Annotated in this window: 52 protein-coding genes (2 of these 52 cut by a window edge); 31 read left to right on the top strand and 21 right to left on the bottom strand. The window is 48.5% G+C overall.

Annotated elements, in window-relative coordinates; genetic code table 11:
• The 3 genes from FMS18_RS08825 to FMS18_RS08815 all read left to right on the top strand — a co-directional run.
• On the top strand, positions 1–97 hold the 3' portion of the coding sequence (locus FMS18_RS08825; protein WP_163293556.1) for a methyl-accepting chemotaxis protein. Its footprint begins 1940 nt before the window's first position; the window shows 97 of its 2037 coding nt (coding positions 1941–2037); its start codon lies off the left edge, out of view; its stop codon occupies positions 95–97.
• A 95-nt stretch (positions 98–192) separates the two neighbouring features.
• Complete coding sequence (locus FMS18_RS08820; protein WP_163293554.1) at positions 193–741, top strand: chemotaxis protein CheW; 549 nt, start codon at positions 193–195, stop codon at positions 739–741.
• 375 nt (positions 742–1116) lie between these two features.
• The gene (locus FMS18_RS08815; protein WP_163293552.1) at positions 1117–2931 is read left to right on the top strand and encodes a response regulator; all 1815 of its coding nucleotides are present in this window, start codon (positions 1117–1119) and stop codon (positions 2929–2931) included.
• A gap of 48 nt (positions 2932–2979) precedes the next feature.
• On the opposite strand, the gene FMS18_RS08810 is transcribed toward FMS18_RS08815, so the two are convergent.
• From FMS18_RS08810 to FMS18_RS08800, 3 genes are all read right to left on the bottom strand, one after another.
• Positions 2980–3591, bottom strand: coding sequence for a MarC family protein (locus tag FMS18_RS08810; RefSeq protein ID WP_163293550.1), 612 nt, complete (start codon positions 3589–3591; stop codon positions 2980–2982).
• A 2-nt stretch (positions 3592–3593) separates the two neighbouring features.
• Positions 3594–4247 carry an L-fuculose-phosphate aldolase gene (locus FMS18_RS08805; RefSeq protein WP_163293548.1) on the bottom strand — a complete coding sequence of 218 codons (654 nt, stop codon included), beginning with the start codon at positions 4245–4247 and terminating at the stop codon, positions 3594–3596.
• Between the two features lie 121 nt (positions 4248–4368).
• On the bottom strand, positions 4369–5604 hold the full coding sequence (locus FMS18_RS08800) for a M48 family metallopeptidase (RefSeq protein ID WP_163293546.1): 1236 nt from the start codon (positions 5602–5604) through the stop codon (positions 4369–4371).
• 269 nt (positions 5605–5873) lie between these two features.
• Between FMS18_RS08800 and FMS18_RS08795 the strand changes: the two genes are divergently transcribed.
• The 4 genes from FMS18_RS08795 (at position 5874) to gcvH (FMS18_RS08780) (ending at position 9592) form a co-directional block, all read left to right on the top strand.
• Positions 5874–6860 (top strand): M48 family metallopeptidase, encoded by a 987-nt coding sequence (locus tag FMS18_RS08795; RefSeq protein WP_163293544.1) that lies wholly within the window; start codon positions 5874–5876, stop codon positions 6858–6860.
• Positions 6861–7277: 417 nt separating this feature from the next.
• Positions 7278–7706: an OsmC family protein gene (locus tag FMS18_RS08790; RefSeq protein ID WP_163293542.1), complete on the top strand. Its 429-nt coding sequence runs from the start codon at positions 7278–7280 to the stop codon at positions 7704–7706.
• A gap of 24 nt (positions 7707–7730) precedes the next feature.
• On the top strand, positions 7731–9155 hold the full coding sequence (gene lpdA, locus FMS18_RS08785) for a dihydrolipoyl dehydrogenase (protein ID WP_163293540.1): 1425 nt from the start codon (positions 7731–7733) through the stop codon (positions 9153–9155).
• Positions 9156–9202: 47 nt separating this feature from the next.
• On the top strand, positions 9203–9592 hold the full coding sequence (gene gcvH / locus FMS18_RS08780) for a glycine cleavage system protein GcvH (RefSeq protein ID WP_163293538.1): 390 nt from the start codon (positions 9203–9205) through the stop codon (positions 9590–9592).
• A 203-nt stretch (positions 9593–9795) separates the two neighbouring features.
• Here the strand turns inward: gcvH (FMS18_RS08780) and groL are convergent, their stop codons facing one another.
• From groL to FMS18_RS08765, 3 genes are all read right to left on the bottom strand, one after another.
• Complete coding sequence (gene groL, locus FMS18_RS08775; RefSeq protein ID WP_163293536.1) at positions 9796–11472, bottom strand: chaperonin GroEL; 1677 nt, start codon at positions 11470–11472, stop codon at positions 9796–9798.
• A gap of 87 nt (positions 11473–11559) precedes the next feature.
• Complete coding sequence (gene groES / locus FMS18_RS08770) at positions 11560–11847, bottom strand: co-chaperone GroES (protein ID WP_163293534.1); 288 nt, start codon at positions 11845–11847, stop codon at positions 11560–11562.
• A gap of 183 nt (positions 11848–12030) precedes the next feature.
• Entirely contained in the window at positions 12031–12675 is a 645-nt protein-coding gene (locus tag FMS18_RS08765; RefSeq protein WP_163293532.1) for a S24 family peptidase, read from the bottom strand.
• A 194-nt stretch (positions 12676–12869) separates the two neighbouring features.
• On the opposite strand from FMS18_RS08765, the gene FMS18_RS08760 reads away from it, so the two are divergent.
• Positions 12870–13187 carry a helix-turn-helix domain-containing protein gene (locus FMS18_RS08760; protein WP_163293530.1) on the top strand — a complete coding sequence of 106 codons (318 nt, stop codon included), beginning with the start codon at positions 12870–12872 and terminating at the stop codon, positions 13185–13187.
• Between the two features lie 97 nt (positions 13188–13284).
• On the top strand, positions 13285–15612 hold the full coding sequence (locus FMS18_RS08755) for a diguanylate cyclase (RefSeq protein ID WP_163293528.1): 2328 nt from the start codon (positions 13285–13287) through the stop codon (positions 15610–15612).
• 42 nt (positions 15613–15654) lie between these two features.
• Here the strand turns inward: FMS18_RS08755 and FMS18_RS08750 are convergent, their stop codons facing one another.
• Entirely contained in the window at positions 15655–16113 is a 459-nt protein-coding gene (locus FMS18_RS08750) for a chemotaxis protein CheX (protein WP_163293526.1), read from the bottom strand.
• Between the two features lie 395 nt (positions 16114–16508).
• Between FMS18_RS08750 and FMS18_RS08745 the strand changes: the two genes are divergently transcribed.
• The 5 genes from FMS18_RS08745 (at position 16509) to FMS18_RS08725 (ending at position 23667) form a co-directional block, all read left to right on the top strand.
• Positions 16509–18200, top strand: coding sequence for a glutamine--tRNA ligase/YqeY domain fusion protein (locus tag FMS18_RS08745; RefSeq protein ID WP_163293523.1), 1692 nt, complete (start codon positions 16509–16511; stop codon positions 18198–18200).
• Between the two features lie 212 nt (positions 18201–18412).
• Positions 18413–19921, top strand: coding sequence for a [FeFe] hydrogenase H-cluster maturation GTPase HydF (gene hydF, locus FMS18_RS08740; protein WP_163293521.1), 1509 nt, complete (start codon positions 18413–18415; stop codon positions 19919–19921).
• Positions 19922–19938: 17 nt separating this feature from the next.
• The gene (locus tag FMS18_RS08735; RefSeq protein WP_163293519.1) at positions 19939–20952 is read left to right on the top strand and encodes a BMP family protein; all 1014 of its coding nucleotides are present in this window, start codon (positions 19939–19941) and stop codon (positions 20950–20952) included.
• Between the two features lie 15 nt (positions 20953–20967).
• Complete coding sequence (locus tag FMS18_RS08730; protein WP_163293517.1) at positions 20968–23346, top strand: response regulator; 2379 nt, start codon at positions 20968–20970, stop codon at positions 23344–23346.
• A gap of 3 nt (positions 23347–23349) precedes the next feature.
• Positions 23350–23667: an Hpt domain-containing protein gene (locus FMS18_RS08725; protein WP_163293515.1), complete on the top strand. Its 318-nt coding sequence runs from the start codon at positions 23350–23352 to the stop codon at positions 23665–23667.
• Between the two features lie 30 nt (positions 23668–23697).
• Here FMS18_RS08725 and FMS18_RS08720 read toward each other — a convergent pair whose 3' ends face one another.
• Positions 23698–24717 carry a DUF2156 domain-containing protein gene (locus FMS18_RS08720; protein WP_163293513.1) on the bottom strand — a complete coding sequence of 340 codons (1020 nt, stop codon included), beginning with the start codon at positions 24715–24717 and terminating at the stop codon, positions 23698–23700.
• 160 nt (positions 24718–24877) lie between these two features.
• On the opposite strand from FMS18_RS08720, the gene FMS18_RS08715 reads away from it, so the two are divergent.
• Together FMS18_RS08715 and FMS18_RS08710 are read left to right on the top strand one after the other, a co-directional pair.
• A complete protein-coding gene (locus FMS18_RS08715) occupies positions 24878–25822 on the top strand; it encodes a bile acid:sodium symporter family protein (protein WP_163293511.1) in 945 nt (314 codons plus the stop codon).
• Positions 25806–26564 (top strand): YkgJ family cysteine cluster protein, encoded by a 759-nt coding sequence (locus tag FMS18_RS08710; RefSeq protein ID WP_163293509.1) that lies wholly within the window; start codon positions 25806–25808, stop codon positions 26562–26564. Before FMS18_RS08715 ends, FMS18_RS08710 begins: the two co-directional genes overlap by 17 nt.
• Before the next feature lie 81 nt (positions 26565–26645).
• On the opposite strand, the gene trpB is transcribed toward FMS18_RS08710, so the two are convergent.
• On the bottom strand, positions 26646–27857 hold the full coding sequence (gene trpB / locus FMS18_RS08705) for a tryptophan synthase subunit beta (protein ID WP_163293507.1): 1212 nt from the start codon (positions 27855–27857) through the stop codon (positions 26646–26648).
• 403 nt (positions 27858–28260) lie between these two features.
• Between trpB and fsa the strand changes: the two genes are divergently transcribed.
• From fsa to FMS18_RS08675, 6 genes are all read left to right on the top strand, one after another.
• The gene (gene fsa / locus FMS18_RS08700; RefSeq protein ID WP_163293505.1) at positions 28261–28905 is read left to right on the top strand and encodes a fructose-6-phosphate aldolase; all 645 of its coding nucleotides are present in this window, start codon (positions 28261–28263) and stop codon (positions 28903–28905) included.
• A gap of 117 nt (positions 28906–29022) precedes the next feature.
• The gene (locus FMS18_RS08695) at positions 29023–30435 is read left to right on the top strand and encodes a glycosyltransferase family 9 protein (RefSeq protein WP_163293503.1); all 1413 of its coding nucleotides are present in this window, start codon (positions 29023–29025) and stop codon (positions 30433–30435) included.
• Positions 30436–30571: 136 nt separating this feature from the next.
• On the top strand, positions 30572–32308 hold the full coding sequence (locus tag FMS18_RS08690) for a flagellar hook-length control protein FliK (RefSeq protein ID WP_163293502.1): 1737 nt from the start codon (positions 30572–30574) through the stop codon (positions 32306–32308).
• Between the two features lie 42 nt (positions 32309–32350).
• The gene (locus FMS18_RS08685) at positions 32351–33079 is read left to right on the top strand and encodes a flagellar hook assembly protein FlgD (RefSeq protein ID WP_163293500.1); all 729 of its coding nucleotides are present in this window, start codon (positions 32351–32353) and stop codon (positions 33077–33079) included.
• Positions 33080–33153: 74 nt separating this feature from the next.
• On the top strand, positions 33154–34803 hold the full coding sequence (locus FMS18_RS08680) for a flagellar hook protein FlgE (protein ID WP_163293498.1): 1650 nt from the start codon (positions 33154–33156) through the stop codon (positions 34801–34803).
• Positions 34804–35327: 524 nt separating this feature from the next.
• Positions 35328–36200, top strand: a complete 873-nt coding sequence (locus FMS18_RS08675; protein WP_163293496.1) for a flagellin — start codon at positions 35328–35330, stop codon at positions 36198–36200.
• 175 nt (positions 36201–36375) lie between these two features.
• Here the strand turns inward: FMS18_RS08675 and rnc are convergent, their stop codons facing one another.
• Positions 36376–37086 (bottom strand): ribonuclease III, encoded by a 711-nt coding sequence (rnc, locus tag FMS18_RS08670; protein WP_163293494.1) that lies wholly within the window; start codon positions 37084–37086, stop codon positions 36376–36378.
• Between the two features lie 55 nt (positions 37087–37141).
• On the opposite strand from rnc, the gene FMS18_RS08665 reads away from it, so the two are divergent.
• Both FMS18_RS08665 and FMS18_RS08660 read left to right on the top strand, forming a co-directional pair.
• The gene (locus tag FMS18_RS08665) at positions 37142–39223 is read left to right on the top strand and encodes an acetate--CoA ligase family protein (protein WP_239060992.1); all 2082 of its coding nucleotides are present in this window, start codon (positions 37142–37144) and stop codon (positions 39221–39223) included.
• A gap of 26 nt (positions 39224–39249) precedes the next feature.
• On the top strand, positions 39250–40317 hold the full coding sequence (locus tag FMS18_RS08660) for a phosphotransacetylase family protein (protein WP_163293490.1): 1068 nt from the start codon (positions 39250–39252) through the stop codon (positions 40315–40317).
• A gap of 58 nt (positions 40318–40375) precedes the next feature.
• Here FMS18_RS08660 and FMS18_RS08655 read toward each other — a convergent pair whose 3' ends face one another.
• Positions 40376–41005 carry an MBL fold metallo-hydrolase gene (locus FMS18_RS08655; RefSeq protein WP_163293488.1) on the bottom strand — a complete coding sequence of 210 codons (630 nt, stop codon included), beginning with the start codon at positions 41003–41005 and terminating at the stop codon, positions 40376–40378.
• Positions 41006–41107: 102 nt separating this feature from the next.
• Between FMS18_RS08655 and FMS18_RS08650 the strand changes: the two genes are divergently transcribed.
• On the top strand, positions 41108–42259 hold the full coding sequence (locus FMS18_RS08650) for an SGNH/GDSL hydrolase family protein (protein ID WP_239060991.1): 1152 nt from the start codon (positions 41108–41110) through the stop codon (positions 42257–42259).
• Here FMS18_RS08650 and FMS18_RS08645 read toward each other — a convergent pair.
• The 5 genes from FMS18_RS08645 to gcvH (FMS18_RS08625) form a co-directional block, all read right to left on the bottom strand.
• Positions 42256–43011, bottom strand: a complete 756-nt coding sequence (locus FMS18_RS08645) for an ABC transporter substrate-binding protein (RefSeq protein ID WP_163293484.1) — start codon at positions 43009–43011, stop codon at positions 42256–42258. The two genes, FMS18_RS08650 and FMS18_RS08645, sit on opposite strands and share 4 nt — an antisense overlap.
• Before the next feature lie 309 nt (positions 43012–43320).
• Positions 43321–44703, bottom strand: a complete 1383-nt coding sequence (locus tag FMS18_RS08640) for an NAD(P)/FAD-dependent oxidoreductase (RefSeq protein WP_163293482.1) — start codon at positions 44701–44703, stop codon at positions 43321–43323.
• On the bottom strand, positions 44690–46135 hold the full coding sequence (gene gcvPB / locus FMS18_RS08635) for an aminomethyl-transferring glycine dehydrogenase subunit GcvPB (protein WP_163293480.1): 1446 nt from the start codon (positions 46133–46135) through the stop codon (positions 44690–44692). Before gcvPB ends, FMS18_RS08640 begins: the two co-directional genes overlap by 14 nt.
• Positions 46135–47466 carry an aminomethyl-transferring glycine dehydrogenase subunit GcvPA gene (gcvPA, locus tag FMS18_RS08630; protein ID WP_163293478.1) on the bottom strand — a complete coding sequence of 444 codons (1332 nt, stop codon included), beginning with the start codon at positions 47464–47466 and terminating at the stop codon, positions 46135–46137. Before gcvPA ends, gcvPB begins: the two co-directional genes overlap by 1 nt.
• Before the next feature lie 88 nt (positions 47467–47554).
• A complete protein-coding gene (gene gcvH, locus FMS18_RS08625) occupies positions 47555–47935 on the bottom strand; it encodes a glycine cleavage system protein GcvH (protein ID WP_163293476.1) in 381 nt (126 codons plus the stop codon).
• Positions 47936–48192: 257 nt separating this feature from the next.
• On the opposite strand from gcvH (FMS18_RS08625), the gene FMS18_RS08620 reads away from it, so the two are divergent.
• From FMS18_RS08620 to folE2, 3 genes are read left to right on the top strand one after another with little or no spacing between them, the layout of a single operon-like run.
• Complete coding sequence (locus FMS18_RS08620) at positions 48193–48864, top strand: methyltransferase (protein ID WP_163293473.1); 672 nt, start codon at positions 48193–48195, stop codon at positions 48862–48864.
• Positions 48865–48882: 18 nt separating this feature from the next.
• Positions 48883–49302 (top strand): nickel-responsive transcriptional regulator NikR, encoded by a 420-nt coding sequence (gene nikR, locus FMS18_RS08615; RefSeq protein ID WP_163293471.1) that lies wholly within the window; start codon positions 48883–48885, stop codon positions 49300–49302.
• Positions 49303–50073 carry a GTP cyclohydrolase FolE2 gene (folE2, locus tag FMS18_RS08610; protein ID WP_163293469.1) on the top strand — a complete coding sequence of 257 codons (771 nt, stop codon included), beginning with the start codon at positions 49303–49305 and terminating at the stop codon, positions 50071–50073.
• Between the two features lie 156 nt (positions 50074–50229).
• Here folE2 and FMS18_RS08605 read toward each other — a convergent pair whose 3' ends face one another.
• The 3 genes from FMS18_RS08605 to FMS18_RS08595 all read right to left on the bottom strand — a co-directional run bounded on the left by FMS18_RS08605 (position 50230) and on the right by FMS18_RS08595 (position 52574).
• Positions 50230–51513 (bottom strand): agmatine/peptidylarginine deiminase, encoded by a 1284-nt coding sequence (locus tag FMS18_RS08605; protein WP_163293467.1) that lies wholly within the window; start codon positions 51511–51513, stop codon positions 50230–50232.
• Between the two features lie 17 nt (positions 51514–51530).
• Positions 51531–51980 (bottom strand): DUF1499 domain-containing protein, encoded by a 450-nt coding sequence (locus FMS18_RS08600; RefSeq protein WP_163293465.1) that lies wholly within the window; start codon positions 51978–51980, stop codon positions 51531–51533.
• A 162-nt stretch (positions 51981–52142) separates the two neighbouring features.
• A complete protein-coding gene (locus tag FMS18_RS08595) occupies positions 52143–52574 on the bottom strand; it encodes an Rrf2 family transcriptional regulator (protein ID WP_163293463.1) in 432 nt (143 codons plus the stop codon).
• Positions 52575–52820: 246 nt separating this feature from the next.
• On the opposite strand from FMS18_RS08595, the gene FMS18_RS08590 reads away from it, so the two are divergent.
• Complete coding sequence (locus FMS18_RS08590) at positions 52821–54227, top strand: NAD(P)/FAD-dependent oxidoreductase (RefSeq protein WP_163293461.1); 1407 nt, start codon at positions 52821–52823, stop codon at positions 54225–54227.
• A 171-nt stretch (positions 54228–54398) separates the two neighbouring features.
• Here FMS18_RS08590 and FMS18_RS08585 read toward each other — a convergent pair whose 3' ends face one another.
• Both FMS18_RS08585 and FMS18_RS08580 read right to left on the bottom strand, forming a co-directional pair.
• Complete coding sequence (locus FMS18_RS08585) at positions 54399–54716, bottom strand: type II toxin-antitoxin system RelE/ParE family toxin (protein WP_163293459.1); 318 nt, start codon at positions 54714–54716, stop codon at positions 54399–54401.
• On the bottom strand, positions 54706–54987 hold the full coding sequence (locus FMS18_RS08580; RefSeq protein WP_163293457.1) for a type II toxin-antitoxin system Phd/YefM family antitoxin: 282 nt from the start codon (positions 54985–54987) through the stop codon (positions 54706–54708). Before FMS18_RS08580 ends, FMS18_RS08585 begins: the two co-directional genes overlap by 11 nt.
• A 194-nt stretch (positions 54988–55181) precedes the next feature.
• On the opposite strand from FMS18_RS08580, the gene FMS18_RS08575 reads away from it, so the two are divergent.
• Both FMS18_RS08575 and FMS18_RS08570 read left to right on the top strand, forming a co-directional pair.
• Positions 55182–56591 (top strand): sugar porter family MFS transporter, encoded by a 1410-nt coding sequence (locus FMS18_RS08575; protein ID WP_163293455.1) that lies wholly within the window; start codon positions 55182–55184, stop codon positions 56589–56591.
• Positions 56592–56794: 203 nt separating this feature from the next.
• Positions 56795–57671: the 5' portion of a sigma-54-dependent Fis family transcriptional regulator gene (locus FMS18_RS08570; RefSeq protein WP_163293453.1), read on the top strand. 140 nt of this gene lie beyond the right edge of the window; only the first 877 of its 1017 coding nucleotides appear in the window; its start codon is at positions 56795–56797; the stop codon falls past the right edge of the window.

Genomic DNA, 57671 nt, shown 5'->3' with positions numbered 1-57671 from the left:
AACAGAACCCAAGATTAAGGCTGAAAGCGAAGCTTCCGGCGGTGTCTCTTTGGACATGGGAAGTGATTTTTCAGACAATGACTTTGAAAAATTCTGATAAGCACTGGTTGTTTTTACGCACTTGATATATAGTGAGCGCAATTAGGCAGTGTATGTTGTTACAGGGATGATCAAATTGAGGCAGGTGAAAGAATGAATGCTGAGATAAATAGTACGACCAATCAATATCTGACGTTTACTTTGAACAAGGATATCTATGCATTGGATATAGCCAGTGTACGGGAAGTACTGGAACTTACTCCCATAACCAGAATCCCCAGAACTCCAAAGTTTATGCGCGGGGTTATCAATCTCAGGGGGCATGCTGTTCCTGTAGTTGATATGCGCCTTAAATTCGGAATGAGCAGGACCGAGGACACCATCAATACCTGCATTATTATCGTTGAGGTTTCTTTTGACGGGGAAAGCACGGTAATGGGAGCATTGGCTGATTCGGTACGGGAAGTAATTGAGCTTACCGAAAATATGATTGAAGAGCCGCCCAGAATGGGCACGACAATCAAGACTGAATTTATCCGTGGAATGGGTAAACAGGATGACGACTTTGTCATTATTCTGGATATTAATAAAATCCTGTCCGTGGAAGAGCTGGCCATGCTCAAGAGTGTGCAGCAGGATTCTCCTTCGCAGGAAGCTGTTCCCGAAGTTAATCCCGATCAGGGGATGACTTTGAGTTTGTAGAACTTTCTGCGCGGCAGAGTTTTCTGTCCTAATGTAAAATTATCCAGATGCCCGTTTCCTTTTGTTGGAAACGGGCTTTGGTTTTGTTGTCTCAATCGTGAGATTCTGTGTTTGATCTATTGAATCTAATTTAGATCATCAAGACATTGGTTGTGGTGTCTCGAAAATATTAGTAAGTCTATGGGTGCTTTTGAAGTGTTCTGGGGTTTGGGAACTTTTTAAACATAATGAGGCTTCACAGGAATGGTTCTGTCCAATAATATAAGATTTATTTTTTTATATGGTAGTGCTGCTGTTCTGTGTTTTTGTTCCGGAGTTTTTTGGGACGGTCCGCATCTGTTCCCGAGGCTGGTATTTTTTGTTTGTGGATTGGCTTTGCTTGTTGCTGCGGGTTCGAAAATAAAAGCATTTCTTGTAAAAAGGGAGTTGCGTTTTGCTCGTTTGGCGGCTTCTGTTGCCGGAGTTGACGGGGTAGCCTTTTACATTACCGATGAGCATGGGGTGCTTACATTTGTTGGCGATGGGTGTCGTGATCTGGAGCGTAAATTTCCCACCCTTTTAGCGCACCTTTATTCTGAGAAAGTTCTGGAAAATATTTTTAACGAAATCAGTACCAGTGACGGAATATATAGATTTGATAAGGTTTTGACCTCTGCTGAGGGGAAGCAGAGTCGGTTCAGTTATACGTTGCAATACGTGGATGAAAATGAAGGCAAGGCAGGCGGATTGGCTGGCACTGTTCGTGATATTTCCGGGCGGGAGGAACTTCGTTCCGATCTGGATCGGGAACGCCGTTATTTGGAGACGGTCATGAACGATGCGGACGAAACCATGTTCATCCATGACCTTGATGGTAATTTTTTAAAGGTAAATAATAAATTTTCGGATTTTGCAGGGGTGGCACCTGAACTGTGTGTTGGCACCAGTATTTATAATTATCTCGCGCCGCAGATTGCAGATAAGTTTTTACAAAGGCTTAAAGATATTTCAGCGGGTGGGAATGAGCTGTCCATGCAGATTCCGGCTCTCAATTCCCGTGGGGAGAAGCTGCAACTTGATGTGCGCCATGTGCTTTGCCGCAATGGGGAGGGTGATCCTGAAGCCATAGTCGGGTATGCCCGGAAGATTGCAGGGCCTGTAGAAAAAGTGTGTCTTGCAAAAGGAGAAGGAGATACGGCTCTGATGCGGTCTCTTTGCCACGAGATGCGTACTCCGCTGGCCGGAATTATCGGTAGCCTCCATGTGCTGGACAGTATGGACCTTGCTCCTGATGCCAAGGAGTATGTTCGCAAATGCGTTATTTCAGCTGAACGTTTTAAAGATGTGGTTAATATTTCACTGAACGATCTAGCTGGGAATTTTGATCCGCAGGAGATGGAATCACTTGATCCGGCTGCCTGCCTTGAAAAAAATGTGGGGCTTTTTTTACCTGCCGCAGCCATTCAGAACCGGACCATCTCCCTTTCTCTTGATTCCGGTATTCCAGAGGCAATAATCTGCAAACGCAAAGTTCTCAGTCAGGCCTTGTTTTGCCTGATAAATTCCGGACTGGAAGTTTTCCCTGATTCAGATATTAATGTAGGACTGAAATTGTCTTCCATAACCGCAAGTTATTCTACAATTTCTTTTTATGTTGCAGGTAGTGGGAGTATGGCTGAGTCGGGTAAAATTTATTCTGATTGCCTTAAGCAGAATGTGGAACTAATTGATGGGGAGTTGTTCTTTAATACCGAATCTCCCGCTGAGCTTGGTTTCAGTCTGAAAATTCCAGCCGGGAAAAAGAAGGCTCTACAAGCTCCGGACTCTGTGCAGGCTTTGCGGATTATACTGGCGGAAGATGATATAAGCAGTCAGGTTTTTATGCGTAAAAAACTTGAAAACTGGGGGCATCTGGTCAGAACGGCAAGTACGGGGGTCGAAGTTCTCAACTATATGGATACTGAAGAGTTTGATCTGGTGCTCATGGATCTTCAAATGCCTGAGATGAACGGTTTTGCCGCCATCTCGGCAATCAGGCAAGGGAGCTCGCCCATGCGGAACCTGCCTATTATAGTCATGAGTGCGTACGGCCGGGAAAGTGACTTCGAAAAAATGTCCGAGCTCGGGGTAGATGATTATATTGCCAAGCCGGTCAGCACGGAAAATCTTGCGAAAGCCTTTGAGCGCCTTAGTGCTTTGGGTAAGTTGTAGTTTCCTTTTTTACCGTTACAAAAAGTTTTTTGAATTTGAAGGTGCGTCCTAGCGGGGCAGAATGTTGGTTATGTAATAAGCAATCCCATCTTCAAGCATCTGCACTGATAAAAGAATAAGTATCAAGCCCATCAGCCTTTCACATGCTCTGAGTCCTCTTTTCCCCAGTATCCGGGCCATGGTCGGGCCGGTCATCATAATGATGAAGCTCATACCCCAAGCTATCAGCACCCCGGAGAGCACATTCATTCCGGCATCACCTTTTGATCCGTAGACCATAACCGCAGCCAGCAGGGATGGTCCGGCAAAGAGAGGGACTGCAATGGGGACGATGAACGGGTCTTTTTCGATTTCTTCGCTGGCACTTTCCGGTTTCGGGAAAATCATTTTCATGGAGATGATGAACAGGATCACCCCGCCTGCAATTCGCAAAGTTGACTGGTGGATGTTGAGCATCTTCATGAGACCGGCACCCAGATACATGAACATGATAATGATCCCAAGCGCAAAGAAAAGTTCTCGAAGCAGGATTTTGCGCTGTCGTGAAGGTGAAAAATCCCGGAGCATGGATAGGCAGACCGGAAGGTTGCCCAACGGGTCCATAATCAGGAAAAGTGGAAATGCGATTTCAAAAATTGTGCTCAGCTGTCCTGCTTCCATGACTAGTCCTTGCCGCCGGCCTGTCCGTAGGTTGAAAATTTATCGATAACCTTATCCATTTCGTCGTCAGGAACAATAACTGGTTTTCCAACAGAAAGAGCCTGAATGTAGATTCTGGCAACCAGTTCCAGTTCTTCTGCCGCATCAAAGGCATTTCCGATCTTTCTCCCCACTGTGATCAGCCCGTGGTTTGCCAGCAGGACTGCATTGTAGTTGCCGATGGTCTTGATTACGTTCTCGGCCAGTTCGAGGCTTCCGAAGGTGGCATATGGTGCAAGGGGAACCTTTTTGCCCGCAAAACCGACCAGATAATGTACTGCCGGAAGTTCCATGTTCAAGCAGGCTACAGTGGTAGCGTATACAGAGTGCGTATGAACTACAGCGTTTACATCTTCTCGTTCGCGGTAAAGGATTGTATGAAATCCATATTCGCTGGATGGTTTGCGCTCTGAATCCTTGATATTGCCATCAAGATCCATAACCACAATATCTTCCGGGGTGGAAAGCCGGTAATCAAGTCCGCTGGGGCTGATAGCCAGCAAACCCTGCTCGCGATTAAATATACTCAGGTTGCCGCCAGTCCCGGTGGTTAAACCGGATTCCAGCAGTTTCTTTCCATATTCAACGACTAATTCTCTTTCTTGTTTTAAAAGCATATCGCAATGTCCCATACGAAGAGGCGAAGCCATAATAAAAGGTTTTGGGATTCTTAAACCCTTTTGCAAAAGGGGTTAAGCCGCCGGAGGCTAAATTATTAAATCAAAAGCGCGCAGCGCATCAAATTAATTTTTTAAGCGCATCTATTCTCTTTAAGACAGGAGGATGACTGTACTCCAGCCAGACGTAGAAGGGGTGCGGCGTGAGGTTGGAAAGATTGCTTACCGATAACTTTTTGAGTGCTCCGACCAGTGCTTCCGGGTTGTGAGTGGTTTTTGCTGCAAATGCGTCAGCTTCAAATTCATGCTTGCGGGAGCGGATATTGCTGAAGATGGAAAGTACAATTGAGACTGGTGTGTAAAGCAATGCAAAAAAGATCAAGCCAGCATGTACTGAAATATTCTGCATGCCGAACGCATCAAATAGCTCCTTGTTGCCGAGGAAAAAGGACATAAGCAGAAAGACCAGCCCGGTGTTGAGGATACTCATAGTCATCATTTTACGGATATGGCCCAGCTTGCTGTGCCCTATCTCATGGGCCAGCACTGCAACGAGTTCATCTGTAGAAAGGTTATTGATCAAAGTGTCGAAAAGCGCGATGCGTTTCTTTTTTCCGAATCCGGTGAAGTAGGCATTAGCTTTGGTAGAACGTTTGGAGCCGTCAATCATGAATATGCCGGAAAGTTCAAAACCGTTTTCAGCGGCGAATTGCTCAATTTTATCGCGCAGTTTTCCGTCTTCAAGGGGAGTGAATTTATTGAACAGGGGCAGAATCCATGTGGGGGCAATATATTGTATGCCAAGGGTGATGAGTACGGTAAACAGCCAGCACCAGAGCCAAGCCAGTGAACCGGCTGCATTGAAGAAAAGCAGCACACCGCTGAGGATGGCCCCGCCGATAATTCCTCCCAGTAGGTAACCTTTGATCTTGTCCATGAAAAAAGTCTTGAGAGTGGTTTTGTTGAAACCGAATTTTTCCTCGATGACGAAGGTGCTATAAAGCGAAAAGGGCAGGGAGACTAAGTCACTGAGTACTGCCAGTCCGGCGTAAAAGATCAGCCCGGTTACAATTTCTCCATAACCGAATCCATTGGCCCAGAGATCGACGGAGTTGAATCCGCCCCAGAGGATGAACAGGATGGTGATCAGCGTAGAGATAGAACTGGATATATTTTCAAAGCCTATGCCGGCTTTAGTGTAATCCTGCGATTTTCGGTACTCATCCACATCGAAAGTCCCGCTGAATTCTGCGGGTAGTTCTGTGGAGAGGGCTTTGCGGTTAAGCTGGCGGGCAAAAAAGCCGAGCAGGCATGCCCCGGCAAGGGAAAATATGATAATAAATAGGTATATGTTCATTGAAATGTCGTGGGTTCGGATTGTTGAATTATGTTTTATATTACGATTCTAGGTTTTTTTACCTGTTACGGCGTATAAGTACCTTTTGGGCTGAGCATCGTCAATGCAGGGTAGTACGGTAAGCTGTCAGATATTTGAGTGATGCTCAGAACTTGACAAGAAACGTTATTGAGTCGACAATTATATATTAAGATTACTAAATTTGATTTATCTGGATCGCGGGCCATTGTCGGGGAGACTTAGGTATGGTTCGAAGGGAGTTGTTATAGATGAGTTCGCCGAAAAGTATTAAGGAAAATATCGCCCGCGCAAAGTCTTACGGACAGCGTAAGGATTACATGCGCTGCTTGCATGCGCTGAGTCTGTCTCTTGATGAGTTGGCATCAAGTCAGGTTTTCGGGCGGGAGAAATTTGAAATAGGAATTCTCATAGATGAAGTTTTCCGGCAGCTCATGGCTATGGAAGAGCTTAAGCGCGTACTTCCCCGAGGCTTGAAATATGTCAAAGGGCAAGAGAAGAAGCTTGCTGCCCTGTTGATGAAAATTCACGATACCATCAAGAATGCACTTGAAAAGGCCGCAGTGGAGAAGGTTCGTAAGCAGAAAAACCAGATTGATAAATTCGTACTGGCCGGGCAGAAATTCCTGATGGAAAAAAACGTCAAGGAAGCCAAAAAATATTTTCGTAAAATTACCGAAGCCTTTCCTGATGAAAGGGGACTGTTGCAGGATGTCGGCGGCAGGCTTGTGAAAACAGGGTTTCCATCTGACGGGGTGGAGTATCTTGAACGGGCAATTGAGAAAAACCCTTCAGACAGCAGACCTTATATTTCGCTTCTCTCTGCTTATGAAATGATGACTGAGCAGGATAAGGCTCTTGCAGTCATTAAGGATATTGTCCGCCGTTTCGGGGCTAATGAAAGTATTTTTATCCGGCAGGCCAAGCTTTTTCTTGGCAAGCGCATGTACACAGAAGCTTACGATGCCGCTGCCGCCGCGCTGAAGGCCAATCCGCTTAACCGCGAGGCCAAGAAAATTTCCGATAAATTGGGTCCCAAGATCTTCGGGCGTGGATACACTCCCGGTGCAACAGCCAGCGACATAAAGGCCAAGTCTTCCGCTGGTGGTAAGGGCAAAAAGGAAAGCGTCTCTTTCAGTCTTGATGGTAGCTCTGGCGGCAAAAAAGAGAAGCCAGCCAAGAAGAAAGCACCTGCCAAGAAGCCCGCTGCTTCCAAAGCAATCAAGCTTGATTTTTAATACAGATCTACATTGTTCCTCAATATTTTATAAGGCCGCTCACGCGGCCTTTTTTTTGCCGTGTTCTATTTATGGCTTTGTTTAACGACAAAATTGTCGCCTGCCCAAGAAAGCCTACTTTTGCAGTATGGATTGCGTTTTTATTGAATCTCTTGCGAAGATGCGTTGAATACACATGAAGGTGCGACAAAAGTGTCGTTTTAGACGCGATCGTTATATATCAACCCATGTCTAAATTGTTTGGTTAATCAACATGACATATGTGTCGTGTTAAAGGGCTTGAACCATAGTTAAATAGTTGTGAAATCTCCATTGTCTTTTCTAATGTCCTGTAATTTTGAATGTTTTATTCGTTGGCATGAATGAAGCTTAGGGCGACAACAAAGATTGTCTGAAAAATCACAAAGGAGAATATACATGGCTCAACTTTCAGTTTCATACGACCGTAAAGGCGATAAGCAGGTTATAGATACAAATTCCAAGATTCTGGGTGAGATTGTTATCGATCACACTGATGTTCCTGCGGACGAGCGCGGTGGAACAGCCAAGCAGCTGCTTGCTTCCTCTGCCTTGTATTGTTTTTGCGGTGCTCTGAGCAAGGCTTTGGAAACCCGTGGTGCGGAGTATGAGCGAATTACCGGAACCGCCACTCTTGAAACCGGTGTTGATGAAAAGAAACGCGCCCGTGTAACCGGCATTACTCTTGATGTGACCGTGCACATGGATGAAGATTACGGATTTATTTTTGACCGGGTGGAAAAGATTATGCGCAAGGGCTGTTTGGTCACCGCTTCCCTCCATGAAGCATTCCCCATGACCTACAATCTTCAGCTCGAAGAATTGTAAAAAATTTCATAACAGGAGCAAAGAATGCCATCCATCACCATTATAGGGTCCGGTCCGGGCGGTCACATTGCAGCTTTTGATGCCGCCCGGAGGGGAGCAGAGGTTACTTTGGTTGAAAAAGCGGATATGGGCGGAACCTGTTTGAATACCGGCTGTATTCCCACCAAGACCCTCAAATCATCGGCTGAAGTTCTTGAAACCGCAGGACGTTTTAAGGAATTCGGCATCGCTGTTGACAGCAATGATGAATCCGTAAGCTTCGAGGCCGATATGGAAGCTGTTGTGGCCCGCAAGGAAAGGGTCCGCAAGATACTTGGCGGAGGTCTGGAAAAGAGCTGTGCGTCCTTAAATATCCGTGTGGTGCGCGGAACTGCGGAACTAGGCCCTGATAAGATCGTACTCGTTCATACTGAAGAAGGAACCGAAGAGATCAAGAGCGACAACGTGATAATCGCTACCGGCTCGAACATTCTGGGGCTGCCTTCCCTGCCTGTGGATCATAAGAATATCATCAACAGTGATGACGCCCTTGATCTGGACCATGTACCTGAAAAGATGATTGTTGTGGGCGGCGGAGTAATCGGTTGTGAACTTGCTTTCATCTATCGTGCTTTCGGTTCTGAGGTGACCATTGTGGAAGGCATGGATCGCCTGCTTCCCGTGCCCTCTGTGGACAAAGATATGAGCAAGCTTCTGCAACGCGAGGCTAAAAAGCATCGTATCAAGGTGCAATTGGCCAAGACAGTACAGAGTGCTGAAGTAGTTGACGGAAAAGTTCAGTGTGTGCTTGGGCCTTCTCCCTTTGTTGAAAACGCAAAGCCCGGTGAGACCACAATTGAAGCTGACGTAGTATTGGTGGCTGTGGGCCGTACTCCTAACACTGAAGGTTTGAAGTTAGCTGAAGCCGGGGTTGAGACTGATGGGCGCGGCTGGATCAAAGCAGATGCGAACATGCGCACATCCGCCCAAGGTATTTACGCCATCGGGGATATTCTCGGACCTTCCCGGATCATGCTGGCCCATGTGGCTTCCCACGAAGGACTTTGCGCAGTGGATAACTGTCTCGGCAAAGAGCGCGAACTTGATTATTCCGTGATTCCTTCCGGTATTTTCACCTCTCCTGAGATTGGAACAGTTGGTATTTCCGAAGCAGAAGCTCTTGAAAAAGGGATTGAATTCCGCTCACAGGTTTTCCAGTTTCGTGAGCTGGGTAAAGCTCAGGCCATGGGCGAACTTGCGGGTATGTTCAAGATTATCTGCGAAAAAGAGAGCGGAAAGATTCTCGGTGCCCACATTGCCGGGGCACATGCCACCGACCTTATCGCTGAAGCAGCCCTTGCCATTGAAAAGGGACTCACTGCTGCTGACGTGGCCCACACCATCCATGCCCATCCAACCCTTGCAGAGGGATTTTACGAGGTCTGTGAAGCGTGGCTCCGGGGCTGCTAATTCCTGCTTTAACCTTTCAGAACAACATATAATTTTCGGAGATAATCATGAGTGAATTTACTTTTCCCGCAGACGTCCTTTACCACCCTGAGCATACTTGGGTGCTGATTAATGATGATAATACTGCTGTCGTCGGCATTACCGATTTTGCACAGGACCAACTCGGCGAAGTTGCTTTCGTGGATCTGCCTTCCGCAGACGATCATTTTGATGTTGGTGAAGAGTTTGGTTCTGTTGAGTCCATCAAGGCGGTCAGCAGTCTGTATATGCCTATCTCCGGTACTGTGACTGAAGTGAACGAAGGTCTTGAAGATGCACCTGAAGATGTAAACACTTCTCCTTACAAAGAGGGCTGGATGCTGCGCATTGCCCTTGATGCGGACGCTGATAAAAGTCAGTTGCTGAGCCACGAAGATTACGCAGCAAAAATTAGATAATCCACCTGATCCCGGACCCCATAGCCGGGATTCCACTCCTTAGACGGAGCTTATACCTTAAGAGCGGCCTGCATTGTGCGGGCCGCTCTGAAATTTTAAGGAGATCTTTTCTTCGGGCGGGAGTAAAAAGCAAAATCCCCGGTAACCTTATGGCTGCCGGGGATTCTTTTAATTGGCTTTGTGGGCCGGATGGTAAGGCTGGCTTAGTACATGCCGCCCATGCCACCCATGCCGCCCATGCCACCCATGCCGGGCATACCGCCGCCCATGCCGCCGGGCATGCCTGCGGGCATGTCATCAGCTTTTGAGGGCTTTTCAGCGATAGCGCATTCGGTGGTCAGCAGGAGACCTGCAACGGAAGCTGCATTCTGGATAGCGATACGGGTAACCTTTTTGGGGTCGATAACACCGGCCTTGATCAGGTCTTCGTATTCGCCGATAGCAGCGTTGAAGCCGTTACCGTCTTTGGTTTCTTTTACTTTTTCAACAACGATGGAACCTTCGAGGCCTGCGTTGCCGGCGATCTGGCGGAGAGGCTCTTCAATGGCGCGACGGATGATGTCGATGCCTGCGGTTTCGTCATCGTCGGAAGCGTTAACGTTTTCCAGAGCGGGGAGGCAGCGGATGAGTGCTGTTCCGCCACCGGGAACGATACCTTCTTCAACAGCAGCGCGGGTAGCGTTGAGTGCATCTTCCACGCGAGCTTTCTTTTCTTTCATTTCAGTTTCAGTTGCAGCACCAACGTTGATTACTGCTACGCCGCCAACGATTTTGGCGAGGCGTTCCTGAAGCTTTTCACGGTCGTAATCGGAAGTGGAGAGGTCGATTTCGTTGCGGATCTGGCCAACACGGGCTTTGATCAGTTCGCCGTCGCCAGCACCGTCTACGAGAGTGGTGTTGTCTTTGTCGATTACAACGCGTTTTGCGGAACCGAGGTGCTCGAGGGAAACTGCTTCGAGGTTGAGACCGATGTCATCGGAAACAACTGCGCCGCCGGTGAGGGCTGCGATATCAGCGAGCATTGCTTTGCGGCGATCACCGAAACCGGGAGCTTTAACAGCAACAACGTTGAGGGTACCGCGCAGTTTGTTGACTACGAGGGTAGCCAGAGCTTCGCCTTCGATATCTTCAGCGATGATCACCAGGGGTTTGCTCATTTTAGCAACCTGCTCGAGGACGGGCAGGAGTTCTTTCATGCTGGTGACTTTCTTTTCGCTGATCAGGATCAGAGGCTCATCCATTTCGCAGATCATTTTTTCTGCGTTGGATACGAAATAGGGGGAGAGGTAACCGCGGTCGAACTGCATACCTTCAACAACGTCGAGAGTTGTGTCGAGGCCTTTTGCTTCTTCAACAGTGATAACGCCTTCTTTGCCGACCTTGTTCATGGCTTCAGCAATGATGTTACCGATGGTTACGTCATTGTTGGCGGAGATGGTACCTACCTGAGCGATTTCTTTCTGATCGCGGGTGGGCTTGGCAAGACCTTCGAGGTGATCGATGATTGCTTCAACAGCTTTATCGATACCGCGCTTGATAGCCATGGGGTTACGGCCTGCTGCTACGAGCTTAACACCTTCGGTGAAAACTGCCTGAGCGAGGATGGTAGCGGTGGTGGTACCGTCACCGGCGATGTCGGAGGTTTTGGAAGCAACTTCCTTAACCATCTGTGCGCCCATGTTTTCGAACTTGTCTTCCAGTTCAATTTCTTTGGCTACGGAAACACCGTCTTTGGTGATGACCGGGGAACCGAAGGATTTGTCCATAACAACGTTACGGCCTTTGGGTCCGAGGGTTACTTTTACAGCGTTGGCGAGTTTGTCTACGCCGAGTTTCAGTTTTTCGCGTGCTTTGGCGTCGAAAAGAATCTGTTTAGCCATTTGGTGTTATCTCCTTAGAATAAAGAAATGTATTTAATTATCCAGCCCTTGGGGCTGTACTTATGTACGATTACCGGAGCAGCCTGATTATTCTACAACTGCGAGAATATCGTCTTCGCGCATGATCAGGTGATCTACGCCTTCGATATTGATTTCAGTGCCTGCGTATTTAGCGAAAAGAACGGCGTCGCCTTCTTTAACACCCAGAGCGATTCTGGTGCCATCGTCATCAAGTTTGCCGGGACCGGCAGCAATGACTTCACCTTTAAGGGGTTTTTCTTTTGCAGAGTCGGGGATAATGATTCCACCAACGGTTGTTTCTTCCACTTCAAGGCGTCTGACCAGTACACGGTCTGCTAACGGCTTAAGTTTCATCTGTTTTCCTCCAATATTTCAGTACAATTTTTTGCTTTCAGGCTTTTGCCTGTGAACCGCTGCGGCCTATCATGAGGTCGTAGGAAAAAGAATCCTGCCGCAGGGATTGAATGAAAGTAAGTCATTATTAAAAAGTGTCAACAGCATGATTGCGTTTTTTTTGAAAATCATGAAATTGATTTTTTAAAGAAGGTCTTTGGCTACAAAGACGACCCTGCCGATTGGGGCCCAATTGTGCGCTGCATTGTTGCTTTCCAGAATTATTGGCCCGGGGGAAATGCCCTGATTGTCGGAAAGGAGCAGGATTCTTCCAGGCTCCCTTGCTACGCGGCGGACCAGTATTTCTTCATCAATTCGCACAGCGTAAATGCGGCCTTCAAAAAAATCCTTTTGGGATTCGTCCACCAGCACATGGTTTCCGTCTTCAATGCGCGGTGCCATTGCATCGCCCGTTACGGTCAGCAGTTTCATGGAATCCGGATCGCCTTTTTCTGACATCCAGTTAATGTTGAAGGCGAGTAAGTCCTGTGCTTCATTATCTATATTAAGATTTTTTCCGTCCTGCTCAGCGCGGGCAAGTGCTCTGGGAGCTTTTCGGAAATCATTTACATTTTCAGTGTTTTCTTCAGGGAAGATAATTCTGGCCCCGATTTCATCAAGCACCCTCGCCAGTACCTGAATATGTTTGCCCCGTTCCTGTTTTATGTAGCGGAGAATCTGGTTTGGAGCCACTTCGCATGCTTTGGCCATCTGTGTCGGGTTGGCGTATTTGCGGTTCGGCCCGATCATGTTTCTAAGTCCCTCAACTAAATCATTATAGAAACCCATGTTTCCTCCTTGGCATAAGCGACTACTCTTTTTTTTGATAAATGTCCTTAATAAGTTTTTATTTCTTAGGTTGTTTTACCATTTGGTAATATTTATTTATAAAATGGCTTGCAAATGGTCTGTTTTGGTAATAAAAACTGTCCCGTTGTTGTTTTGAGTTCAGATATTTTTTAAAATTACAAAGGAGTCATCAGATGGGGGTGGAAACAGTTTCGGGGAGCGATGTTTTCCCGGATATGGAAGGAAGACGGGCTATGTCCGCTGAGGGGTTGATCAGTGTGTTGGGCAAAGAGGCTGCTGAACGGCTAATGTATTTCTGGGGCGGGACTAGGGTTTCCGTGCCCGATCTCGAAGAGCTACAGAAGCTGAGGCTGCGGGAGCGAATTTTTAAGGCTTACGATCGGGGAGCTACCCCGGCGCAGATAGCTGAGAGATTTGGCATTTCAGTGCGCACTGCCCAGCGAATTCGCAATTTCTCCAATTACGTTGAACGTGATCCCGAAATAATGTAATATTTTGTTTTACTAGTGCATCCATATTTGTTGCTTCTCGCGCGAACTTTCGTGATGCTCGTAATGAAATGAACTTCTGTTCGGGATATCTATTTTCATGAAGACAAAAAACTCAAGCAGTGTTTTTTTATATTTTATCAAACGATTTTTTATTGTCGCGATACTGATTATTGCCGTCTCTGCATGGGCTCTGGTTACCCAGAGAAATCAGTATCTAAACATTGTTAAAAATCATGAGGTTGATCTGGTAAAAAGCAATATATCTGCTTTTAATTCCTGGCTTGAGTCCGGCATTGAATATACCGGGATACTTGCCGGTCTGGTCGAGGACCAATTGGCAATGCAGGGAGATCCTCATGAAATCGATAACCGTATTGCTGAGGTTTTTTCTGTATTCGGCTCCCGTTGCAAGGGGTGTGTGCAGATGCGTTACCTCTCATCGGATGGAATGGAGTTGGTCAGGGTTAATATAGCTGATGGGCGCCCGCTCCGTGTTTCCGGGAATTATCTGCAAAACAAGAGCGGGCGTGCTTATATAAAGGAAGCATCAAAGCTGAAGGATGATGTTTATATTTCCCGTTTTGACCTGAATATGGAGTTTGGGAAAGTTGTGGTTCCCTATACCCCGGTGATCAGAGTTGTAAAAAAAATCTATGCCAAAGGCATGAGGCCCGGTTTTCTGGTCATAAATTTTTCCGGTGAGCAGCTTTTCAGGATATTTAGTGAAACCGGAGCGGAATCATTCGGTAATCTTTATCTTATTAATGATGACGGTGGCTGGATTGTCGGGCCGGACGAGACATATGACTGGAAGTTTCTTTTCAAACCTGAAGAGGGACTGATTGAGCGTGAATTCCCTGATGTCTGGAATGAAATAAGAGGTAAGAATCACGGGCAATTTACAGCCTCAGATGGTGTTTATACCTTTGATTCCTTGAGCAGCAATTCTTTTCATTACGTTTTACGGCAGGATGTTGTTTTTAGAGAGGGTTGGAAGGTTGTTTCGCGTGTGCCGGACGAAGCTTTGGTGGTGCCGCGCAGGAATGCGATGCTTTTTCTATTGAGTTTTCTCGTTTTGATGGTGGGGTATTTGTTCTGGCGTCAGACATCCATGACCGTTGCCAGCGAAGATATTCGCCTGGCTCTTGAGGACAGTGAAAAGAGATTTATGGATGTGTCTGATGCTGCCGGGGAATTTATCTGGGAAACAGGGCCTGACGGTAGTTTTGTTTTTGTGACCGGCAGGGCTGAGGACGTGCTCGGATACAGCGCGGAAGAGCTTATCGGGCGTTCCCCTTTTGATTTTGTGGATGAGGAGTCTTCTTGGGATGTGCGCAAGGAGTTTCTTGATGCCGCCCAGTTCGGGCACAATTTCCGGGGACTGGTTTTCAAGTTTGTTAACCGTGATGGTCGTAAGATCTGGCTTGAATTCAACGGGGTGCCTGTTTTTGATGCTGAAGGAACAGTCACCGGATTCCGCGGTGCCACTTCTGATATCAGTGCTCAGAAGAAAGCTGTTCAGGACTTGCAGGACCGGGAAGACATGCTTCAGAGCATAAGTGATTCCGTTCAGGACGCATTAGTACTGATGGATGAGAAAGGGCTGGTTCATTTCTGGAATCCGGCAGCGGAAAAGATTTTCGGTTTCAGGGCTGACGAGATGCTTGGTGAAAGTTTGCAGTGCTGTTTTTTTGCCGAGGATAATCTTTCTCCTGATGATTCAGAAGCGGATGTTAATTATATTGACGGGCTTCTTTCCAGTTACGGATCTTTTACTGTGAACGTGCGTCGCAAGGGCGGCGATGTTTTCCCGGCTGAGGTTCTTCTTTCGCCGCTGCGCAAAGATGAGCAGTGGTGGGTTGTTGGAACGTTCAGGGATGTTACCGAGCGCAAGGAAGCTGAAGACAAATTGCGCAAACTGGCTACCACCGATTCCCTGACCGGGCTTAGCAACCGCCGCTTTTTTATGGAAAGTGCAGAAGAGGCTTTGGAGCGAACCCGCAGGTACGGGCGTGAGCTTTCCCTGCTGATGATGGATATAGATTATTTCAAAACAGTGAATGATATGCACGGACATGATGCCGGCGATGATGTCTTGAAAGATCTTTCCCGTACGGGTTTGAAAATCTTACGTAATATTGATGTATTCGGAAGGATCGGCGGGGAAGAATTTTCTATCCTGCTTCCTGATACCGGACTTGAAGGAGCTGGTCAGGTGGCTGAAAGGCTGCGCTCGGAAATTGAGTCCACAGCTATGAATACCCGGTCCGGAGTCCTGAATATTACCGTGAGCATCGGTGTTGCTACTTTTAATGAAGAGACAAATACTTTGGAGCATCTGCTTAAAGCAGCGGATATCGGCTTGTACGCGGCCAAGGAGGCCGGGCGTAATCAGGTCAAGGTGCAGTTGTCGCCAAAGAATTAAAAAAATCCCCGGAAACAACGTTTCCGGGGATTTTTATAAATTCTAATCGAAACCGAACTCGATGGTGAAGTTACCGTGGTCCGTGGTGAATGGAATCGCCATTACCGGACCGGCTGTGACATGGGCAATGGTATGGTTGTCACCCATGATTACGGTGGGGGTGGAGCCTTGAAGTTTGTACCCCATTTCTGTGAGCCCCGCTCTTGCCTGACCGGAAACCATGTTGGTTATTTCACCCACTGCATCTTTTACGTCCTGAACGATGTCCTGGATATCTTCACCGAGCATATTTCTTACGATCTGCGCGGCACATGCTTTTTCAAAAGAAATTGAGACACTTCCGTTTACTGATCCTGTAAAGCCTACGATGCCGGTTACATCTCCGTTGGCAGTATTACCTTTTTTAACAAACGGTTTTCCCGCTGTAGGCGTGATCATGGCCATCATTGTCAGGATGTCCGAAGTTGCCTTGATAAAAGGTTTGGCCAATTCTACATTCATTCTAGCGACTCCTTAAAAAAAGTTGGCATATATGCTTTATGCGGCAGACCGGAAATATGTTTTCCCCTGCGGACCCGGTCATACCTTATGATTTCATGTTTTGTCAGGAATTAACCCGTTGCTGTTGCGCTTTAAGCACCTTAGCAGAAAAAAAGATCATGAACAATTTTTTTAAGAGTGCTTTCAGTATTTTGACTGACTCTTTCCAATTGTTTTCCTTGTGTGATGTTTATTGTGTTTAAAAGGAAAATGTACGAGAATATTTGACTCCGGTATATTTGACCGTAGGCATAAATTTTCGTACTTGAATATGATTCTTCGTGAATGATGCTTTTCCCTGCGACAATTCAGGCAGGGCAGCTGATGAATAAAAAAAAATTTAAGGATATAGATAAATGTCAGATACTACTGAATCTAACGTAGGCAAAAATTTTATTACCGCGATTATTGATAAGGATAATGAAACCGGAAAGTATGAAGGAAGGGTGGCGACCCGTTTTCCTCCTGAGCCTAACGGTTACCTGCATATCGGACATGCCAAGTCTATCTGTTTGAACTTCGGGCTTGCCAGAGATTACAATGGTACCTGCAACCTGCGTTTTGATGACACCAACCCGGTTAAGGAAGATACCGAGTACGTGGAGTCCATTGAAAAAGATGTTCGCTGGCTGGGATTCGATTGGGAAGACAGACTGCACTATTCTTCCGATTATTTTGACCAGCTCTACACTTATGCTGTTCAGCTGATCAAGGACGGCAAGGCTTATGTGGACGGTTTGAGTGCTGAAGAGATCCGTGAATACCGCGGCTCTCTCACTGAACCGGGCAAAAACAGTCCTTACCGTGACCGTCCCATTGAGGAAAACCTCGATCTTTTCGAGCGCATGAAAGCCGGCGAATTCGAGGACGGCAAGTATGTGCTGCGTGCTAAAATCGACATGGCTTCTCCCAATGTGATTCTGCGCGATCCTACCCTTTACCGGATCAGGAAGGCCCACCACCACCGCACCGGTGATAAGTGGTGTATCTATCCCATGTATGACTTCACCCATTGTATTTCCGATTCATTGGAGAAGATCACCCATTCAATCTGCACTCTTGAATTTGAAAACAACCGTGCTCTGTATGACTGGACCCTTGAAACTCTTGGGGCGTACCGTCCGCAGCAGATTGAGTTTGCAAGGCTCAACCTCAGTTATACCGTGATGAGCAAGCGCCGTTTGATCGAGCTGGTGGAAGAAGGTCACGTTGCCGGATGGGATGATCCGCGCATGCCCACAATTTCCGGCATGAGAAGACGCGGGTATTCCCCGGCTTCCATCCGTAATTTCTGCGAACGCATCGGTGTTGCCAAGGCTGCAAACATGGTTGACTTCGCACTGCTTGAATTCTCTGTGCGTGAAGACCTTAATGCCCATTCCAACCGGGTCATGGGTGTAGTTAATCCTATCAAGCTGGTCATCGATAATTACCCCGAAGGTCAGGTTGAAGAGTTCGAAGTCCAGAATAACCCGGAAGATGAGTCTGCCGGAACACGCAAGGTGCCTTTCTCCAAGACTCTTTACATTGAACGTGATGATTTCATGGAAGATGCGCCCAAGAAGTTTTTCAGACTTTCCGTGGGCCGCGAAGTCCGTCTGCGTGCAGCTTACTATGTTACCTGTACTGAAGTGATTAAGGACGAGAATGGCGAAGTTATAGAATTGCGCTGTACTTATGATCCTGCAACCCGTGGTGGCTGGTCCGACGATGGCCGCAAGGTCAAAGGAACCATCCATTGGGTTTCAGAGGAACATGCTGTTGAAGCTGAAGTGCGTCTTTACAACCATCTCTTCACCAAAGAGAATCCCATGAAGAACAAGGATGGTTCTGATTTCAAAGACCATATCAATCCTGATTCCCTTGAAGTTCGCACCGCATACGTTGAGCGTTCTCTTGAAAATGTGGAACCCGGTTTCCGCTGCCAGTTTGAAAGAATCGGCTATTTCTGCGCTGACCCGGATTCCACTTCTGAAAAGCCGGTTTTCAACAGAACTGCCACTTTGCGTGACACTTGGAAGAAAATTGCCAAGAACCAGAAAAAGTAATACCGTACCCTTGCGGGTGTGGGAAAATTTTTGCGGGGTCCTTAGGGGGTCCCGCATTTTTTTTTGCCGCCGCGAATGTTTACCGGTGTAAAATCGTTTCGGGATAATAGGATGAAAGGTTTTGTAAAAAGTGTTATTTCTTGAACAAATGATAATATTCAGTCGTACAGAAGTTGTTTTGCCAGTTAGTGATATGAACCGGAGGTTGAAGAATGACTGATGAAATTGGAAGCGGTTCCAAGCTTGCCATAGCCATTGCGGGCAGAAGCAATGTGGGTAAGTCTTCAATAATACGTGCCCTTTCAGGAATTGAAGGTGGAGAAGTAAGTCCCGTTGCCAGTGAAGATGAGATGTATCCCCTGACAAGGGCTGAAATTCATCCGTTGGGTCCGGTAACAATTTACGATACCGATGCGCATGTTCCCGGTGATGACCGGGCACGGGCCATAAAAGATGCCTTGTACAGCGTGGATGTTGCGGTCATTGTTACCGATGATTCCGGTATTCTTGATGAGGAACGGGAACTGACCAACCTGTTACGCGATCGCGGTATTCCCTGCGTCATGGTTTTTAACAAGGCGGATATCCGGCGGCCCAGCCTTGCGGATATGGAATTCTGCGGTTCGCGCGGGGTTCGTTTTGTGGCTACCTCCACTGAGGATGGACGCGGTATTGAACGGCTCAAGAAATCCATAATGGCTCTTGCGCCGGAAGAGAATATGCTTGATCCTGTGCTGGCCCGTGATCTTATGGGGAGAGGGGATTTTGTGGTCTGTGTGGTTTCAGAGGACCCTGTTTCACCCAAAGGAAGACTGGGGCTTCCCAAATCGCAGGTTTTGCGTGAAATCCTTGATGTCGGAGGGATCGCGGTTATCGTCAAGGAAGGGGAGCTTTACCAGACTATTTCCGGGCATAAACGGCGTCCGGCCCTTGTTATTGCCGACTCCGAGCCAATCAAAAAAGTCATGGATATTATTCCGCGTGATGTCTCCCTGACTACTTTTCCTATTCTTTTTGCTCGCCATAAGGGCAATCTGGAACAGCTTGTTCAGGGTGCCAATGCCATTGATCATCTTGAGGACGGCGACAGGGTGCTGATTGTTGAAGCCTGTCCCCACCATCCCAAAGCCGAGGACCTCGGCAAGGAGATGATTCCGGCTCGTATAGCGGGGTATACTGACCGCAACATCATATTTGAATCCAAGACCGGGTGCGGTCTCCCTCTTGATTTGTCGGAGTATAAGCTTGTGGTCCATTGCGGAGCATGTATGGCTGAACGTGCGGATATGCTCAGGAGAATCAGGGATTGTGACCGCCAGCAGGTTCCCATCACCAATTACGGTCTTGCCGTTGCCAAGGTTGATGGTACCCTTAAGCGTTTGATTGAGCCTTTTTTTAAAGATGAGGTTGAAGAACGCAAAGAGCTGACCGGGAAGATAAATGTTTACCGGGGCAGCAATTCTCAGGCTATGCATCTGGTTGTCCCTGCTGAAATCCATCCGGAAAAAGCGGTGCCGTTTAATCTTATGTATCTTTTCGGGGATATTGAGGTGACCAAAGAACATATCGGTTTTTCATCATTGCCTTTTGCCCGTGGTGGGCAGCAGAAGATCAGGAAATTTGTGGAAGAGCACGGATATTGTTTTTACAAATGGCCGGGCCGGGTTCTGGGGGCCGATCTTGGCGGGCTTCTTGATCCTGATGACAACAGTGAAGCGTGATTTAGGCAGATAAGATCATGATCAGGAAAAATTCACATTTCAGGCTTGCGGCCTTCCTTTTGTTTTTCTTTTTTGCTTTTGGACAGGCTTCGGTCGGTCATGCAAAAGAGGTAAAGATCGGATTTGTTGCTTCCGGAGACACCATTAATGATTCTTCTTTCAATGAGATGGCTGTTGCCGGGTTGCGTAGATTACAGAAGGAAGAACAGGTCGAAATTGTTGTCTGTAAGGGTGGATTCGGTTCGGAGTCAGTCAGGGAGGCCATTGATTCTCTGTTGAAGGAGAAGGTCAGCATTTTGGTTATTAACAGTGCGTCCGCCAAGCAGAGATTCGGTGAAATTGCCCTCGATCATCCAGACGTTGTTTTCATTCTCAATGATTGTTCCATTGAAGGGTATCCCAATATTATCTCAATTGAATATGCGCAGGGTGTTGGGTCATGTCTGGTGGGTGCATTTTGCGCATGGCAGACAAAAACAGGCAGAATAGGTTTTATCGGCGGTAATGAAGCACCTGTGATCAATGATTTTCTAAACGGGTTTCTCCAAGGTGTGAAATACTCCGGCAGGGATGTGGAAGTTGACGTGAAATTCGTGCGCTCGGGAGTATCAGAGAGAGGGTTCGAGGACCCGCAGCAGGCCAATACTCTAGCTATGGGTATGTATAATAACGGAGCTGATATTGTTTATGCGGTGGCCGGGCTTTCCGGCAACGGCGTAATTCAGGCGGCGCGTAAAAGTGGTAATTATGTTGTCGGAGTAGATTCCGACCAGGACTACATGGCTAAGGGAACTGTTCTGACCAGTATGATGAAAAGGCTTGATGTTGCTGTGTACAAAGAAAGCCTTGCTGTCTTGAATGGAAGTTATGTTCCGGGGCGCAAGGTTTATGATTTGACTAACGGCGGTGTCGGGTTGACTGAAATGAAATACAGCAAACATCTGGTTTCAGCAGATGTCCTGAATATGCTTGACGGTTTAAGAAAAGGTCTTGCTTCAGGAAAAATTAAGTTGAAACCTTCATCCGATTAACGGGATTTTTTTTAAATGGCTAATTTTTTCAGGATCAGACGTAGAATTACCTTGGGGCTTGTGGGGGTGCTGGCGGCGATTTTGTTGCCGCTTGGTTACGTTTTCAATGAGCTCTACCTGTACAAAGTTGAAAGTTCCATAGAATCCAAAGGAAATATGGTTGCCTCTCTTGTTGCATTTTCAGGTAGCGAAGCAATTCTTAATTTTCAGGATTACAAGCTGGAAGAACTGGTCAAAAACGCCTGTGTTGATAAAGAAGTCGTTTCCTGTGCCGTTTATAGTCAGTCCGGTTCTTTGGTCAGCCAGTTCGAGGATCTGGACGAAGGGACGGATGTAAAGAAAGCGATATTTATTGAAAGGCGTATCCTTAAGGATGGAGAATACCTGGGCTATGTTCGCGTTGGAATTCTGAATGACGATTTTTCAAATAATTTTTCATTTGCTTTGATCTATATTCTGCCTTTGCTTTTGGGAGCTGCGCTGGTCGGAGGGTTTTGTCTGCGGTTGTTTCTCAGCAGGGCTGTGGTTTCTCCTGTGGTCCGGCTTTCGGAACAGGCAAAACGTGCGGAAGAAGGAGAGAGTGTCCTTTTTGAGGGTTTGGAAAGAGAGGATGAGGTCGGCAGTCTTGCCGGTTCTCTGGAACGGCTCTCCACCAAGTTGGCCCGCATGCAGGCCGAACTGGATCATAAGGTTGTTGAAAGGACCGAGACCCTCAGTGAAGTGAACCGCAAACTTAGAGGTGAGGTGGATGTCCGCCGTAAGGCTGAGCGTGACTTAAATACGGCACTTGAAGAGCTTTCCTTTACTGTGCGGGAACTCGAAAAGTCAAAGGATAAGGCTGAGAAGGCCAGCCAGTTCAAAAGCCAGTTTCTGGCTATGATCAGTCACGAAATCAGAACTCCCATGAATGCCATACTCGGTATGGGGGATTTGCTGCTGGAAACCGAACTTGACCCCGAGCAGATGGGATATGTGGAAATTTTTCGGGGGTCGGGAGAATTGTTGCTCAAGATCATTAATGACATTCTTGATTTTGTGCAGATTGAATCCGGGCAGATTGAATTGGTTCCCGTTCCTTTTGATCCTTCGCGGGATGTTCAGAGTGTGTGCAAGAGTGTGGCCCACTCCGCTCATGCAAGGGATATTGAAGTTATTTGTGATGTCGATCCGGGAGTTCCGGCGCAGGTTGTTGGTGACCCGGTCCGGGTACGTCAGATTTTGCTGAATATTGTTTCCAACGCTGTAAAGTTCACTTCCAGCGGTGAGGTCGATGTTCGTTTGAGCATCGAAGAATCAGGGGATGATTTTGAGCGGCTGCTCTTTACGGTTCGCGATACTGGAATAGGTATTTCAGAAGGGCGGCGGGAAAGTATTTTCGATAGTTTTGTTCAGGCTGACGGGTCCACCTCCCGCGAGCATGGCGGGGTTGGATTGGGGCTGGCTGCGGCTTCACGTCTGGCAGTTCTCATGGATGGGGATATTCGCTTTGAGAGCGAAAGCGGCAAGGGAAGTATTTTTTATTTTTCCATTCCTTTTAAAAAATCCGTGTACGAACCTATGCGCAGTGTGGCGGATTTTTCCGGAACGCGGGTTTTGCTGGTGGATGATAATCATACTGTACGAGAAGTGCTGGCCCGCAGATTACAATCATTCGGGATAAATGCGGCTGTGGCTGCTGACGGTCCTGAAGGGCTGCATTATCTTGCAGGGGGGACAGAGCACGAAAAGCAATACGATCTATTGCTTGTAGACAGTGATATGCCGGATATGCCGGGGGTTGACTTCCTTTCAAAAGCACAGCAGAAAGGGTTGCTTCCCGGGCGCGTGGCAATGATGTTCTCTGCTGGGTGTACGGAAGAAGACAGACAGAACGCCCGTTTGGTTGGAGCTGATTATACCTTGATCAAGCCGGTTTTTGATGCGGACCTGATCCGCTGTCTGGCTTCTGTGGGGGATTCCGCCCAAGACAGAACAAGAGCCGGGCGGGGAATGAATATCCTGCTGGTGGAAGACAACGAAAGCCATCGCAAGATACTGGAGCTTTTTATTCTTGATACCGGAGCGGATATAACTGTTGCCGTTGACGGTTTGCAGGCCGTACAGCTTTTCAGCGACAACAGTTATGACCTTGTTTTTATGGATTTAGAACTTCCGGTCATGGACGGTATTACGGCTGTAAAGCGGATGCGTGAATTCGAACTGGATAGTGACAGACAGCGGGCTGTAGTTGTTGCGCTTGCAGCCAGAGCATACAGTTCCAATCGGGTCGATTCTGCGCGGGCGGGGTGTGACGGATTTATTTCAAAGCCTGTAAAATGGGATACTATAAGATCAACCGTTTCGGCTGTTGCCGCAAAGGGTGGACTTCCTGAAGATATTACTATTCTGGAGTAAGAAATGATGTCTGGAGAAAAGACAGGGCAAGACCTGTTCATCATTAATGACGATCTCAGAGAATTGATTCCGCATTTTGTGATTCATCAGTTTGATGAGTTGCAGCAGATGGAAAGCAGCCTGGAGGCTGGAAATCTGAAAGAAGTGGGACGGCTGGGGCACAGCCTGAAAGGAGCAGCCGCAAATTTTTGCCTTGATCCTCTTTCAAGGTTGGGTTTGGCGATTCAGGATGTTTCCAAGCTGGGCATGGAAGAAGCCCTTGCTCCTTTGGTAAAAAAATACCGTTTCTATCTTGATGAGTTGAGAATTCAGGTAAGTTAATCCTGCCTGCTGTTCATTTGCCGCTCCTCGTTACAGTTCCAGTCCGCATGCAGTTGACGCCGCGATCATTGTCCTGAACCAGCCCGCATTGCTCGCTACATATACTTTTTTCTTTGTTCCGCAGAATTTCGATTTGTGCCTGGCATTCCCTTTAAAAGGATATATTTTCTCTCCATATTCATAGAAAAACTGTGCAAGTTTTTGCAATGGCCCGACAAGGTCGTAGCCCTGTTCCATACCGGAAAGTGGCGAAAGCCCGAGGCTGAGTATCTGTTTGTTTTCCAGGCGGAATTTATCCATGGCATTAAGCAGGGTGAATGCTGATGCGCCATTCACTGCCCCGGAGCAGATGCGGTCGAAATTATGGTAATACCCAACTGTGCTGCCTGATGAGCATAAGGGGTCGAATCCGGCAAGGGCTTGCAAATCCCCGTCTTTTCGGGTCCAGAAAAACCGAACCCCCTCTTCGTCCGTGTCGGCCATGGGCCGGGTCAGAAAGGATAATTCTTTGCCGCCCTTGCCTTTAAGCCAGTTGTAGCAGAGTTTATCTATTTCCTGACGGTCAATTTCGGATAGTTTTTTTTCCTCAACCGTAAGTCCTGATTTCAAACACTTGTTCCGCCATTGACGGAGAGAGCATTTGTGTTTTCCGGTGAGGGAAAATGTCTGGATGTCCAATTCTGTCTCCACTCCGATTTGATATACACTGAACCCTTCTTCAAACAGGATTTCAGCAAGCTTTTCCCCGATCTGGACAAGGGTTATTTTGCCTAAATGTTTTTCCATCCTCTTTATCAGGGGTAATTGCTGTTCAGGGGCGCAGACAGGTTCGGACAGGATTACGGCATTTTTTCCGGGCAGGAGAGTACTGGTTTCGATCCAAGAAATGTAACCGCTGGATTCCAGCAGGGCGTGATTAAGCCCCGGCTGTGTTGTCGAATAAGACAGGCATCTGTTGCCGTACATTTTCAGGTAGGGCAGCAGTGTGTGGAGACAGCCCGGATCATCACTGTGTAAAAAGCGAAGTTTTGCAGCTCTGTTTAAATTCATCGTTCTAAATAAAGCTTAAAGTGTACATTCCTTTATTCATCATACATCAAAACCAGACTTATATTCAAGTGGCTGACATGTACTCGCTTGCAGGGGCGATGAGAATGCTCTACAGCAACATGAACATAGAGTTTGCAAGTTGTTTTTCGCAGGAGTGAAGATGGTTAATTACCTGTGTCGCTTTATTGAACGGCATTTTCTTTTGCTGGCAGTCATTTTGAGTTTTGCCGCCTTTCTTGAGCCGTCACTATTCACATGGATGAAGTCCCATATAGCCCTCAGTCTGGGGATTATCATGTTCGGCATGGGGCTGACTCTTGAGTTCAGTGATTTCGCGGTGGCGATCAGGAATTATAGAGCTGTTGGGCTGGGTGTTCTGCTGCAATATACAATAATGCCCGCTTTGGCTGTTGTTCTGTCTGCTCTGCTGGGATTACCGCAGGAGGCCCTGATCGGCATGGTGGTTGTGGGAGCTTGTCCCGGCGGGACAGCTTCAAATGTTATCGCGCATCTGGCAAAGGCCAATGTCGCCCTTTCGGTGACTATGACTCTCGTTTCTACCTGTCTGGCCCCGCTGCTGACTCCGCTGATCATCTATGTAGTTCTTAACCAGCAGATTGAGATTCCATTTCTGCCCATGGTCAAATCGGTTTTCTGGATAGTTATTTTTCCGCTGGTGGACGGGTTGGTTCTGCGTAGATTGCTCAGGCAGAGGCTGGACCCTTTGCTGCACATTTTCCCTTCCATATCCATCATCGTAATATCCATGCTTATTGCCTGTATTATCGGTCTTAACCGGGATATGTTAGCTTCATTTCCGTTGCTTGTTTTCGTTGCCGTGATCCTGCACAATATGGGCGGATTAGGGGCCGGATACGGAGCAGGCAGGCTGGCCGGATTCAGCCACCGCGACAGTCTGACCCTTGCTATTGAAGTGGGGATGCAGAATTCAGGGCTGGGTGTTGCTCTGGCAACTAAATATTTTGGTAGTGTAAGTGCTTTGCCCGGTGCTTTGTTCAGTTTATGGCACAATATTTCGGGGGTGCTTCTTGCCAACCGCAACCGCGCAGTTTTTTCAGGAGGAGATGATGAAAAACAGCCTTGATGAAATTATCGACAGCGGGCTTGCCCATGTCTTTCCATTTTTTGAAACCCACCCGGAGATGATCAAATTTCTGCGTGATATGAGTTTAGCTGTATGTGCTGATTGTACAAATATTACTCCTGATATGCAGCAGTTTCCGGTCTTGCTGGCGGAGAAAGGGAGCGGGTTGTTTGATGCAAATTTCAGTGCGGTGCAGGGGCAGGTGGAAAGTCTGGACCCGGATTTCAAGCTTGCCTGTGCAGCAGGATGTTCTTACTGCTGCTCCTCGCATATCACCCTGACTCCGCAGGAGGCTTTTCGTATTGCTCTTCATCTGGCTGCAAATTGTTCTGAAGATGAATTTGTCCGCTTGACCGAGGAATGCATGGTTGCTACCGGTAATTTTGTTTCCGGTCAGCTCAAGGATTTTGCTAAAACATATTTCAGGCCCTGCCCGTTTTTAAAAGAGAACCGCTGCTCAATATATGAAGTGCGTCCCATTCTTTGTCGTAACTGGATTTCAACGGATCTTGAGGCTTGCAAGAAAAGTTTTAACACAAAGAATAAAGTCACTGTTCCGCAGAACGCATTGATCATGGTTCAGAAGGATCTGATTTTCAGCGGTCAGCAGGCTTATCTTGCCGGATTCGGTATTGAGGGGGGCATAGGATCTTTTATGCCTATGATGGCGCAGATTTTGACCGATTTTGAAGGCAGCTATGCCAAATGGTTGTCAGGTGAAAAATTAGACGGACAGATGTAAGTAATATATATTTATTCCAGTAAAAAACGGCCTGTCCTCTTCAGAGAACAGGCCGTTTTACTTTTAAATGACGGTGAAGTCCTATGGCAATTCAAGTTCGCCTTTAGCGATCATGTCTTCGATCTGGGCCACGTCTTTGTCGCCGCGACCGGAAAGGTTGACCACGATGATCTTGTCCTTGTCGAGCTGCGGTGCCAGCTTGAGGGCATAGGCCAGCGCGTGGGAAGACTCAAGGGCAGGGATGATTCCTTCGCACTGTGAAAGCTTGAAGAATGCGTCTGTTGCTTCCTTGTCTGAAGCATACTCGTATTGAGCGCGACCAAGATCCTTGAGATGGGAATGCTCAGGTCCGACGCTGGGGTAATCGAGTCCTGCGGAGATTGAGTAAACCGGAGCAGGTTCGCCCTGTTCGTCCTTGAGCATGTAGGAGTTGAATCCGTGCATTACACCGGGTTCGCCTAAAGAAAGGGTTGCGGCGTGATCGCCGAGTTCAAGACCTCGTCCAGAGGGCTCAACGCCAACCAGTTTGACGGATTCTTCACCGATGAAATCCGCGAACATACCGATGGCATTGGAACCGCCGCCAACACAGGCTATGCAGTAATCAGGCAGACGACCTTCGTCTTCAAGGCACTGCTGCTTGGCTTCGCGTCCGATTACGGACTGGAAGTCGCGGACCATGACCGGATAGGGGTGAGGGCCTACTGCGGAACCAAGCAGGTAAAAAGTATTTTCAGCATCACCGATCCATGCGGCCAAAGCTTCATCCACAGCTTCCTTAAGGGTTTTCTGCCCGGAAGTTGCCGCTACAACTTTCGCCCCCATCATGCGCATGCGAAATACGTTGAGCTTCTGGCGTTCAATATCCACTTCACCCATGACGATGGTACATTCCATGCCCATGAGCGCGCAGGTTGCGGCAGTGGCTACGCCGTGCTGTCCAGCTCCAGTTTCAGCGATGATTTTTTTCTTGCCCATGCGTTTTGCCAGCAGGATCTGGCCGATGGTGTTGTTGACCTTGTGCGCGCCGAGATGGTTGAGGTCTTCACGCTTGAGGTAGATTTTAGCACCGCCGAGTTCTTCAGTGAGGTTGGAACAGAGGTAGAGGGGAGTGGGGCGGCCGGAATATTTTGCGAGGTAGTACTGAAATTCCTTGATGAAATCGGGATCTTTTCTGAATTTTTCGTAAGTTTCCGCCAGCTCGTTCAGGATGGGAAGAAGCTGTTCGGGAACGTACTGTCCGCCGTATTCACCAAAAAAGCCGTCTGCATTGATAGTTGCGTTGTCAGTCATTTTTTCTCTCCTGAAATCTTTTTTGCGACAGTGCTGTGCAGGCATAAAAAAACCGCGACCAGTTTTCACTGTCGCGGTTCTATAAAATTTTTATTTGGTACCTGTTTTAAGAACGTAACCAACCGCGACGCATCAGCTGCGCCACCACCAAAAATAAAGTGTAAAGTTGGAGTAAGAAACGTTCATAGTGAGAAAGTGTTTACCCCGGTCCTGTTAAGTTGTCAACTGAGAGGCCCTGCCGGGATATGGCCATGTTAACTTACAGATATTTATGAATATAGTGCTTTTGCTCGTTAAAAAAATGGGCTATGTAGAAAATAATGGTAGTCCGATTTAAAATTTATTCGGTGAAATTAAGAAAGAAAAAATGAGTGATAACTGACGGTTGTTAAGGGAGGTGCATATGGAGTTTTTTCTGGATACTGCAAATCTTGATGAGATTAGGAAGGCAAAGGCACAGGGGCTGATGGACGGAGTAACCACCAACCCGACCCTGCTTTCTCGCGAGGGCGGTGACTGGCGCAAGCAGGCCGAGGCCATCTGTGCCGAGGTTGAAGGTCCGGTCAGCCTTGAGGTGGTGGGAGAGAGTGCTGAAGAAATGATCCGCATGGCTGAGGACCTTGCCTCCTTTGGTGACAACGTGGTCATCAAGGTGCCCATGACCGATGAAGGATTGGTGGCAACCAAGGCTCTTTATCGCAAGGGTGTGAAGACCAACGTGACCCTTGTTTTTTCACCCTTGCAGGCTTTGCTGGCCGCCAAGGCGGGAGCTACTTACGTAAGTCCGTTCGTAGGCCGACTGGATGGAATTTCACAGGACGGTATGGAACTGATTGAGCAGATCCGCACTATTTATGATAATTATGATTTCCCCACCAAGGTGCTGGTGGCCTCCATCCGCCATCCCATGCATGTGCTGGATTCAGCCCTAATCGGTGCGGATGTGGCAACCATTCCATATAAGGTAATCAGCCAATTCGCGGCCCATCCTTTGACCGACAAGGGCTTGGCAGCGTTTAATGCGGATTGGGATAAGCTGACTAAGTAAGTTGTGGTGAGTTCTATTTTTTGAATTTGACCCCGGTCCTCCGTTCGGAGGGCCGGGTTTTTTTATTGCGCACCCCTCCCCATAGAATTTTCCAAAAGATTACTGTAGACTGCGGATATGTCCAAACGCCCGATACTTGTTCTTCAAATGCAGCGCATGGGAGATTTGATTCTCTCCTTTCCGCTTTTTCTCTGGCTGGAGAGGGCCTATCCCGGTCATCCCATCTGGGTGGTGGCTGAGGAGAAGTTTTTCCGTCCGCTCATGCCGGTCAGTCCAAGGGTTACCTATTTCCCTTGGGAAGGCGTGGGCGTGCTGCGTCAGAATAGGTATGAGCTGGTCGTTAACCTGAGTATTCGCGAGCAGGCTGCGAATCTTGCCGGGGAACTGCATGCCGAATCCAAGCTCGGCGCGGTGGCATCTCCGGGCGGAACAACCCATATCCTTGGTAATTGGCAGCTTTACCGGGCCAGTGTGGTGGAGAACAACCGCCATAATCTTTTTCATTGGGCGGATTTGAATGCCCTTGATTGCATTCCCCTAAGCACTCTTGCCGCTACAAAATGGCCGCAACCGCGCACTCTGCATAAAGATTCCAATCGCATCGGTCTTTTTCTGGGAGCCAGTGAGGAGGCCAAGCGTCCTTCGGTCCGTTTTTGGGCTGATTTGTGTGCGGAACTTTTGGGGCGGGGTTTGCGCCCTGTTCTTTTCGGCGGGCCGCTGGAGCAGGGCATGGGGCAGGAAGTGGCCTGTCTTTGCAGGGGGCCGGTTCTGGATATGTCCGGTAAACTCAATCTGGGTGAGCTTATTGCCGTGGGTCAGTCCCTGCAACTTTTCATTACCCCGGATACAGGCCCTATGCATCTGGCCGCATGGTCCGGGCTGAAGGTGCTCAACCTTTCCATGGGCAATGTGAATCCGTGGGAGACCGGACCGTATCAGAACGGGCATTATGTACTCCGTTCCACCATGAGTTGTGCCCTCGGCTGCTGGTCCTGCACCCGTGATAAGTTATATTGCCATTCCCCGTTTACTCCTTCGCGCATAGCTGTGGCTGCAAAGCGCATGATTATAGATGACCGGGCCGGTTTGCAGAAGATGAATATGCCGGGGCTGCGCATGTCCCTGTCTGCTCGTAATGCGAACGGTTTGTACGGCCTTCAGCAGTTAAGCGGCAGTAAAGCACAGTCCGGGGATATGCTGGGCCTGTTCTGGCAGCAGTATTTTGGTCTGATTTTCGGTCTCTGGGATGCTGTCGGAGCCGAGCGGGTATGGGATGAATTTGCTGTGCAGAAACCGTTGCTTGCAGCCAAGATGAGGACCCATCTTCCGCACCTTGGTAAAGCTTTCAGCAAGGGGCTTGCCCGCAGTGCTCCGCTGGATGATTCTTTTTGGAATTCGTGCCCGCTGGTTTTGCGGCAGTTTACAGGCTTCATTCACCTTTTTCTGCAAAATAATGACTATAACCGCCAGTCATGGATTCGTGTCCTTTCCTACTATGAACAGCTTGCGGCAATTTTTAGCCGGAGCTGAGCAGCACTGAATTATTTTCCTTAAAAGGGAAGAAATTTCCATCTCAAAAATGATTTAATCCTGCCTAAGTATCTGTAATATTTTTGTTTCAGTTTTGGCACGCCTCGTGAATACGTTTAGATCGAGGAGTCAGAAAATGAAAATACTTCCACATCTCGATCAAAAACAGCAGGACTTGAGCAGTCTTTTGGACAGAACGTCTTTGTCTGAATATTCTTTTCGCTCATCAATGTTCGATAATTTCCTTTATTCCAGCCAGTCGGAAGCTCAGGCAGCTTACCAGCCGGTTCAGGATATCGTGAATGATGCCAGCTCCGTTTATGAGGAGGCGGTATCTTATACCGAATCTGAAACCGCATCTGAGTATATTGATGAAGCTGCGGAAAGTGTGGCTATGCAGTCTGTCGAAGAGCAGCCGCAGGATCTTCAGGTCAGCCGTGAGGACTGGAATGAAATCAAGGAAGAGCTCGAAGAGTACGGACTTGATAAAAAAGATATCGCCGATCTTGAAGAAAAGGTGATGAGTGAAAACGGGCTTACCTACGGGCAGCTTGTGTCTGAGCTTTCCGGCATGATGAAGGGCATGAAGGGGATTACGCTCAGCCCGGTTCAGGAACAGAACCTGAACTCTATTTTTTCCCAGCTCGGTTTTAATCCGGCAGAATCCAAGGGGCTGCTGGCTTCCATCCGTCAGGGTAAGCTCAGTGATGTGGTTGAAAAGATGCAGGCCAAGCTCGCATCCATGCCCGATTCCGCCAAGCTTCAGCTTTCAGAAGATGAGGCAAAGACATTAACCGATCTGTTCAAACTTGGCGGTGGTGCCGGTAAGAAGATTTCCCAGCTGCTCAGTTCAGAGGGAGCAACTGCCGGTGATTTCAAGAAAGGTTTTTCAGTCCTCAAGACGGCACTTGCTCAGCAGCAGGCTGATCAGGATGCCAAGGATCTTAAGCTGGTCAAGTCTGTAGCCAGCTCATTGCATTCAGCTATGGAAAAAGCTTCCGACCAGTCTCCCAGCATGGTGCGCATGGCCTCCGCTGAAGTAATCAGCGATTCCATGGGTGCGTCCAAGGATGTCAGCGAGAGTGCTAAGCAGGACGTCCAAAATGGGCAGAATGGAGAGAATTCTGCACAGAAGGACAGCAATCCCAATCTGAAGGGGGACTCCAGTCCGGGCAAGCAGAATGCCGGACAATCTGATGATAAGAACTCCAACCGCCATTGGCTGGAGCAGCTTCTTTCTGATTCTGACGACGTGGACACTTGGAACGATTTTTTCGGAAAGCTTAGCGATGAATCCTTTGTGAAGGGCGAAGGTAATCTCAATGGTAATATTTTCGGTAACGGGATGGGAACCTTGCAAAGTGCGGTCAAGTCCGCACAGGTCGGCAAGACCAGTACCGTGTGGGAAAATACTGCCCGGTCCAATGTTCTTGAGCAGGTTCAGGAAGGGATTTTCAAGAATCTCGGTCAGGGACGCAAGCAACTGACATTGCAGCTTAATCCTCATGATATGGGCACTGTTAACGTGATGTTGCAGGTCAAGAACAAGGACGTTCAGGCCACTATCAGGGCGGAAAACCCCGAAACAGCGAAAGTTATTGCCGAGCAGCTCGAAGTTGTGAAGCAGGCTCTGGAAGAGCAGGGCCTCAAAGTGGAAAAACTTGAAGTCCAGACCGGTATTTCAGACGGTCAGACAGACTCTTCATGGAAAAATGCAGAAGACCATAACTCTGCGCAATATCAGGAGATGATGTCCGAAATGCGCAAGCGTTGGCAGACTTTAAGACAGGAAGGAACCTCTTTGGCCCAGGAAATGCAGTCTCTAGATCAGAAGGCACAAATTTCCCAGAGCGGGCTTTACATAGTGGCTTAACATAAATTTAGCCCCGCTTAGTAAAAATAAAGAGGTGTAGTCATGGGATACGTAGGGTTCAGTAACATACTTGGCAGGGCAGAAGCCGATATGGCAGCAAGCAACCAGCCAACGCATAAAAGTCAGTTGGGGCAGGATGATTTTCTGAAGCTCCTTCTTACCCAGATGCAGAATCAGGACCCGGCGAATCCCATGGAAGATAAAGAGTACATGGCGCAGATGGCACAGTTCTCCAGCCTTGAACAGCTCACTCAGGTGAACAGTAACATCAAGACTATGATCAATAACGGCACTCAGGAACAGATGGTCTCCGCAGTCGGCTTCATCGGCAAGGAAGTTAAAGCGGAAGGTTACACTGTCAGCCGTGAAGGAGACAAGGTCAGTAAGGTCTTTTACGGTCTTGGAGAACCGGTGGCAAATGCGTTCATCAATATTTACGACAAAAACCAGAATCTTATGCGCACAGTTCAGCTCGGCTCGAAGGCTGAAGGGACCTACGAGTTCGAATGGGACGGAAAGAACTGGGCAGGCAAAGATGTTCCGGACGGTGTTTACACTATCGCCATGGCGGCGGAAGACGCAAACGGCAGCCCGGTAATGGTTAAGACGGAAGTCAGTGGCGAAGTCTCGGGAGTTGTTTCCGAAGGTGGTCAGCAGTTTCTGCACCTTAAAGACGGTCGTTACATCAACTTCCTCAACATCAAGGAAGTAGTAAGTCCGACGGATGTTTCCGATTCATCAAGTGAATCACCTGATTCATCTTCAAGCTAATCAGGCCAACGGCATGGCCCCGGCTTAAAGGATAAGGATTCATTCGCGAGTCAACAGGACTTTAGGAGGTTCTAATGGGTTTATCAGCATCATTATTCTCAGGAATCACAGGTTTGCAGGCACACGGCGACAAGATGTCCGTGCTTGGTAACAACATTGCAAACGTAAACACAGTCGGCTTCAAGAGTGCTAAAATGCACTTTGAAGACGCCATCAGCCAGGACATGTCCACTGCCACCGGTATCGCACAGGTCGGTCGAGGCGTGCAGGTTGGGGCAATTTATGCCGACTATGCTCAGGGGTCTTTTGAAACAACCTCTGAGTCCACCGACCTCGCAATCGGTGGTGACGGATTTTTCATAGTCTCTCCCAAGAGTGAAGAGACTTCCTATTACACAAGAGCGGGTAACTTCCGTTTTGACAAAGACGGTTATCTCACCGACCCGCATGGTTATGTGCTTCAGGGCTGGAAAGTTCAGGATGAAAGCAATTCACAGGTTGCCACCGGAACCAGTGTAAATACCAACACCGCAGTGCGTACTGTCGGTGTACCTACTGACATCAGACTGGAAAATTTTCAGTCCGCACCGAAGGCTACTACTACTATTAATATGATCACCAACCTTGATTCCGGGGAAGCAAGCCGCTCAACTGACAGTACCGCTCCCTATCTGTCCCTCTTTAATGCCTGGGATGGAGCTGCTGAGCCGCCGCTTGGTGATTCTCTGTACGGTTACCAGTCTACTCTCAAGGTCTATGATGCCAACGGTTCTGCTCATAATGTTACCACTTATTTTGATCAGGTTACCCTCAGTAACGCCGGTGGTAAGAAGGTCTGGGAATTTATTGTGACCTGCGATCCCGAAGAAGACGGGCGCATTTCCGATGACGGTGTTAATTTCGCCGGAACTTCCGCAGCTGGTCTGCTTATGACCGGAACAATGACTTTCAACGCAGCCGGTGACCTGACCGGTGTATCAGCCTATAGTCTTAAGAGTAACGGCGGTACTGCCGCAACAGATCTCAGAAATGCTGACGAGTGGACTCTGGCAGAGTTCTCACAAGATGGGTTGCCCGTTTTGACAGCAAACTTTCTCTCAAGGTCCAACGCAAGTTTTACCGATGCCAGTAATGATCCGGTAACAATTGAGATGAACTTCGGTTTAACCAACCAGGATCTTTCAGGTACTGGAACTACCAAAGGGTGGGGATCTGCCGCAGCTTCAAATGCAAGCTTGCTCGGCACCAATATTACCGACATAAGCGGTATTCCCAACTTCGGTGATGCGGAAAAAAGTGCCCTGTCCACAACCAGTTACAGCTCCGGCTCCACTACCCTGTTCCAGTCTCAGGACGGTTACACCGCAGGTTTCTTACAGAGTACTTCTGTAAGCAGGGACGGAGTTTTGACCGGACGTTATTCCAACGGACAGATTCAGGAACTTTACGTACTGACTCTCGCTTCGTTCAATAATGACTGGGGACTGCGGCGTGAAGGCGGTAACCTCTTTACCCAGACTAGGGAATCCGGGGATGCTTTGACCGGCCTGCCTAACAGCGGCGGCAAAGGGTCTATCGCGGCCAACTCCCTTGAAATGTCCAACGTGGACCTTGCAGTCGAGTTTGTGAACATGATTACCACCCAGCGCGGTTTTCAGGCCAACTCCAAGGTTATTACGACCACAGATACCATGATGGGCGAGCTTATCCAGCTCAAGCGCTAAAGTGAATGATGTATCCTGAATTGATGCTGAATATATAGGAAAACTCCTTCTACAACCTCCGCAGACGGGATTGACTCCCCCGACTGCACAGGTACCCGGGAACCCCGCAGCCGAAAATGCCGTTTCGGATGCGGGGTTTCCATTTTTTTTTGCCTTTCTATCTTTGTCCTAAGAAATGTTTTCTCAAGTTATATTTTCATGATTTACTTAATGTTTCTTGATTCACAGTGCCGGTGGTGTTGTGGAATAAATTTCCTATAGATCATAAGTTTTGACGCTAAAAAGATATAAATAACGATGTCTTATGTGTGATGCGGGACAGCTTTTCCCTTTGCTCTGAAAAATGACGGAAAATACCCTGCAAGGGCGGGAAAAAATTGACTCTTGAGCTGAATATAAAGAAGTCTAGACTTTATTTATATGTCTAATATGTTGAAATATCTGATTAAAATATCTTTGGCACGCGCTCTGCTTAAGGTTGGTTAACAAAAACGGAATTTTGTGAACTACAAGGAGGTTCAGATATGTCCTTAGTCATTAACCACAACCTTATGGCAATGCGTGCCTCGCGAAATCTTCAAGAATCGTACGGCAACCTTGGTACTTCTACCCGTCGTCTCTCCTCAGGTTTGAGAGTCGGCACCGCAGCTGATGATGCTGCCGGTCTCGCAATTCGTGAACTTATGCGCGCTGACGTTAAATCCCTTAACCAGGGTATGAGAAACGCCAACGACGCTATCTCCATGATTCAGACCGCAGACGGAGCACTGCAAGTAATCGATGAAAAGCTCATTCGTATGAAAGAGCTCGCAACTCAGGCATCCACCGGTACCTACAACTCTGATCAGCGCCTGATCATCGACTCTGAATTTCAGGCTATGGCTTCGGAAATTACCCGTATCGCCAATGCTACCGACTTTAACGGTATCCACCTGCTTAACGGTAACCTTTCCGGTGGTACCGGATCTCATGACGGTTCCGGTCTTCATTCCACCGGCCCGCTGAAGGTCCACTTCGGAACAGGTAACGACTGCGCGGAAGACTACTACTACATCGCAATCGGTGAATCCACCGCTTCCGCTCTTGGCGTGCAGACTTCCATCTCCACTCAGGCGTTGGCTCAGGAAGCTCTGGATAAGCTCCAGCAGGCAATTATTTCTAAAGATAAGATTCGTGCGAACCTTGGTGCCATGCAGAACAGGTTGGAAAATACCATCACCAACCTTTCCATTCAGGCAGAAAACGTTCAGGCTGCTGAATCCCGCATCTCCGATGTGGACGTAGCAACTGAAATGACCGAATTCGTACGTAACCAGATTCTCACTCAGTCCGCGGTAGCAATGCTCTCGCAGGCTAACTCACTGCCGAAGATGGCTATGCAGCTCATTGGCGGCTAAAGCCGCTTGAGATAATCGGTGAAGATTAAGGACTGTGGAGGCGATTGATCACCGCCTCCCGGTCCTTGAACTATTTTTGGGCGTAAAAAAGCTGAAACCGGCGTATGTCTGTATACGCATTGTTCCAGCCTTTTTTTGTGCCTCACATCTGGCAGTTGTTCAGCCGTCTGAATTTTTAATTTGAAGCGTCAGCCTCATTTTCAGTAAGATATTCCAGAGCTTTTGCCGCAGCGGTCTGCTCGGCTTTTTTTAGACTCGAACCTTCCGAATCAAATGATTTCCCGTCCGGGAGATTCAGGTTTACCATAAATATTTTTTCATGCTCGGGGCCTTTGGTTCCGGTCAGCACGTATGTCGGGCGTTCTTTGAATCTGGCCTGAGTTACTTCCTGCAATTTGCTTTTAAAGTCTTTGGAACTTTCAATTTTGAAAGTTTCAGGCCACTTATCTTCAAATATTCTCATGATGAATTTCTGGGCTTCAGCATAGCCGCCATCCAGAAACACCGCCCCGATAACAGCTTCCATGGCATCTGCCATGAGGGAGGACCGGGTCCGGCCGCCTTGTGCTTCTTCGCCTTTACCCAGCTTCAGGAAAGCGTTGATTTCAAGCTCATGAGCAATAGCTGCAAGGCTTTTCTCTTTGACCAGCTTGGATCTGATCTTGGTCAGCTGGCCTTCGTGGGCGTCCTTGAACCGCTTAAACAGTTCTTCGGTTACACAAAGTTCAAGCACCGCATCACCTAAAAATTCCAGCCGTTCGTTATCTTCAACAGGCTCAGACTGCTCATTTGCCCATGAACTGTGGGTCAGTGCTGTGGCTAAATGCTTGACTTGAGAAAATCGATAGTGGATACCTTGCTGGAGGCGTGAAAAATTTTCTACCATACAAACCTGCTTGAATTTATATTAACGAATGTATTCATACTCATGTTTAAAGGCCTTGTTTGAGCCAAAAGCGATTGCCGTAATCGGTGTTACCGCCGATCCTAAGGATAAGGCTGGCATCATTGCTGCCAATCTTCTTGCCTCTGGATATAAGGGAAAAATATTCCCCGTCAATGGGGAAGGGGACCAAGTTCACGGTCTTGATGCTTTTTCTTCTGTCTCCGAGCTTCCCCGCGGGATCGATCTGGCCTTGATTTGCCTTCCTCCAGCCGAAGCCATTCCAGTTCTGGATGATCTTTCGGAAATTCTGGTCCGGGCTGTTGTTGTCACCAACGGCGGTTACGGGGAAACAGGACGCGAAGGTTACCGTCTGGAACAGCAATTGGCAAGAACTGCCAAGAACCATGACATGATTATTCTAGGTCCTAATTGTATGGGACTCATGAATTCAACCTTGTCCATGAATGCCAGCCTTGATCCTGATTTTACACTTAAGGGAAATATTGCATTCCTTTCACAATCCGGGGCCATGTGCAGTACAGCTCTTGACTGGGCCAATAGTGAAGGGGTCGGCTTTTCCAAATTTATCAGCCTCGGCAACAAGGCCGTTCTTGGCGAGGCAACCATGTTCAGCTATCTCGCTAATGATGACGATACCAAAGTTATTGTCGGTTATTGCGAGACTCTTAAGGACGGGCAGGATTTTCTGCGCACAGCATACGATACCACTTTTAAAAAACCGTTGATCCTGCTGCGGGCCGGGGAAACACCATCCGGCGCAAGGGCCGCATCCGCTCATGCCGGACATTTGACCGGGGCCACCACCGCTTACAATGCTGCGTTCAACCAGACCGGGGTTATGCAGGCTGTGGACATTGAGGATATGTTTAACCTTGCCCATGCCTTTTCCTGCCAGCCGTTGCCGAATGGTTCCAATGTGGCTATCGTCACAAATTCCGGCGGGCCGGGTATTCTTGCCACCGATATGGCTGAAAAGGGCACATTGAATATTTCCCGTCCATCTTCCGCCACTCTTGAAAAGATGAAGGAAGTGCTTCCTCCATACGCATCCCTGTACAATCCCATCGACATGCTTGGTGATGCCAAGGCGGATACTTACCACCGCGTGCTTCGCGCTGTTGCTGAAGATGAAGTTTTTCATTCCATTCTGGTGATTTTGACCCCGGCAGCAAACATCCTTGACGATGTGGAAAAAGTTGCCGCAGATATAATTGAACTGGAAAAGGATTGCGACAAGCCGATCATCACCTGTTTTATGGGTGATCATTCGACCAGAAAAGCACGCAGGATGCTCCGCGCTGCCGGAATTCCCTGTTATGAATTTCCAGAAGCCGCGGTCCGTTCCCTTGATGCCATGACCCGCTGTTACCGCTGGCAGAAAAAGGACTGGCCCATTGATGTCTGTTTCAGGCGCGATTATTCCAAGGCCAAGTCCATTGTGGAAAATTGCCGTAAGACCGGGCTGACCGAACTGGTGGAGCTTGATGCTCAGCAGCTGGCTTCCGCTTACGAGCTCCCAGTGCCGGAAACCGTTTTGGCCCGGACATCCAATCAGGCCGCAAAAGCCGCCAAGAGGATCGGCTATCCCGTGGCTCTTAAGGTCGCTTCGCCGCAGATATCCCGTAAGCAGGAACTCGGTTTGGTTGTCACTGATATCCAGACCCCGCAGGCCCTGCGTAAGGCCTTTATGCAAATCACGACCCGTGCGGCCAGAAGGTGCAAGGATGCCTACATTACCGGGTGTCTGGTGCAGGCTATGGGACCGAAGGATTCTCACGAGATTGTGGTCAGTTTTAAGCGCGATCCGCAGTTCGGGCCGCTTATAAATTTTTCCCTTGCGGGGCTTCACGTGGACCTGCTTGGTGATGTATCATCGCGCTTGGCTCCGCTGGCACTTAACGATGCTCAGGAAATGGTCCGTGAGATCAAGGCGTATCCTATTTTAAGAGGGGTACGTTCCGGTGCAGCTGTAAATCTCGGTGCGCTGGAAGATGTGCTGCTCATGGTGTCGCAGATGGCTTCGGATCTGCCGGAAATTCAGGAAGCTGAATTCAACCCGGTTATCGCAGGACCGGACGGAGCTGTGGTCGCTAACATGCGCATGACAGTAAGCTAAGATTTTTTGATTACAAGGAGGACTTTATGTCCGGTTTATATATTGGTTCTACTAGCGGTTATTCCGGCAAGAACATGATTGTCATGGGCTTGGGTTTGCATTTTCAGAAGCAGGGTATCAGCCTTGGGTATATGAAGCCCGTGGGTGCTATTCCTGCGGAAGTTGACGGCAGGCTGGGTGATGAGGATGCTTTCTTTATTCAGGATGTGCTCGGCGTGTCCAATCCTCCCAATGTTGTTACCCCGGTAGTTGTTACCCACGATTTCAAGGTGCAGGCCTTTAACGGTAAAGTTGAGGACCATGTCCAGCCCATTGTCGACGGCTATGCCAAGATCAGTGCGGGTAAGGATCTTACGCTGGTTGCCGGGTCCGGTTCCATGTATTCCGGCAAATATTGCGGGGTGGATGGAATCCATCTGGTCAAGACACTGGGCGTCAAGTGTGTGGTTATTGACCGTTTCCAGAAGGAACTTAACTACGATTATCTGGTCGTGCTCAAGGAAGCACTGGGGGATAATCTGGCTGGTGTTGTGCTCAACGACATCCCGCCGACCTTCATGGATGAGATTACCACCCTGATTAAACCTTTTCTTGAACGCAAGGGTGTTAAAGTGCTTGGCGTTATTCCCAAAGACCCGCTTATGGGTACTATTAAAGTTGGGGATTTGGCTGACCGTCTTGGCGGAAAGATTATTACCGCCCACAACCGCACTGACCAGCCAGTGGAAAGTTTTCTTATCGGTACTATGCAGGTGGAAAATTTCATGACCCACTTCCGCAGGCATCGTAATTCAGCGGTCATCGTTGGTGGTGACCGTTCAGACGTGCAGCTGGTGGCCCTTGAAGGGGAGTGCCCGTGTCTGGTGCTGACCGGTAACCTTTACCCCAATGATATTATCCTGACCCGTTCGGAAGTATTGGAGACTCCTATCATTGTAGTTCGCGATGATACTTTCAGCGTTGCCAAGAAGATGGAAGACATTCTTTCCCGTCACAAGCTGCGTGAATCAGCCAAGATCAAACATGGCGTTGATCTGGTGGAAAAGCATATTGATTTCACCTACCTGAAAAAACAGCTGGGTTTGAAGTATTAGATTTTTGTTTTCAATATGAATTTGATAAAGGAGTGCTCAAAATTGGGTACTCCTTTTTTTATTTTTCAATAAAAAAAGGATTGTTTCGCAGTTCGTGTTTGACAGTGGTCATGGGTCCGTGCCCGGAGAATATCTGGGTCTGTCCGGGAAGGATGAAGATGCGGTTTCTAATGGAGTTGAGCAGTGCGTCGCTGTTGCCACCGGGAAGATCAGTGCGGCCAACTGAAATCATGAACAGCAGGTCCCCCACAAAAATGAAGTTCTGGGCCGGGAAAAAATAGGATAGGCTGCCGGGAGTATGTCCCGGAGTTCCGATGATCATCACCGGATTATCGAGGATTGTTTTGCGCCCTTGTTTTATGTCTGTAATTTCGAAATCAAGCAGTTCTTTGAACTCACGTGAACCACCTTCTTTGACCGGAATCTCGTTGAGGTAGAGATCGTCCAGATTACCGTAAACCGTGGCTCCGGTAACTTGTTGCAACGGTCCCACACCGCCTACGTGATCAAGGTGCATATGAGTCAGGTAGATGGAGTGAACATTCAGAGCCCGTTCGCGGATGGCTTGCAGCATAGGGTCCGGGTCCATTCCGCAATCGATGACCACTGCATCAGACCCGGCTGTGAGCAGGTAGGAGTTGGTCTCAAGGGGACCGAGTACGAATGTTTCGACTTTAATTTCTTTCATTCTTCAGGGGCTTGACTGTAAGTCGGCAATAGAGTGAAATCCGGACAGTTAAACAACAACCATCAAGGAATCAGAATGCTTTACTTTTTGGGAAACTGTCAAATGGATTTCCTCGGCAGGGCGGTAGAAAAATCGGGACACCCGTGCACTTATCGTGTTCTGGCTTCCCCGTTTACTTATAACAGTTCTCCGGGAATTATTCCCGAAGAATTGGCTGCCATGGATGTAAAGTTCGGTCTGGATAAATATTACCATGATCGCAAGCTGGTCCACCAGTTCCAGATGATCGGGCCTGATGATCCTGATCCGCAGCTTATTGTGATGAATCTTTTTCATGAAAACAGTCCGCTTTTCGTGCATGGGGAATCCAAATACATATTTTTTGTCAATCCCGAAGCATGGCAGGAACATCCTGAATTTGAAGCGTGGATGAAGGGAAATTTCGGCATGGTGCAGGCAAAACCGGGCAGTTATCTGAAACGGTACCGGGAAATGCTTGGTAATCTGCGGGAACGTTTTCTGCAAGTACCCATCATTGTAGTCTCCCGGCTTTCCCATTATCCGGCATTCGGTCCGGACCCATATTCATATCTTGATGGCTGGTCTGATCTCTGGCGTACAGCCAAGCCGATTCTTAAAAGCTGGGAAAGTGAAATTGATAATCTAAACGTAATTGAAATGGATCGAATTTTTGGTGGAATCTGGAATAAGTCTGAAAAGAAGATTGAAGCTCATTGCCCGTTTTTAAAGTTTAAACTCACCGAGGAGAACAACACAATCACCGGACTGCATGCCAGCCGCGATGTTGAACATATCGGTTCCATGTGGCTTGTGCTTGCCGGAAAAATTGAGCAGTTTTTGAAAGAAGGACAAATAGATTATTCTGAGGAAGAAATTGTTCCCGATGAATGGTTACGCCCATGGCAACCTGAAAAATTTCCCGAAGACAAACTTATCAAGATGCTTTCTTCCGGGGCAAACTATCAGTGCGCACGGGCTATCGGATCTTTTTTTCTCGATCTGGGCAAAGATTATACGGACCTTTTGGCCCGGACAGCTGAGTTCACCCCGGTCTGTCACAGTACCCTGCACATGATTAAAACGTATTCACGTATCTGGCCTAATCCTGTTTTAGCGCATTGGTGTCAGGCACACCGCAATAAGGCTGCTTTATTTACTGCCAACGGGCCGCTTTACACACAGGATTATTTGAAGCGCATAGATGAGATTGAACGGTTTGTGCTGGGAGGTTAGTCGGCTGCTTGTAAACCGTATTTTTGCAGAATTTGTTGTAAACGACCTGATTGTTTCATTAGCGAAAGACAAAGGTTAAATTTCCTTACAAGCACAGACGGTGTACTCTTTTTGGAAAATGCTATGTAGTAATTTAGTCTTTTTTCCGTTCCTGCATAGGCGATATTTTTTATTTTTAACCTTTTCATTATCGCCAAACCAACGTCTTTGTTTGAATATACTGCATCAACTCTGCATCTAGCCAGTTTTTTGAATTGTGTCAGATCGTCCGGGGTTATATCTATATTTATGTTGTTGTCAGGGCCTATTACGAGTTTTTCCAAACTATAGGAGGTATTCGATGGGCCGTACGTCCCGATCGTCATGTTATGAAGGCTTGTAATTCCTTCATACTTTATTGGCTTATCCAGACATTCAAAGAAACCGTATTCGGTTGCTATTAAGGGAGGGCTGAAGTAAAAATCCTGAACTCGTTCTTTGTTTTTTCCTACCATGAAAAGGGCCTGAATCTGTCCTTTATTGCACATCGCCAGTGATCTGCGCCACGGATAAAGTCCAATACTACATTTTACATCAATCTTTTTGCATACCTCGCGCACGATTTCTGCCCCCGGACCTTTGATTTCTCCATTTTCTTCGTATGAGAATGGAAAAAAATCCTGAGTTGCAAATTTTATTTCCATGCGCGCTGCAGAACCGGTTGGGAATGCTACAATAATAAGTAGCACTAAAATGGAGACTGCTCTGGACATTATCACTCCGTGTTTCATAAAAATACCATTGCCGACCATATTAGCATGAGCAAATGGTAGTAGCAAATGAAGCATAAGAAAAGTCCTCTGCTCAAATGAACAGAGGACTTTTTGTATTTGGTAGATGTGTCGTGCGTCAGCGGCGAAGCCAAACTAAAGGTTTTTGAAGAGTCCAGAGAAACTTTTTACACAAATCCGCAGGAAAGCGGATTTGCCCGGTGCCTAAAAGCACCGCCCCGAAGGGGTAAGCCCCAGGAAGGGGCGCAATAAAAAGTTTCTTTGGCCCTCGGAGAGCCGCCGGAGGCATTCTTATTTCTGCTCCGCTTTCAGTGCACCAAGCAGTGCTTCATCCAGAGACGGATGGGGGAAGACTACCTTGTGGATGTCGTCCTTGGTCCAGCCTTCCTGTACTATCATGGCTGCTGCGGTGGTGAAGCCTGAGACATGGTGTCCTACTGCGGTGATCCCGGCAACTTTGCCATCAAGCCAGACCACTTTTACAAAGCCCTGCGTGGATGCATAGGCCTGCGCAATGGGGTTGGCTACCAGCGGGAAGGATGAAGTTTTAACTTCCCCCTGACCTTCTAGGTCGGCGGGCATGAGCCCTACACGCATGGTTTCCGGGGAACCGTAGAGAATGGACGGGATGGGACCGTGTTCGTATGCGTCTTCGGTTTTTCCGGCAATGCGGCGGACCACGTACCCGGCCTGATGGCTGGCGGCGTGGGCGAGCAGGATTTTGCCGTTCAGGTCACCGATGGCGTAAACGTTGTCGGCGGCTTCAAGGTTTTCGTTAACCTTGACGAATCCGGGACCTGCGGTTTCCACACCAAGTGCATCAAGACCGAGATCTGCGGAATTGGGGCGGCGTCCGATGGCGATGAGTGCCTTGTCGGCAGTGATTTCTTCACCGTCTTCTGTTCGCAGCACGGCTTGTCCGTTCTCGGCGGTCACGGATTTAACCTTCACACCGAGATTGAATTTCCACTTGTGACGCTTGAATACACCCTGCAAAGCTTTAGACACTTCCGGATCTTCATATACTGCGATGCGATCAAGGGCATCCACCACGGTGATTTTGCATCCTGTGCGGTGGGCGATCTGAGCCATTTCAAGACCGATAAAACCCGCTCCGATGACCAGCAATGAAGTGGGCATTTCTTCCAGCGCGAGAAATCCTGCATTGTCGAGAATGGTTTCGTTGTCTGGCTCAAGTCCGGGAAATACGGTTGGGTGGGAACCCGTGGCGAGGATCAGGTTTTTGTACTCAAGTACAGCCTGTTCTTCAGGGTGGGAAACCTCTACCTTGCCAGGCTCAATCACCTTGGCGACAGCGGGGTAGAGGTCGATACCCAGTTTTTTGGCTTTCTGGGCCATGGCCTTGCGGGTTGCCGCAATAAAGCGGTCTTTCTTTGTACACAAGGCTTTGAAATCGATTTCGATTTCACCCTTGGCAACGCGTGCCTTGGACTGGGCTGCCAGTTCTTCTACCGGAGAGGTTGCACCGAGGTACATTTTGGTGGGAATGCAACCCACATTGAGGCAGGTTCCGCCGAGCAGGTCTTTTTCAACCAGCGCGACTTTAATGCCTTCCTCCGCAGCTTCGAGGGCTGCGTCAAAACCACCCGGACCGGCCCCTACGACCACGAGGTCGTAGGAGCGTGATTCTGTCGGGAAACTATTTGATGTCATCAGTAATCACCATGGAACGTGCGGCCTTGGTCTCATCCAGTCTCTTTACAGAGGTGGTAAGCGGGGCGGCCTGCAACGCTTCGGGGTTCTTTTCCGCCATTTCAGCGATCTCAATGAGATCGTCGATAAAGAGGTCGATGGTTTCTTTATTTTCAGTCTCAGTAGGTTCGATCATCAGGCATTCCTTCACGATGAGCGGGAAGTAGATGGTCGGGGCATGATGTCCCTTATCCAGCAGTGCCTTGGCAACGTCGAGAGCGCGAACGCCGTTCTTGGCCTGCTCTACTGCGGATGCAACAAATTCGTGCATGCAGATGCGGTTGTAGGGAATCTCGTAATGGTTTTCGAGACGTTTGCGCATGTAGTTTGCGCTGAGGACCGCACCTTCAGTGGCGCGGGTCAGACCTTCGCGTCCGAGACGGAGCATGTATGCGTAAGCCTTAAGATAGACGCCGAAGTTGCCGTAGAAGGGGGCAACATAACCGATGGATTTCGGAGCGTCGTAGTCAAGGTAGTACTGACCGTCTTCCAGTTTTTCAACGCGGGAGATGGGCAGGAAGGGCTTAACCCTTTCACTTACACCGACAGGACCGGAACCGGGACCGCCGCCACCGTGCGGGGTACCGAGGGTCTTGTGCAGGTTGAGGTGCACGATGTCGAATCCGGCATCGCCCACGCGCAGCTTGCCCATGATGGCGTTCATATTTGCGCCGTCATAGTAGAGCAGGGCATCCTTTTCGTGGATCATTTCCACCAGTTCCTGCAAATGGGTCTCGAAAAGCCCAAGGGTGTTGGGGCAGGTCATCATTACGCCAGCCACCTCATCATCCAGAACCTCGGCGAGTGCTTCGGGGGTGATGATACCGTCTTTGGATTCAACGGAAACAACATCGTATCCGGCAACTGCGGCGGAAGCGGGGTTGGTGCCGTGGGCGGAATCCGGGCAGACGATCTTGGTTTTTTTATTGCCCTTGTCGCGATGGTAAGCGGCCATGAGCATAACCCCGGTCAGTTCGCCGTGTGCACCGGCCATGGGGTGCATGGTGAATGCAGCCATTCCGGTCAGTTCGCTGAGCAGGGATTCGGTTTCGTGGATAACCTCAAGTGCGCCCTGACAATGGCGGCCTGCTCCCTTAAGCTGGGATATAACCGGATGCAGCTTGGCGAATCCGGGCATGGCGGCCACTACTTCAGTGAACTTGGGGTTGTATTTCATGGTGCAGGAACCAAGGGGATAGAAATTGGAATCCACACCGAAGTTTTTCTGGGAGAGCAGGGTGAAGTGGCGGACCACGTCCAGCTCGGAAAGGGAGGGCATACCGGCTTCTTCACGCAGAAGCTCAGTGGGTATGAAGTCCTCGATTTTGGTCTTGGGTTCTTCAGGCCAGCAGCCTTCACGACCGGGAACGGATTTTTCAAATACTGTCTTCATTAGATTGTCCCCCGCAGAATTTCAGCAAAGATGCCGATCTGTTCTTCAGTGGTCTTTTCTGTGCAGGCCACCAGCAGTACGTTTTCAAATCCTTCGTAGTAGCGTCCCACAGGGAAGCCTGGGATGATGCCGCGCTCAGTGAGTTTGTCGATTACTTCGAAAGCATTGACCGGCAGGGATACTGCGAACTCATTACCAAAGGGACCCTTGGTAAACATTTCAACGCCGTCAATGGCGGTGAGTCGCTCTGCTGCGTAATGGGCGCGTTCCACGGAAAGTGTGGCAGTGCGGCGCAGACCTTCTTCGCCCAGCAGGCAGAGATGGATCAGGGTACGCAGGGCGCAGAGAGCCTGGTTGGAGCAGATGTTGGATGTCGCTTTCTGGCGGCGGATGTGCTGCTCACGAGCCTGAATGGTCAGTACGTAACCGGTCTTGCCGTCCTCGTCTTCTGTGCGTCCGGCAATGCGTCCCGGCATCTGGCGAACCAGAGCTTTGGTGCAGGTCATGATGCCGAGGTAAGGGCCGCCGAAGGACAGGGGCTGTCCGATGGACTGGCCGTCACCGATGGCGATGTCGGCACCCATCTGTCCGGGAGTCTTCAGAACAGACTGCATAACCGGGTAGGTGGACATGATTGCCAGAGCTTTGTGCTCATGAACTTTTTCAAACATTTCAGTGAAGTCGTTCACTGAACCGAAAAAGTTGGGGTTCTGAACAATCACAGCTGCGGTGTCCTTATCGACTGCTGCGGTGATGGACTTGACGTTGGTGCGGCCGTGGTTGTGGGGCACGGTGATAAGTTCAAGGTTCAGGTTGGTGGTGTATGAATCAAGCATGACCCGGTAGATGGGGTTCAGTGCTTCACTGACTATGATTTTTTTGCGTCTGGTTTTGCGCACAGCCATGAGAGTGGCTTCGTAGAGCGCGGACCCGCCGTCATAAACAGAGGCGTTGGCGTAGTCCATGCCCATGAGCCGCGCCATGGCGGTCTGGTATTCGAAGATCGCCTGCAAAGTTCCCTGAGAGGATTCCGGCTGATAAGGGGTGTAGGCGGTATAGAATTCGCTGCGGGAAGAGAGTGCATCAACCGCAGTGGGAATGAAATGGTCGTAGAATCCTGCTCCGAGAAAGCTGGTCAGGTCCGTGGTGTTCTTTGCTGCCATTTCTTCAAGCTGCTGCAAAACCGCCATTTCGCTTTTGCCTTTTGGCAGGGCAAAGCTTTTGGGGCGCAGTTCAGTCGGGATTTCGGCAAAGAGATCTTCCACGGAGTCCACGCCGATCACATCAAGCATTTCCCGGATTTCTTCCGGGGAATGGGGTACGTAAGGCATTATGTCCTCCGGTATAAAAATAAATCCCCGCTGACGTGAGCGGTCGGCGGGGATGTTTGTGTACTATATAGTAAAGAGCGGCTCCGGATTAGTGAGCGTCTTCTTCAGTAACCTTTTCGTAGGCTGCGGCATCAAGAAGTCCGTCAGTGGGGCCGGTGATTTTGATTTTCATGAGCCAGCCGTCACCGTAAGGATCTTCGTTGACTTTTTCGGGTGCGTCTTCCAGTGCTTCGTTCACTGCGACAACTTCGCAATCAACCGGAGCGTACATTTCGCTGGCAGCTTTTACGGATTCGATAGAGCCGAATTCGTCGCCTGCTGCGAAAGTGTCGCCTTCCTGCGGGAGTTCGACGAAAGTAAGGTCGCCGAGCTGTTCCTGAGCAAAATGGGTGATGCCGATAATACCGTTTTCACCGTCAACCTTGAGCCATTCGTGAGATTTGGCGTAAAGAAGTTCCTGCGGAATCATGTGGCCTCCTTCTGTGGATAGACTGATTTATGTTGTTATTTTGACCGTGTCTTTATGGATAACTCGCACCTGATAGCATTCCTGCCTGAGAAATAAAAGACTTGAACAGGGCTAATTTGCAGAAAAATATTCTGTAAAATTATTCATAAATTAAAATTGAATGATTTTATAATTTTGCAGCGATATATTTCGTGTTACTGAAACTTGTCTTTTGACGAAAATACGCATACTCAATAGGTCAAACAGGAGTTCTTTAATTGAAAGATTACATTTCCGGTGAACGGGAATTGATAGAAGTTAAAACCGCCGGAAGGGTTTGGAATATAGAACGTACAGCCGATCTTGAGACCCTTTGGGATGAAATCGGCGAAGATGAATTCGGCGATGATGAACGGCTTCCCTATTGGGCTGAACTCTGGCCTGCCAGCGTTTTGCTGGGGGAGTGGCTTTATCGTAATTCAGATCTGATTAAAGGACGTAAATGTCTTGATCTCGGTTGCGGGCTGGGGCTTACCGCTGTTATCGGTCAATCACTTGGCGCAGAAGTTGTCGCTTTTGATTACGAATTGCCGCCGCTTTATTTTGCAAAAGATAACGCCGTTTCCAACGGAACCGCTCAGCCGCTCTGGTTGCAGATGGACTGGCGTGAACCGTCCCTTGCCGAGAATTCTTTTGATTTTATCTGGGGCGGGGATATCCTCTACGAAAAAAGATTTTTTGATCCGCTGGAAAAACTTTTCCGGTGCGTACTAAAGCCGGGCGGAGCCATTTGGATGGCTGAGCCGAGGCGTGATGTTTCTGTCCCGGTTTGGGATAAGCTCGAATCGTTGGGCTGGAAAACATCGCTGCCCCTGACTGAAAAGGCCGCCTGCTGCAATGCGGAAATGACAGTTAATATCCGGGAAGTTGTTCCCGGCAAATCCATATGATTTTTACGGAGGTTTGAAATGGGTAAAACAATTCGTTTCGGGGTTTCCCTTGATTCCGATCTTCTTGAAAAATTTGATAAACTTTGTGACGAGAAAAGTTACCAGACCCGCTCGGAGGCCATTCGTGACTTGATCCGCAACATGCTGGTGGAAAAGGAATGGGATGAGACCGAAGGGCAAATGGCCGGGACTCTTTCTCTTGTTTACGATCATCACCAGAGCGGGCTTTCACAGCGGCTGACAGAATTGCAGCACGACAGCCACGACCTGATTATGTCCACCCTGCACGTGCATCTGGATCACGATAATTGCCTCGAAGTCATGGTGCTCAAGGGTGACGGCAAGCAGATTAAAGAGCTTGCCCATCGTTTGATTTCCACCAAGGGCGTTAAGCACGGCAAGCTCGGGCTGACTACTACTGGTGAGGAACTCGTTTAAATGGAAGACGTACAGAACAGTCCTGCAAAAGTTGCTATGTCCATCGACCGGGTCGGCGTGCGGGATTTGACCCTCCCCCTTGTGGTGCGTGACCGGGAATCCGGCAGCCAGTCCACTATGGCTAAAGTTGCTTTATCCGTAGACCTGCCCGCGCATTTCAAGGGCACTCATATGAGTCGTTTTGTAGAAGCACTGGAAGACTGGACCGAAGAGTTGGACTACAAAAGTTTCCACAACCTGCTCAGCGATATCCTGCGCCGTCTTGAAGCTAAAAGTGCGCATGCTGAGCTGAGTTTCCCTTACTGTCTGCAAAAGACTTCCCCTGTCAGCGGGCGTAAGGGTATCATGAGCTACGAATGCACGGTGGAAGGGGAAATGGTCGGGGATAATCTGGAATTCACCCTCGGTGTGAAAGTTCCGGTTATGACCGTCTGTCCCTGCTCCAAGGCCATCAGCGACGAAGGTGCCCACAGTCAGCGGGCGGTGGTACACATCAAGACCAAATCCAAGGGCTTCGTCTGGATCGAAGATCTGGTGGAAATTGCCGAAGGCTCAGGATCATGCGAAGTTTTTTCTCTGCTCAAGCGTGAGGATGAAAAACACGTTACTGAAAAAAGTTTTTCAAATCCGACCTTCGTGGAAGATGTGGTCCGCAATGCTGCTATGGGGCTGGAAAAACACCCTAAAATTTCGTGGTATCAAGTGGATGTGGAAAGTTTTGAATCAATTCACAATCATTGTGCCTTTGCAAGTATTGCCAAGCCGGAATAAGTGCTTACTATTATAAGTAAGGAGGCAGAGGGGAATCTTCCCCACCTGATCTCCGCCGACAGCCGCAGTTGCTTACCGAATGGATTGAGCGATTGCGGCGACACTTTGAGTGATAAAAAAACTCCCGCTGGATTTTCCGGCGGGAGTTTTTTTGATTTACTTACCTGTATACGGCTCTTGCTGCGTGGAGCAGTGGATTCCGCCGCCCCCGAAATTTATTGCGAGGGTGTTGATCGTAACGACTTTGTGGTTGGGAAAGGTCTTTTTCAGGACTGCCAGTGCTTCGGCGTCGCGTTTTTTTATTTTTTCAGGCAACCCTTCATGCCAGTATTTCTGGGTCAGCACTACGCCGTTGGAAATCAGGAAGTTGCAATAGCTTTGGGCCGGGACAATCTGTACCGGCTGGCCGACCGGGAAAGCTGTGCCGTCTGTAAAACGGGGAAACGAGACCAGCCCGTAGTATGCTCCATCCTGCGGAGTGATTTCAAAATACAGTGTTTCCGGCATGGGAATGCGGATGATTTTGAACGGCTTGCCGTCCTGATCCACTGCGTTTTTCAGAATGTGATAATTTTCTTCCATGCGGCGACGGTTCTCAGCCTCAACCGGACCTTGGGCCGCTTCTTCTTCACTCACCTCAGCCAGCAGGATTGTGTCCGGGGCTACGAAACGGCAAAATTCATCGATGTGATTGTTAGCCGCGCCGCTGCGGTAAGCAACCCCTTTGCCTTCCGGTCCGGGCAGAGTGCTCACGTTGTATGCATCGTCATCAACAGTTCCTCTTTTCAGCCAGATGACGTTGGTTGCCCCCAGCATCTCCTTAAGTTCCGCTTCAATATCTTCCCGTGAAAGGTTGGGATTGCGCTGAAATTCGCAGGCTTCGGTGACCAGTATGGTGCCCTTGCCGTTAAGCTCCCGGTCGCCGCCTTCGCTGACCAGTCTGGTCATTCTGGATGGGAGGTTAAGTTGCTTGGCCATATCACGGTCAACTCGCTCCATTATCCGGGACTGGATATCTGATTGCGGAAAGTATCCCCAGCAATTAAATCCGAAGTCGGCTATGCTTTTCTGGTTCTGGTTATTTAAGGTAAATACAGGGCCGAAATCCCGCCAGTAAAGCATGGTGAAGGGGATAGTCTGGAATGAAATTTTATCCATGGGCAGGTTGTTCTTTTTCAGCAGGGACTGCACATGTTTGCGCTGGTTTTCTCCGGGCACACAGACGGTGATGTCGGTATATGGAGCAAGGTTTTTGGCAATTTCCAGCAAAACATCGTCGGTGTGGTATCCTTTTACATATTCTTTGCTCAGCCAGCCGAGATAAACACGTTCTTGTTTTTCAAATTCGCCGGGGAATCTCCATTCCGCGGAGAATACAGCTGTCGAGCTAATGATAAATGTTGCCGCAAGCAAAATAATTAATTTGCCATATTTCATCATCGTATGAACTCCCGTTTTTATTCCTGTTCAAAAAGTCTGCGTAATTCTTCAACCCGCTTTTTGTTCACCCCGAAATCCGAATAACCCAGCCGTGCTGCGGAACGGATATCAATTTTGCCTTCCGCTTCATTATAAATGCACTCAAGGTCATCCACAAAGCGGAACCATTTGCTCCTGAATTCAGCGTGCAGATATGGGCCGCTGCGGGTGGTGATTTTCCCGCCCATTTGTTTGATGCAGGTGCGTAATTTTTTCATAACCTGCTTATTTGATCCACTGGCTTTGAATGATTGGATCGTATGTTCTTTGTCGTTTTCTTGTGAAGATACACAGTTAGGGCTGTTCGGGCAGAGCGAGAGGTTGCCGCCGGTTATGCCTAAGTTTTCCGGGGGAGATGAAAAATGGGCGGCAGTGAAGAGGGCTGCGGCACAAATAATGACAATAAGTACGGTTAGTTTGTAAATCATGAAAGCAGGCTACTGCATTGTGCAGGCAAAATGCAAGGGAATTAGTTGAGAGACGTTAGCGGAGTTACGAACAATCTGTGGAAAACTTTGTGCGTAACAATAGGCAACCCCTGAGCCGCAGCTACGGATCAGGGGTGGAAAAGTTTTTATCAGGAGGATAGGCTAGTAAGGATTGGTCTTAATACAGAAGGAACCTTCTTTGAGCAGGTCGGCGATGGAGATTTCGTCAAGGGCTGCGTACATGGCTTTGCTGGCTTTAATCCAGACTTCACGGGTAGGGCAGTTTTCAATGCGTCCGCAGAGTTCATCGTTTTCAAGGCATTCAACCAGTCCGGCTTCTCCTTCAAGGCTTCTGACTACCGCGCCTACGGTGATGTCTTCCGGGGGCATAGCCAGTGAATGGCCGCCGCCGGGCCCGCGCTTACTGGAGATAAAGCCGGCCTTTTTCAACTCACGGATAAGTTTTTCAAGATATTTTGTAGAAAGCCCCTGTCGGCTGGCAATGTCGCTGATACGCACCGGGCCTGATGTACAGTGCATGGCGATATCAAGTATCATTCTGGTTCCGTATCTGCTTCTGGTTGTCAGTCTCATGAATTTTCCTTTTTGGTTTAATAAACCATGTAGAAAAGTAATTGCTCCGGGTCAAGAGGGATTGCTCCGAGAGTAACCGATTGTTTGCTGTGTGCGAGTTAACATGTTATTTATATTGATGTTTCATTTGATTTGAAAAAGAATAATAAAAGGTTGTGTTTTTGAAAATATCTGGTTAAAAGCGTATATTGGCATGTCTGCGCGTGTTGTGTAAGGCAGACTAAAAAGACCAATCTGGAGTATATTATGAGCCCGAAAGAGAACGGGAAAAAAGAGTTTGATGTAATTATTGTCGGCGGCGGCCCTGCGGGCCTTTTCGCAGCCTACTACCTTGGCGAGAATACCGACCTTGATGTTCTGGTCATTGAAAAGGGAAAGGCGTCCCTGAAAAGACATTGTCCCATAACCGGGGATCAGGAATGCATTAAATGCAAACCCTGCAACATCCTTTCCGGTGTTGGCGGGGCTGGGCTTTTTTCCGACGGTAAGCTCAACTATATCCATAAACTCGGTAAGACCGACCTTACCCAGTTCATGTCTGTTTCCGAGGCTAAAGCCCTCATTGATGAAACTGAAGAAATTTTCAACCGCTTTAACATGGACGGTCAGGTTTACCCCACCGACATGGAAGAGGCTAAGAATATCAGGAAGGATGCCCTTAAGAACGGCATTGACCTGCTGCTGATCAAGCAGAAGCACCTTGGTAGTGATAACCTGCCCGGACACATTGCCGGAATGGCCGACTACTGCATGGAAAAGGGTGTGACTTTCCGTACCGGTGAGCATGTAGATGATATCCTCATCGAGAATGGCGAACTGGCCGGGGTTGTTACTAAGAAGAATGAATACCGTGCCAAGAATGTTATCCTCGCTCCGGGCCGTGTGGGTTCCGAATGGATGGGATCTGTCGCTAAAAAGCACGATCTTGCCATTACTCAGCGTGGTATTGAGGTTGGCGTGCGTGTTGAAGTCCACGGCGATATCATGCGTGATCTTTGTTCCGTGATTTACGATCCCACTTTCTTTATTCGTACCAACACCTATGATGATCAGGTGCGTACTTTCTGCACCAATCAGGGCGGATTTGTAGCTCTTGAAAATTATCAGGATTTTGTCTGCGTAAACGGTCACGCTTACATGGACAAAAAATCCGAGAACACCAACTTCGCCTTCCTGTCCAAGGTTGTGCTTGAAGAGCCAGTTACCGACAATCAGGCATACGGTGAATCCATCGGTAAGCTCGCTACCATCATTGGCGGCGGCAAACCTATTCTTCAGCGTTTCGGTGATCTTAAGCGCGGTCGTCGTTCCACATGGAACCGCGTACGCAACAGCTTTGTTGAGCCGACCATGAAAAACGTTACCTGCGGTGATATCGCCATGGCCCTGCCTGAGCGTATCGTGCGTAACCTCATCGAAGGTCTTGAAAAGCTGAACGACGTAGTGCCCGGAGTTGCCAACGAGGAAACTCTGCTCTACGCACCGGAAATCAAGTTTTTCTCCACTCAGGTGGAAACCAGCGATCAGCTTGAAACCGCGCTTGAAGGTCTCTTCGTAGCCGGTGACGGTCCCGGTGTGGCAGGAAACATTGTTTCCGCTTCCGCTACCGGTATTATTCCCGCTAAAGAGATTGCTGCTAGAGCTAAGAAGTAGGGATGCGCTTCGCGCGTTTAAGAATGAATTGATTTCGCCTCCGGCGGCTTAAACCCTTTTGCAAAAGGGTTTAAGAATCCCAAAAACTTTTAATAGTTTGGGATAGCCGTTAGATATAAAAATTGTCTCATGAAAAAGGAGATACTGACTTTGGGTCGGTATCTCCTTTTTTTAGTCTATAAGTCTTTGAGTCAGCAAAGGAACAAGGTCGCGGCGTTTGTCGACAATTAAATATACGCGAACCGTTTCAGCGTTTACTTTGTATATGATTCGGTAACAATCGCAGAAAATTTCTCTATAAACATTTAGGCCAAATTCAAATAACTCCCGAACGCGGACTCCTCGGCTTGGGAGTTGTTGCAGGCTGTAGAGTGAGTTTTCCAGTCTATCGAGAATTTTATTTGCCTGCTCTTTGCAATCATTTTGTTTGATGTAGTGAACAATATCCTGCAAATCCTGATTTGCTGCCTCAGTCAGTCTAACTTTCATCTTGTTCCAACTCTTCTCTTAATTGGCTGAAAGCAACATCTGCATCAACGTATTTTCCTTCAGCGAACTGCTTTTCGCCGTGAGCGAGTATTTTGAGCAGAGCAAGAGTTTCCTGTGTTTTTTCGTAGTCACGGATATCCTGTACAACCACCTTGGCTTCCCCGTTTTGGGTGATAAAATAAGGCTCACGTTTTTCGCGTACTTCTTTGAAAACTTTGGAAGTGTTGTTTTTCAAGTAGCTGATGGGCTTGACCTGTTCTGATAATTTCATGATGTTTTCCTGTGTTTTTTAAATCTTTATTCCGGTCTTAATTTAGGTCTTAATTAAGGTCTGGTCAAGGTGCTGTCAGGTCAAAAGCAATTTAACCATTTTGAAATGACACACGTTGCTGAGTATGTTACCGAATTATATTGTGATCCGTGTTCTTCAATGTTGAATTACAATTTATCTGTGTGAGGACCTTTATGACCAGCCCTACTCCCGCCACCAAACAATCTGCATCTGTAATATTCGTCCTGCTTATTTCCGCTGCCGCAGCACTCGGCGGCTTTCTCTTCGGCTTTGATACTGCTGTAATAAACGGCGCGGTGGTTGCGCTGGGTGATCATTTCAAGGTCGGCCCGGTGTTGGTGGGGATGTCTGTGTCGCTTGCGCTTATCGGGTCCGCCATCGGTGCTTTGCTTTCAGGGCCTGTTTCGGATCGATACGGACGTATCAAACCCATGTTGATTGCCGCATTTTTATTTACCATCAGCGGAATCGGGGCCGGTTTTCCGGTCAGCGTCTGGGATTTTATTTTCTGGCGTTTCCTCGGCGGGGTGGGCATCGGTCTTGCCAGTGCCATTACCCCGGCTTACATCGCGGAAATTTCTCCGGCAAACCTGCGCGGAAGCTTCGGTTCATTGCAGCAGCTTGCCATTGTGGTGGGTATTTTTGTGGCTATGCTCAGTAATTATATGCTGGTGGGCATTGCCGGGGGATCGGCGGATAATGTGCTCTGGTTCGGTTTTGAAACCTGGCGTTGGATGTTCTGGGCCGAGGTTCCGCCTGCGTTGCTGTATGGTTTTGCGGCCCTGATGATCCCGGAATCACCTCGTTATCTGATCGGCACCGGACGGGAAGATGAGGCTGAGCGGATTCTGGGGCGGGTCCTCGGTGAGAGTGTTCTGGAGAAAATTGAGGAGATCAAGCTTACCCTAAAAGATGAAAGCAGGGCTTCGTTCGCGGCAATCAAGGGAAAGTTCGGCTTTAAGCCCATTGTCTGGATTGGTTTGGGGCTGTCTGTTTTGCAGCAATTTGTAGGTATCAACGTAATTTTTTACTACGGCTCCATGCTTTGGCGCAGTGTGGGGTTTTCCGAAGAAAATTCTTTGTGGATTACGGTGATTACCGGAGTTGTGAACATCGTTACCACGTTGGTTGCTATTGCTTTGATCGACCGGGTGGGACGCAAGCCGCTGCTTTTGGCCGGTTCTGCCGGGATGTTGGTTACCCTTGGGATTTTGGCTTACCTGTTCGGGCATGCACCGCTTGATGCAGCAGGACATCCGGTTTTGAGCGGGACTTCTGCCACCACCGCACTTTATTCTGCCAATCTTTATGTATTCTGTTTTGGTTTTTCATGGGGGCCGATAGTCTGGGTGTTGCTAGGCGAGATGTTCAACAACCGTATCCGTGCCTCGGCCCTTGCTCTTGGCGCGGGAGCCCAGTGGGTGGCAAACTTTATTGTTTCAGCTTCTTTTCCTTCGCTTGTTAACCGGGTCGGATTGGGGGTTACCTACTCCATTTATGCTTTTTTTGCGGCTGTTTCTTTTCTGTTTGTTTTGTTTTTGGTTCGGGAAACCAAAGGCAGGGAATTGGAAGATATGGAGTAAATTTTGTTCATGAAGCACAAAATCAGGATATTCGACTGTTTTTTAATTGATTTTTGCAAGAAAAAATTAATTGCTTATTGACTTTGTGTCATTTCATTGACAGTGAATGTGTAAGGTTGACCCATATTTATATGATGGGGCAGTCCGTACAAGGTGGAACAAAACGAAAAAGTTCCCCGGACTAGAATTTTTCGGGAGGCCGAATGGCTCTTAATTTAGGTGGTATAATTGGAAACAGTCCTGCGCTTAAGGAGGTCTTTGCGATTCTCGCAAAGGTGGCGCCGACAGACAGTACCGTGCTGGTCACCGGGGAATCCGGCACGGGTAAAGAACTGCTTGTGCGTGCTTTGCACCGCAACAGTAAACGCAAGGAAAAACCTTTTGTTCCGGTAAACTGCGGGGCTATCCCCAAGGAATTGCTGGAATCGGAACTTTTCGGGCACGAGAAGGGGGCATTTACCCATGCGGTACGTTCCCGTCCGGGCCGTTTTGAGCTGGCTGACGGCGGGACCATCTTCCTTGATGAAATCGGGGAAATGGACCTCAGTCTTCAGGTCAAGATTTTAAGGGTCTTGCAGGAAAAGGAGATTGAGCGGGTCGGTGGTACTTCCATCAAAAAGGTGGATGTGCGCATCGTGGCTGCAACCAACCGTGATCTTGAAACCGAGGTTGCCGCGGGAAGGTTCCGCGAGGATCTTTTTTATCGTCTCAATGTAATCCCCATGCATTTGCCGCCGTTACGGGATAGGGGCGGGGATGTGCTTTTGCTGGCAAAACATTTTCTTGGTCGTTTTTGTGAAGACAAGGAAATGGAGCCGTTGAAGGTTGATCCTGATGCTGCGGATATGATGGTTTCCTATACTTGGCCCGGTAATGTCCGTGAGCTTGAAAATTTTATGGAACGTATGTGCATCCTTTGTGATGAGGATGAGATAGTTCCCGATGACCTGCCGGAAAAAATCTGGAAGGACGTGGGCAAGGAACCGAAGAAAAAGGTTGCCGAGCTTATGCAGCCCGCCGGGTTCAACTGGCCGACCCTTGCAGATATGGAAGAGCAGGGAGCCAAAGGACTTAAGGATT

Origin of the sequence: Desulfovibrio sp. JC022, from assembly GCF_010470665.1 — a bacterium.
GTDB lineage: Bacteria > Desulfobacterota > Desulfovibrionia > Desulfovibrionales > Desulfovibrionaceae > Maridesulfovibrio.
The sequence above is the reverse complement of the archived record's forward strand: the minus strand, read 5'-3'. Positions and strand labels throughout refer to the sequence as shown.

What these genes read in the sequence shown, in the direction of transcription:
- FMS18_RS08820 (WP_163293554.1), top strand. Translation starts at nt 193, where the DNA reads ATGAATGCTGAGATAAATAGTACGACCAATCAATATCTGACGTTTACT.
- FMS18_RS08810 (WP_163293550.1), bottom strand. Translation starts at nt 3,591, where the DNA reads ATGGAAGCAGGACAGCTGAGCACAATTTTTGAAATCGCATTTCCACTT.
- FMS18_RS08805 (WP_163293548.1), bottom strand. Translation starts at nt 4,247, where the DNA reads ATGCTTTTAAAACAAGAAAGAGAATTAGTCGTTGAATATGGAAAGAAA.
- FMS18_RS08800 (WP_163293546.1), bottom strand. Translation starts at nt 5,604, where the DNA reads ATGAACATATACCTATTTATTATCATATTTTCCCTTGCCGGGGCATGC.
- FMS18_RS08795 (WP_163293544.1), top strand. Translation starts at nt 5,874, where the DNA reads ATGAGTTCGCCGAAAAGTATTAAGGAAAATATCGCCCGCGCAAAGTCT.
- FMS18_RS08790 (WP_163293542.1), top strand. Translation starts at nt 7,278, where the DNA reads ATGGCTCAACTTTCAGTTTCATACGACCGTAAAGGCGATAAGCAGGTT.
- lpdA (WP_163293540.1), top strand. Translation starts at nt 7,731, where the DNA reads ATGCCATCCATCACCATTATAGGGTCCGGTCCGGGCGGTCACATTGCA.
- gcvH (WP_163293538.1), top strand. Translation starts at nt 9,203, where the DNA reads ATGAGTGAATTTACTTTTCCCGCAGACGTCCTTTACCACCCTGAGCAT.
- groL (WP_163293536.1), bottom strand. Translation starts at nt 11,472, where the DNA reads ATGGCTAAACAGATTCTTTTCGACGCCAAAGCACGCGAAAAACTGAAA.
- groES (WP_163293534.1), bottom strand. Translation starts at nt 11,847, where the DNA reads ATGAAACTTAAGCCGTTAGCAGACCGTGTACTGGTCAGACGCCTTGAA.
- FMS18_RS08765 (WP_163293532.1), bottom strand. Translation starts at nt 12,675, where the DNA reads ATGGGTTTCTATAATGATTTAGTTGAGGGACTTAGAAACATGATCGGG.
- FMS18_RS08760 (WP_163293530.1), top strand. Translation starts at nt 12,870, where the DNA reads ATGGGGGTGGAAACAGTTTCGGGGAGCGATGTTTTCCCGGATATGGAA.
- FMS18_RS08755 (WP_163293528.1), top strand. Translation starts at nt 13,285, where the DNA reads ATGAAGACAAAAAACTCAAGCAGTGTTTTTTTATATTTTATCAAACGA.
- FMS18_RS08750 (WP_163293526.1), bottom strand. Translation starts at nt 16,113, where the DNA reads ATGAATGTAGAATTGGCCAAACCTTTTATCAAGGCAACTTCGGACATC.
- FMS18_RS08745 (WP_163293523.1), top strand. Translation starts at nt 16,509, where the DNA reads ATGTCAGATACTACTGAATCTAACGTAGGCAAAAATTTTATTACCGCG.
- hydF (WP_163293521.1), top strand. Translation starts at nt 18,413, where the DNA reads ATGACTGATGAAATTGGAAGCGGTTCCAAGCTTGCCATAGCCATTGCG.
- FMS18_RS08735 (WP_163293519.1), top strand. Translation starts at nt 19,939, where the DNA reads ATGATCAGGAAAAATTCACATTTCAGGCTTGCGGCCTTCCTTTTGTTT.
- FMS18_RS08730 (WP_163293517.1), top strand. Translation starts at nt 20,968, where the DNA reads ATGGCTAATTTTTTCAGGATCAGACGTAGAATTACCTTGGGGCTTGTG.
- FMS18_RS08725 (WP_163293515.1), top strand. Translation starts at nt 23,350, where the DNA reads ATGATGTCTGGAGAAAAGACAGGGCAAGACCTGTTCATCATTAATGAC.
- FMS18_RS08720 (WP_163293513.1), bottom strand. Translation starts at nt 24,717, where the DNA reads ATGAATTTAAACAGAGCTGCAAAACTTCGCTTTTTACACAGTGATGAT.
- FMS18_RS08715 (WP_163293511.1), top strand. Translation starts at nt 24,878, where the DNA reads ATGGTTAATTACCTGTGTCGCTTTATTGAACGGCATTTTCTTTTGCTG.
- FMS18_RS08710 (WP_163293509.1), top strand. Translation starts at nt 25,806, where the DNA reads ATGAAAAACAGCCTTGATGAAATTATCGACAGCGGGCTTGCCCATGTC.
- trpB (WP_163293507.1), bottom strand. Translation starts at nt 27,857, where the DNA reads ATGACTGACAACGCAACTATCAATGCAGACGGCTTTTTTGGTGAATAC.
- fsa (WP_163293505.1), top strand. Translation starts at nt 28,261, where the DNA reads ATGGAGTTTTTTCTGGATACTGCAAATCTTGATGAGATTAGGAAGGCA.
- FMS18_RS08695 (WP_163293503.1), top strand. Translation starts at nt 29,023, where the DNA reads ATGTCCAAACGCCCGATACTTGTTCTTCAAATGCAGCGCATGGGAGAT.
- FMS18_RS08690 (WP_163293502.1), top strand. Translation starts at nt 30,572, where the DNA reads ATGAAAATACTTCCACATCTCGATCAAAAACAGCAGGACTTGAGCAGT.
- FMS18_RS08685 (WP_163293500.1), top strand. Translation starts at nt 32,351, where the DNA reads ATGGGATACGTAGGGTTCAGTAACATACTTGGCAGGGCAGAAGCCGAT.
- FMS18_RS08680 (WP_163293498.1), top strand. Translation starts at nt 33,154, where the DNA reads ATGGGTTTATCAGCATCATTATTCTCAGGAATCACAGGTTTGCAGGCA.
- FMS18_RS08675 (WP_163293496.1), top strand. Translation starts at nt 35,328, where the DNA reads ATGTCCTTAGTCATTAACCACAACCTTATGGCAATGCGTGCCTCGCGA.
- rnc (WP_163293494.1), bottom strand. Translation starts at nt 37,086, where the DNA reads ATGGTAGAAAATTTTTCACGCCTCCAGCAAGGTATCCACTATCGATTT.
- FMS18_RS08660 (WP_163293490.1), top strand. Translation starts at nt 39,250, where the DNA reads ATGTCCGGTTTATATATTGGTTCTACTAGCGGTTATTCCGGCAAGAAC.
- FMS18_RS08655 (WP_163293488.1), bottom strand. Translation starts at nt 41,005, where the DNA reads ATGAAAGAAATTAAAGTCGAAACATTCGTACTCGGTCCCCTTGAGACC.
- FMS18_RS08650 (WP_239060991.1), top strand. Translation starts at nt 41,108, where the DNA reads ATGGATTTCCTCGGCAGGGCGGTAGAAAAATCGGGACACCCGTGCACT.
- FMS18_RS08645 (WP_163293484.1), bottom strand. Translation starts at nt 43,011, where the DNA reads ATGTCCAGAGCAGTCTCCATTTTAGTGCTACTTATTATTGTAGCATTC.
- FMS18_RS08640 (WP_163293482.1), bottom strand. Translation starts at nt 44,703, where the DNA reads ATGACATCAAATAGTTTCCCGACAGAATCACGCTCCTACGACCTCGTG.
- gcvPB (WP_163293480.1), bottom strand. Translation starts at nt 46,135, where the DNA reads ATGAAGACAGTATTTGAAAAATCCGTTCCCGGTCGTGAAGGCTGCTGG.
- gcvPA (WP_163293478.1), bottom strand. Translation starts at nt 47,466, where the DNA reads ATGCCTTACGTACCCCATTCCCCGGAAGAAATCCGGGAAATGCTTGAT.
- gcvH (WP_163293476.1), bottom strand. Translation starts at nt 47,935, where the DNA reads ATGATTCCGCAGGAACTTCTTTACGCCAAATCTCACGAATGGCTCAAG.
- nikR (WP_163293471.1), top strand. Translation starts at nt 48,883, where the DNA reads ATGGGTAAAACAATTCGTTTCGGGGTTTCCCTTGATTCCGATCTTCTT.
- folE2 (WP_163293469.1), top strand. Translation starts at nt 49,303, where the DNA reads ATGGAAGACGTACAGAACAGTCCTGCAAAAGTTGCTATGTCCATCGAC.
- FMS18_RS08605 (WP_163293467.1), bottom strand. Translation starts at nt 51,513, where the DNA reads ATGATGAAATATGGCAAATTAATTATTTTGCTTGCGGCAACATTTATC.
- FMS18_RS08600 (WP_163293465.1), bottom strand. Translation starts at nt 51,980, where the DNA reads ATGATTTACAAACTAACCGTACTTATTGTCATTATTTGTGCCGCAGCC.
- FMS18_RS08595 (WP_163293463.1), bottom strand. Translation starts at nt 52,574, where the DNA reads ATGAGACTGACAACCAGAAGCAGATACGGAACCAGAATGATACTTGAT.
- FMS18_RS08590 (WP_163293461.1), top strand. Translation starts at nt 52,821, where the DNA reads ATGAGCCCGAAAGAGAACGGGAAAAAAGAGTTTGATGTAATTATTGTC.
- FMS18_RS08585 (WP_163293459.1), bottom strand. Translation starts at nt 54,716, where the DNA reads ATGAAAGTTAGACTGACTGAGGCAGCAAATCAGGATTTGCAGGATATT.
- FMS18_RS08580 (WP_163293457.1), bottom strand. Translation starts at nt 54,987, where the DNA reads ATGAAATTATCAGAACAGGTCAAGCCCATCAGCTACTTGAAAAACAAC.
- FMS18_RS08575 (WP_163293455.1), top strand. Translation starts at nt 55,182, where the DNA reads ATGACCAGCCCTACTCCCGCCACCAAACAATCTGCATCTGTAATATTC.